This is a genomic window from Streptomyces sp. AMJ-169 (genome assembly GCF_055597585.1).
In genome coordinates, this window is the sequence record NZ_JBVLTJ010000004.1 from 407,945 (window position 1) to 465,615 (window position 57,671).

A 57,671-nucleotide genomic window follows, 5' to 3' on the forward strand; every position below is an offset into this window, starting at 1 on the left:
CCAAGCCGACCGACCCAGCCAACCACCGGCCCACACCGAACCAGCCGGCCCACCGGCCCACACCAAGCCGACCGACCCAGCCAACCACCGGCCCACACCGAACCAGCCGGCCCACCGGCCCACACCAAGCCGACCGACCCAGCCAACCACCGGCCCACACCGAACCAGCCGGCGCACCGGCTCACACCAAGCCGGCCGGCCCAACCAAACCACCGGCCCCCGAGCCAGCCGGCTCAGCCAAGCCAAGCCACCAGCCCATACCGAGGCCAGTCGGCCCACGCCGAGTCACTGACCCGCACCAAGCCGACCAGCCCGACCAAGCCACTGACCAGCCGACCCACGCCGAGCCGCCGGCCCGCGCCAAGTCAACCGGCTCACGCCGAACCACCGGCCGGCCCAGCCACCGGCCTGCACTGAGTCAGCCGGCCTGCGCTGGGCCGAACAGCCGAGCCGCCGCCACGCCACGCGCCGCGTCGGCCGGTCCACTCCGAGCCTCCGACCCATACCGAACCACCAGCCAACCCACCCCAACCCCTACCCCACCCCAAGCCACCCCCGCAACGCCCCCAACAACGCCCCGAACGCCTCCCGTGCCAGATCATCCGGCAGCACAGCCCGGTCCCAGACCAGCCGTACCTGCAAGTCCTCCCCATGTGAGGCGGCGATGCCGATCGGTGCCGCGTACCTCAGCGGCGCGGCGAGGTGGGTCTCGCGGCCGGTCGTCCGGTCCAGCCGCAGGGCGGGGCGGCGATCCAGGTCCTCGTAGGTGAGGATGCCGTGCGGCGTACCGTCCCACCCGCCCCCGGCGAGCCGGACGGCGCGTACCACCTCGTCGTACGGGGTGGCGGCCCGGTCGAGGTCGTCCCACCAGGCCGCCGCCGTGTCCTCGATGCGGGCGGGGCCGGGGGTGGCGGGGTGGATCAGGGTGTTGATGAAACAGCCCATGACGTCGGGGGCGCCGGCGGGACGGCCGCCCCAGGGGTAGGCGAGCGCGGGCGTCTCTCCGGCCCCGGGCCACGTACGCAGCGCGGCGGACCCGGCGTCGAGGAGCGCGGGGAAGAGGAGGCCGCGGAGTCTCGGGGGGACGGCGGGGAGCCGATGACTGAGCATGCCCTTCACCGAGCCCCCGCTTTCCTCCGGCACACTCCCCGACTCCGACGCCCCGCCTCCTACCAACCCCCTCCCCAACTCCGACCTGCCTCCCGACTCCGGCCCTCTCGCCGACTCCGACACGCCTCCCGCCCCCGGCCCTCGCCCCAACTCCGACGCCCCTCCCGACTCCAGCCCTCGCCCCAACTCCGACGCCCCTCCCAGCTCCAGCCCCTTTCCACCCTCCGAAACCCCGCCTGCCTTCGGCACCCGCCCCTCCTCCAGCGCCCCTGCTTCCTCCGGCGCCTTCCTCTTTTCCGACGCCCCGTCTTCCTTCAGCCTCTTCCCCGACCCCGGCGCCTCTCCCGACCCCAACCCCCCACCCCCCAAAGAGCCACCCCCACCCAACCCCCGCAACCGCTCCCCCCAATACCCCACATCCCCCTCCCGCGAAGCCCTCCGCTCAACCTCCAACTGCCCCTCCACAGCCCCCCGATAAGCACCCGCATCCCCCTCCCCAGCCCCCACCCCCTCCTCATACACCTCAGAAATCCCAGCCGTAACCACCCCCAACCCCCGCTCATCACAAGCCAGATGATCGAGCACCACCGCCAACAGCTCCTCTTCCTCCCCCTCCCCCCGCGCCAGCAACAGCCGCAACGCAGGCCCATACATCGGCGCAGCCCCCAGCTCCGCCCGCAACGCCTCCTCAGCGGTCCCGGACCGCACCTCCACCCGCCGCACCTCGACCGACGGCTCGCCGACGCGCAGTACCGGCAGGCCCTTGACGAAGTCGACGCGCCCGCAAAGAACCGTATGCCGCCGCGCGAAACCCAGTGCCGCCCGCCGCAGGCGAGGCAAGTCCACGGCCCCGCGCGGAAAGTGGAAGAACAGGGGCGCCAAATCCGGGCGGCGCAGTGGGTCCAGGCCCCGCGCCAGGAGGAACCTGCGCTGGGCGCCGGTGAGGGGGTACACGTCCGCCGCCCCCGCGGCAACCTCCCGGTACCGGGTCAGATAGCTCTCGGTGATGCTCAGACTCATGCGGGCGGTACCTTTCCGAGTTCACGTTCCTCAGCGGACCCCTTCGTCCGCCCCCGCAACGTCGGCGAGGACAGCAGAAGCAGCGGCAGGCAGAGGAACCCCGCCGCGCACACCCACAGCGCGGCCCGCGGCCCCCACCCGGACGCGATCGAGCCACCGGCGAGCGCGCCGAGCGGCATGACACCGAGCGCCACGAACCGCATGGTCGCGTTCATCCGCCCCAACAGATCGGGCGGGCACACCAGTTGACGGAACGTCAGCTGAGCGACGTTGTAGGTCACCGCGCCGAACCAGACGACCGCGAGCCCGGCGGCGAACACGTACGGGGCGGTCGTACCGGAGGACAGCGGCCACAGGACGGCGAACGGGGAAGTCAGTGCGACGGACAGGAAGATGAGGCGGACCTGGCCGACGCGGCGGGACAGGCGGCCCGCGAGGAGTGCTCCGGTGAGGCCGCCGACGGCGGAGGCGGAGAGGACGAAGCCGATCTCCAGGGGGGTCAGGCCGAGGACGCGGGTCCAGAAGGCGGTCTGGACGGCGAACAGGAAGGCGGTGAAGAGGTTGGACGCGCCGGTGGTGAGCGCGATCGCCCGCAGTTCGGGGTAGCCGAAGACGAAGCGGACGCCCTCGACGATGTCCTTGACCAGCGTGTTCTCGGCGGCGGGCGGCCGTTCGGGTATCGCCTCACGGAGCCGCATGCCCAGCAGCAGGACGGCGGAGACGAGATAGCTGGCCGCGTCGAGGATGAGCGCGAGGGGCGCGCCCATCGCCTGGACGAGGCCGCCGCCGATGCCCGGTCCGATGACCTCCGCCGAGGACTGCACGGTGGCCACCGCCCCGTTCCCCGCGATGAGCTGCTCGCGGGGCAGCAGTCCGGGCAGGAAGGACTGGGTCGCGATGTCGGAGACGACGGTCGCGGCGCCGGTGATCGCGGCGGCCAGGTAGAGGTGGGTGAGGGTGAGCCGGTCCACGGCCGCCGCCACCGGCAGGGAGCCGATGGCGACGAGCCGCAGCACGTCGGTCTGGATCAGCAGCGGCAGCCGGCGCACCTTGTCCACCCACACGCCCGCCGGCAGCCCGGCGATGAGCATGGCGGCGGTCTCGACGACCGTCAGGAGGCCGATGTGGAAGGGCGAGGCGTCCATACTGAGCGCGGCGACCAGGGGCAGCGCGAGGAGGGTGATCTGGCTGCCGGTCTTGCTCGCCGCGTAGCCGAGGAGGAAGAGCCGGAAGTCGCGGTGGCCCTTGAGGCTCACCGGCTTGCCGAGCGGGTCGCGACCAGTTGGGCGATGCCCTGGAGGTCGGGCTGGCGCAGCAGTTCGGAGGCGCGCAGCCGTACCCGGTAGCGCTTCTCCAGCGCGGCGATCAACCGGGCGCCGCCCAGTGAATTGCCGCCCGCCTGGATGAAGTTGTCGGCGAGGGCGACGCGGGAGTCGCCGAGGATCTCCCGGCACAGGGTGAGGACCTGCCCCTCGACGTCGTCGGACCCCGGGTCCGCCTGCGCGGTGTGTCCGGCGAGCAGCGCGGCCCGGTCGACCTTGCCGTTGGCGGTCAGCGGGAAGGTGTCCACCCGGTGGAACACCGCCGGGCAGACCTGCTCGGGCAGCCACGCGCGGGTGTGCTCGCGCAGCTCGGCGGCCGTCGGCGGCTCGCCCTCGGTCTCCAGGAAGCCGACCAGCACGCCCGTGTCGCGTCGCAGGGCGACGACGGCCCGGCCGACCCGGGGTGCGCGCTCCAGCACCCTTTCGATCTCGGCGAGTTCGACGCGTACGCCGCTCACCTTGACCTGGTCGTCGAGGCGGCCCAGGAAGTCGATGACGCCGTCCGCGCGCATGACGACCTGGTCGCCGGTGCGGTACAGCCGGCCGGCGTCGGGGGTGGTCACGAACCGTTCGGCGGTCAGCTCCGGGTCGAAGTACCCGAGGGCCAAGTGGTGCCCGCCGACGCGCAGTTCACCGGCGGTGCCCCGGGGCGCCGGGACGCCGTCCGCGTCGGTGACGAGGACGAGGGCGCCGGGCAGCGGCAGTCCGATGGGCGGGTCGCCGGCGGCGTCCGCGTCGGCCGGGGTGAACGGGTGCGCGGTGGTCACGACCGTCGCCTCGGCCGGGCCGTAGGCGTTGTACACGCGCGCGGTCACGTCCGGGCCCGGCGCGCGGCGCAGCCGGTCGCCGCCGATGCCGAGGTGGCGCAGGGCGAGGCCGGCCGGCCAGGGGCGGTCGAGGACGGGTTCGGCGAGCGGGGTCGGCAGGAAGCCGACGTCGATACGGGCGGCGCGCCACCAGTCGGTGAGGGCGCCGGTGTCCCAGCGGACCTCCTGCGGGCTGACGCTGAGCGCGGCGCCGGAGGTGAGCGTGGCCCACATCTCCATGACGTGCGCGTCGAAGCCGACGCCCATGAGGAAGCTGTGCCGGTCGCCGGGGCCGAGGCCGGTCAGCTCGCGGTACCAGCGGGCGAGCGCGCCGAGGGACGCCTTCCCGACGGCCACGGCTTTCGGCTCACCGGTGGAGCCGGAGGTGAGGACGGCGTAGTAGGTGCCCTCGGGCGTCGCGAACACGCCGTCACCGGGGGTGAGGAGGGCGGCGGTCACTCCGGGTACGGGCAACGGAAGTTGACGCGCCGCCCCAAGACCGGCCGAGCCCCCAAGACCGGCCGAGCCTCCTGGACCGGCCGAACCCCCAAGTCCGGCCGAGCCCCCAAGACCGGCCGAGCCTCCTGGACCGGCCGAACCCCCGAGTCCGGCCGAGCCCTCCGGCCCCGTCGATTCCCCGATCACGCACCGCAACCGCAGCGTCCCCGCCGCCGTCCCGATCCGCCGCTCCCCCGCGTCCGGTCCGAACGGCAGGTACACCGCGCCCAGCCGGGCCACGGCGAGTGCGACGGCGGCCAGGGTGACCGAGCGGTCGAGGCGGACTCCGACGAGGTCGCCGGGGCGTACCTCGCCGACCAGGGCGGTCGCGAACTCGTCGGCGAGGGAGTCGAGTTCGGCGTAGCTGATGTGCTGGCCGCCGTCGATCACGGCGGGGGCGTGCGGGGTGCGCAGCGCCCAGTCGTGGAAGAGTTCGTGCACCCGGCCGTCCTTCAGCGCGTCGGCCGCGAGGACGCTGGGCTGCGGGTCAGAAGTCATCTCTCGTCTCCTAGGGAGGTCAGTGCAGGCCCATGGCCTTGGCGACGATCACTTTCTGGACCTCCGAGGTGCCTTCGATGATCGTCATCATGCGGACGTAGCGGTACAGGAACTCCAGGGGGTGGCCGCGGACCCAGCCGGTCGCGCCGTGGATCTGGAGGGCGCGGTCCACGACGCGGACGGCCGTCTCGGAGGCGGTGAGTTTGGCGAGCGCCGCGTTCTGCGGCGACTCCTTGCCGCTGTCGAGGAGCTGGGCGGCGGCGAGGGTGAGGAGTTTGGACTGCTCGACCTCGGCGTGGCTGCTGACCAGGTGTTCCTGGATGTGCTGGTAGCTGCCGATCCGCGCGCCGAACGCGGACCGCTCGCGGGCGTACTCGACGCCGAGCCGCAGGGCGTGTTCGGCGATGCCGTTGCACTGGGCGGCGACGATGACCCGGCCGCGCGAGAGGCTGTCGATGGCGAGCGCGGTGGCCGCCCCGATCCCCTGTTCCCCGCCGATGACGGCTTCGGGTCCGACGCGTACGCCGTCCAGGAGCAGTTCGAACATGGGCTCGCCGGACATGCCCTCGTAGCGCTGTCCGATGCGCAGGCCCGGCCGGTCCATGGGGACGATGAACGCGGTGGAGCCGGTGGCGGTGCCGTCGCCGGGGTCGGTGGCGGTGACGACGAGGGCGATGTCGGCGCGGTCGGCGTTGCTGACGAAGGTCTTGCGGCCGTCGAGGACCCAGCCGTCGGCGTCGCGGGTGGCGGTGCTGGTGAGGTGGAAGGCGTCGGAGCCGGCGTGCGGTTCGGTGAGGGCGAAGCAGCGGATCAGCTCGCCGCGCACCAGGGGGACGAGGTAGCGCTCGATCTGTTCGGGGGTGCCGTTGCGCAGGAGGGGGCTGGGTCCGTCGGAGCCGCCGAGGGCGTAGGGGGCGAGCGGGCAGCCGCTGCGGCCGGCGGCGTGGTGGAGCTGGACGACGGCGCTCAGCGGCATGCCGGAGCCGCCCAGCTCTTCCGGGTACTCGCCGGCGTAGAAGCCGAGCGCGGCGGAGCGCTTGCGGACATAGGCGCGCAGGTCGGCCGGGGGCAGGTCGCCGGTCTCGGGCAACTCGGCGGCCAGGGGGACGAGTTCGCGGCGGATGAAGGTCTCGAAGGAGTCGACCAGGTCGGGGTGGTCGCCTTCGAGGACGCTGGCGGGTGCCGCGTCTTTTGAGAAAGCGGTCATGACTGTCCCACCAGGCCGAGGACGCGCGCCTGGTCGGCGAGGACGGGGTGCTGGAAGAAGGTGCGCAGCGGGGGCCTGCTGTCGAGGTGGGTCTCCAGGAAGGCGGCGAGCTGGGCGGCGAGCAGGGAGTGGCCGCCGACCTCGAAGAAGTGGGACTCGGCGGAGAAGCGGGCGTGGCCGAGGGCGGCGCGCCAGGCTTCGGCGAGCAGGGCTTCGCCGGGGTCGGTGAAGTCGGCGGCCTCGTGCTCCCGCTTGACCTCGGCCTCTTCGCGTTCCGCCGCGACGCGGGTGAGGGCGGGGCGGTCGGGTTTTCCGGCGGGGGTGGTGGGGATCTCGGTGAGCGCGAACCACTTGGCGGGCAGCAGGGCGCCGGGGAGGGTGCGGGTGAGGGTCGCGGTCAGCGCGGTGTGCTCGGGCTGCTCGGCGCTCTGGACGAAGCCGATGAGGCGGGGCCCGTGCTCGCCGTCGGGGTCGAGGACGACGGAGGTGGGCCGGCCGTCGAGCGCGGCGGAGGCGGCGGCCTCGATCTCCTCCAGCTCGATGCGGTAGCCGCGGAGTTTGATCTGGTTGTCGCCGCGGCCGAGGAAGAAGAGCCGTCCTTCGAGGTCGCGGTAGCCGCGGTCGCCGGTGAGGTAGACGCGCTGTCCGCCGAGGGCGGCCGGGGTCACGAAGCGGGCCTCGGTGGTGTCGGCCTGGCCCAGGTAGCCGTCGGCCAGCGAGCCGCCGGCGATGGCGAGTTCGCCGACGGCGCCGGCGGGCAGCGGGGTGCGCGTGTCGTCCAGGACGTGGACGTGGACGCCGGGCAGGTCGGTGCCGAGCGGGATGTCGCCCGCGCCGTCGAGGTCGGGGGCGGTGATCTCGTGGACGGTGGAGGAGACGGTGGCCTCGGTGACGCCGTAGGCGTTGAGGAGGGTCGCCGTGGTGTCGGCGTGGATGCCGCGCAGCGCCTTGGCGGGCAGGCGTTCGCCGCCGAGGACGATCAGGCGGGGCGTCCAGCGGCCGTCCTTCAGCGCCTCGCGCAGCGTCTCCTGGGCGCCGAGGAAGTAGTTGGTGGGCAGGTTGGCGACGGTGACCGCGCGCTGGGCGAGGACGGCGGTGAGTTCGGGCCCGGTGGGGATCTCGCGCTGCGGGATCACGAGGGCGGCGCCCGCGGCGAGGGTGGGGAGGACTTCTTCGAGGGCGACGTCGAAGGAGGGCTGCGCGAACAGCAGGACCCGGTCGCTCGCGGCCAGTTGGTAGCGGCCGGTGACGGCGGCGACGTATCCGGCCAGGGCCGCGCGGCCGACGACGACCGCTTTGGGTACGCCGGTCGAGCCCGAGGTGTGGATCAGGTAGGCGGCGTCCTCCAGGACCTCGGCGGGGGTGGCCGGAGGGAAGGCGGGGCCGTCGAGGAGGGCGGCGGTGCGGTCGGCCGGGAGGGCGAGGGAGCTCTCCCGGGTGGCCAGCACCAGCGCCGGGCCCAGCCGGTCGAGCAGCGTGCCGAGCCGGTGGGCGGGGTCGCGGGGGGACAGCGGCGCGTACACGGCTCCGGTGCGCAGGCAGGCCAGGAGGGTGACGACGCTGTCGGCGCCGCGCGGGAGGACGGCGGCGACGGGCTGCCCGGCGGTGACTCCGGCGTCGCGCAGCCGGCTGGCGAGCGCGTCGACGCGCCGGTCCAGCTCGCCGTAGGTGACGGTTCCTTGGCTGGTGATCAGCGCGGGGGACGCCGGGTCGTGGCCGGCGAGCGGGTCGGCGGCGGCCGGCGCCTGCTGTACGGCGGGCGGGGCCGGGAGCTGGGGGGCGGCGAGGGTGTGCAGGGGGGCGGCGGGCTCGGCCAGGTAGGCCTGGACGAGGTCCAGGTAGCGGCCCGTCAGGAGGTCGATGGTCTCGCGGGGGAACAGGTCGGCGTCGTAGTCCCAGATCAGGCTCATGCCGGCCGGGCCGCTGCGGGCGCCGACGACGCGGCGGGCGTCGGGCAGGAGGACGACGTCGAGGTCGAAGCGGGTGGTGCCGGTGTTGAAGCCCTCGAACAGGGAGACGTCGAGGCCGGGGGTGTCCAGCTGCGGGAGCGGGGCGTCGTGCGCGCTGAACATGACGTTGAACAGGGGGTTGTCCGCGCCGCCGGTGTGCAGGCCGAGGGTGCGGGTCAGCTCCTGCACGGGGATGTCCTGGTGCGGCAGGGCGCGCAGGAGGGCGTCGGTGACGTCGTCGACGGCTGTCACGCCGTCGGCGTCGGCCGGGAGGCTCACCTTGAGGGGGATGGTGTTGACGAACATGCCGATGGTGCGCTCGGAGTTGGGCGGGCGGTTGCCGACGGCGGTGCCGATGACCATCTCGCGCTGTCCGCTGTGCCGGCGCAGGAGTTCGCCGAAGAGGGTGAGGAGGGTGCTGAACGGGGTGTGCCCGCTGTGCTGGGCGTGCGCGCGCAGCCGTTCGGCGAGTTCTCCCTCGATGAGCTGGCGGACCTGCCCGCCCTTGTGCCGGCGGACCGCGCCCGGCGTGGCGAGCCCGGGGAGCGCGGTGTTGAGGGGGACGTCGCTCAGTTCGGCGAGCCAGTACTGGAGGCTGCCGCGCCGGCGCTCGTCGTCCGGCTGGTCGGTGGCGGCGCGGACGAAGTCCTCGTAGGAGCGGGTGGGGGCCAACTCGGCCACCGCGCCGCGCAGTCGGGCCGCGTACGCGGTGAACAGGTCGTGCAGGAGGATCGCGAAGGACTTGCCGTCGTGGGTCAGGTGGTGCTCGACCTGGACGAGGCGGTGCCACTGGTCGTTCATGGTGACCAGGTGCCAGCGGAGCATCGGGGCGTGCTCGGTGTCGATGGGCTCCTCCGCCTCCTGGCTGAGGAGGGTGCGGAAGGCGGCCTCGGGGTCGGGGTCGGCGGACAGGTCGGTGGCGCGCAGCCGGGGCGTGGCGCCGGCGCGGACGCGCTGGCCGGGGAGGGCGCCGGGCCGCGGCACCAGTTCCAGGCGCAGGCCGGGGTGGTGGTCCATGACCTGGGCGAGGGCCGCGTCCAGTGCCCCGGTGTCGAGGGTGCCGCGCAGTTCGAGGACGGCGGTGAAGTTGTAGCTGCGGCTGCCGGGGAGCATCTGCTCGTGCAGCCACACGATTTCCTGGGAGGTGGAGAGGTTGAACACGGGGACACTCCTCGTGAGAGCACCGCTGGAGGGTGAAGGATGTGGGGGGTGGCTCAGGCGGCGAACGGGTCGGGCAGCCGGCGGCGGTCGACCTTGCCCGCGGAGGTGAGCGGCAGCCGCTCCAGGACCCGCCAGACCCCGGGGACCATGTGCGCGGGAAGCTGCTCGCGCAGCCAGGACCGCAGTTCGGCGAGCGCCTGTGCGGCGTCGAGGGCGGGGTCGAGGACCGGGTAGGCGACGAGCAGCCGGTGTTCGGGGCTGTCGCCGTGCGCGGTCACCGTGACGTCCCGCACCGCCGGGTGCCGGCGCACCGCGGCCTCGATCTCGCCGAGTTCGACGCGGAAGCCGCGGACCTTGACCTGCCGGTCGATGCGGTCGAGGTAGCGGATCGTGCCGTCGGGCAGCACCGCGCACAGGTCGCCGGTGGCGTACAGCCGCCCGCCGCCGCCCGCCGGGTCGGGCACGAACCGTTCGGCAGTGAGCCCCGGCCGGTCCAGATAGCCCCGGGCGAGCCCCTCCCCGCCGATGAACAGCTCCCCCGGCTCCCCGTCGGCCACCGGCCGCAGCAGATCGTCGAGGACGTACAGCCGGGTCCCGCCGACGGCCGTCCCGATGGGCACGAAGTCGCCGCGCCAGGGCGGTACGACGGTGTGGGTGGCGGCGAAGACGGTCGCCTCGGTGGGGCCGTAGCCGTTGACGAAGCGCAGTCCGGGGTGGGCGTCCAGCACCTTGCGCACGTGCTGTGCGGACGGCGCCTCCCCGCCCGCGAGGAGCTGGCGGACCCCGGCCAGGATCTCGACGTCCTCGTCGACGACGGTGTGGAAGAGCCCGGCGGTCAGCCACATCGTGGTGACGCCGTGGTCGGCGATGACGCGGCCCAGGGTGCGCAGCGAGGACGTCGCGCCGGGCGCCAGGACCAGGCAGCCGCCGTTGAGGAGCGCGCCCCAGATCTCGAACATGGAGACGTCGAAGCAGACGGAGGTGAAGAGGGGGATCACCTCGCCGGGCCCGAGCCGGACCCAGTCGGGGTCGTGGGTGAGCCGGACCACTCCGCCGTGCGGGACCATGACGCCCTTGGGCCGCCCGCTGGATCCGGAGGTGTGCACGACGTACGCGAGGTGGCCGGGGCCGACCGGCACATCCAGGTCGCTGTCGTCGGCGAGGAGGGCGTCCATGTCGTCGAGGAGGACGGCGTGCACGCCGTCGTCGGGCAGCAGTTTCAGCAGGTCGTCGCGGGTGACCACCATGCTCGCGGCGGTGTCCTCGATGACCGCCGCCAGGCGCGCCGGCGGGTATTTGACGTCCAGGGGGACGTAGCAGCCGCCGGCCTTCAGTACGGCCAGGGCGGCGGTCACGTAGTCGGCGGACGGTTCCAGGAGGAGCGCGACGCGCTGTTCGCCGCCGATGCCGAGGTCGCGCAGGCGCCGGGCGAGGCGGTTGGCCCGCCGGTTGACCTCCGCGTAGGTCAGCTGCTCGTCGGCCGACTCCAGGGCGACGGCGTCCGGGGAGCGGCGTACCTGTTCCTCGAAGCGGCGGTGGATGATCTGGGCGGCGCTCACCCCTGGTCCCGCTGCCTGCGGACCTCTTCGGCCACGGCGGCCTCGAACGCGGCGAGGGTGGGGTGGCGGAAGACCGTGGTCATGGACAGCTCGATGTCGAGGGCGTCGCCCACCTCGGCGGCGATCCGCATGGCCAGCAGCGAATGGCCGCCCAGCCGCAGGAAGTCGTCGTCCGGGCCTATTTCCGGAACGCCCAGCGCTTCGGCCCAGATGTTCTGGAGCACGGGGGAAAAGTAAGTCACGGCGGCCAGCGTAGCGACCGCACTTTTATTTCTTGTATAGAAATGGTTGAGCCCGGATTCCTTGACGTCCGCCGAGCGCGGGTCAGATGCTTTAGGCACCTCACACGACAAAGGGAAGCGGCGTGCCAGAATTGGAAACGAACGCCGAGCTGTCATTCGCTCAGCAGAAATTATGGTTCCTCGACCGACTGCGCCCCGGCGGCTCCGCGTACAACTTCGACGTGGTGCTACGGCTGGCCGGCGAGGTCGACGCGGAGGCCCTGGAGCGGGCCGTGCAGCAGGTCGTGGCCCGCCATGAGCCGCTGCGCAGCACATTCCCGACCAGCGCGGAAGGGGTGCCCTTCCAGCGGGTCTCGGCTCATCTCCATGTTCCGCTCGAGTTCGCCGACCTCACCTCGGCCTCCGCCGCCGAGACCGATTCCGTGGTGGCGAAATGGGCGGCACTTCCGTTCGACCTGGCGGCCGGTCCCGTACTGCGGGTACTGCTGGCGGGATTGTCCGAGCGGGAACATCTGCTGTGCTTCTCCTTTCACCACATCGCGTTCGACGGCTGGTCGACCGACGTATTCGTCCGGGAACTCGGCCACTATTACACCCCGGGGAGCGGCGGGAATCCCAGCGGTTTGCCGAATCCCGCGACGACGTACACGCGGTACGCGCGGCGCCAGCGGGCGCGGCTGGCGGACGGCCGCCTCGACTGGTGGCGCGCCCGCCTCGACGGCGCCCCCGTCACCCTCGCTCTGCCGCCCGCCCCGGCCGGCGCGGCGGACGAAGGTGCCCGGATCGTCGTCCCCCTCCCGCCCGCGACCACGGAAGCCGTCGCCGCCCTCGCCCGCGCCGCCTCCGCCACCCCCTTCCTCGTCCAGCTCGCCGCCTACGCCCTCGTGCTCGCCCGGGCGACCGGTATGCGCCGGCTGCTGATCGGCACGCAGGTCGCCGGCCGCCCGCGTCCCGAACTGCACGATCTGATCGGCCTGTTCGTCGACACCGTGCCGATCCGGGTGGACCTCGACCAGGCCGCCGACTTCACCGGACTGGTCGGCCAGGTACGGGAGTCGGCGTGGGACGCGTTCGCCCACGAGGTGCCGTTCGAGGCGATCGTGGACGCCGTCCGCCCGCCCCGCACCCCGGGCGCCAACCCCCTGATCCAGACCGTCTTCGCCGCCCCCGCCGCGCCCCCGGCCCCGCCCGAACTGGCCGGACTCGCCGTGGAGCACGTGACACTCGCGCCGACGACCGCCAAGTTCACGCTCGGGATGGCGGTGGAGCCGGGAGCCGGGGGGCATCAGGTGTCGCTGACCTACGACCCCCGGGCCGTCGACCCGGGCTGGGCACGGGAGTTGACCGAGCGGTACCGGGAGGCGCTGGGGGTGCTGACGGCGGCGCCGGACGCGCCGCTGGGCGAGATCGAGGCGGCGCCGGATGCCGCCGGGCGCCAAAACATCGACCCGGCCGCCCCCGCCGCCCCCGAAACCCCCTCCCCTGCGCCGGACCTGGAGCCCCTCCTCCTCTCCCTCTGGCGTGACGTCCTCAAGAACGACCGCATCACCGTCCACGACAACTTCTTCGACGTGGGCGGCCAGTCGCTCGCCCTCGCCGCCATCCACGCCCGCCTGGAACGCCGCCTCGACCGGGAACTCCCGATGGTCGCGTTCTACGAGCACCCGACCGTCAGCGCCCTCAGCGCCCACCTGTCGGCCGCCGTCTCCGCCCCCGCCCCCGCGCCCCAGGCCGCCCGCGACCGCACCGAACGCGCCCGGATGCTGCGCCGGCGCCGCGAGACGCGCGCCGCCGCCGCACCGGAGCAGTGAGAAAGAGGAAGCCCCCCATGCCCTTCGAAACCTGCGAGGACTTCACCGTCGTGCGCAATCACGAGGACCAGTACTCCCTCTGGCCCACCGCCCTGCCCCTGCCCGGGGGCTGGGAGAAGGAGGCGCGGCAGGGCTCGCGCGAGGACTGCCTGGAGTACATCGACCGCGTCTGGAGCGACATGCGCCCCCGGGGACTGAGGCAGTCATGAGCGACGCGGACGACATCCGGGACGATCCCGCGGCCGTCGCGGTCATCGGCATGGCGGGCCGCTACCCCGGCACCGCCGACACCGGGGAGTTCTGGCGGCACCTCGTCGCGGGCGACGACCTGATCACCCGCTTCCCCGAGGCCGCCGACGAGCGGGCGACCCCCGCCTACGGCATCGTCCCCGACGCGGACGGCTTCGACGCCGCCTTCTTCGGCTACTCCCCCGCCGAGGCGCTGCTGCTCGACCCGCAGCAGCGCGTCTTCCTCGAGTGCTGCCAGGAGGCCCTGGAGCGGGCGGGCCGCGTCCCGGCCCGCGAGGAGGGCTCGGTCGGGGTGTACGCGGGGTCGGGCGCGTCCTCGTACCCGCAGCAGCTGCGGGCCGATCCGGCGGTGGCCGACGTCGTCCCGGACTGGCACATCCAGCTGGCGACCGGTGTCGACTTCCTGACCACGCGGGCCGCCTACAAGCTGGGGCTCACCGGTCCCGCCGTCACGGTGCAGACCGCCTGTTCGACGTCGCTGGTCGCGGTGCACCTCGCGGTCCAGGCGCTGGTGGCCGGCGAGTGCGCGCTCGCGCTGGCCGGCGGGGTCAGCCTGCGCACGCCGTACCCGGTGGTGATCCCGCCGGAGGGGAGCATCTTCGCGCCGGACGGCTACTGCCGCCCGTTCGACGCGGAGGCCGACGGGACGGTCGGCGCCGACGGCGCGGGCGTCGTCCTGCTCAAGCGGCTGGCCGACGCGCTGGCCGACGGGGACCATGTGCACGCCGTGATCCGGGGTTCGGCCGTCAACAACGACGGTGTCGACAAGGTCGGTTTCACCGCGCCGAGCGTGACCGGCCAGACCGCCGCGATCCGCACGGCGTACGCGGTGGCCGGCGTGGACATGGACACGGTGGGGTACGTCGAGACGCACGGCACCGGCACCCCCATGGGCGACCCGATCGAGATCGCCGCGCTCACCGGAGCTTTCCGCGCCGACACCGACCGCGTGGGGTTCTGCCGGATCGGCTCGGTGAAGTCGAACATCGGGCACACCGACACCGCGTCCGGCGTGATCAGCCTCATCAAGACGGTCCTGGCGGTGGAGCACGGCGTCATCCCGGCCAGCCTCCACTTCACCGAGCCGAACAAAGAACTCGCCCTGGACTCCAGCCCGTTCGTCGTGAACGCCGAACGCACCCCCTGGCCGGACACGGCAGGCCCGCGCCGCGCGGGCGTCAACTCCCTGGGCATCGGCGGCACCAACGCCCACGTGGTCGTCGAACAGCCGCCCGCCGCACAGGAGTTGCGGTACGACGACCCGGGCCCCCAGCTCCTGGTCCTCTCCGCGCCGGCCCCGGACGGCCTGGCCGCCCTCGCCGCACGGCACGCCGACCATCTGGAGCGGCACCCCGGACTCCCGCTCGCGGACGTCGCCTGGACCCTCCAGACCGGCCGGGCCGCCCACGACCACCGGCTGCACGTGGTCGCCGACTCCCCGGCCGAGGCGGCCCGTTCACTGCGCACCGCCCGCGGCCGGGGCCCGCGCCGCCCCGACCCGGGCGAGGTCACCTTCCTGTTCCCCGGCCAGGGCGGCCAGCACCCCGGCATGGGACGGGAGTTGTACGACTGGTCGCCCGTCTTCCGGCAGCGGGTCGAGTCCTGCGTGGACGTCCTGGGCCCCGGACTCGGCGCGGCCGTGCGCACCGCCCTCCTGATCGAGGAGGAGTCCGCTCAATTCGCCTCGGTGCAGGCCGACTTGGACGCCATGCAGCTGGCCCAGCCGGTGCTGTTCACCCTGGAGTACGCGCTGACCGGGCTGTGGCGGTCCCTCGGGGTGACCCCGACGCGGGTGCTCGGGCACAGCCTGGGCGCGTACGCCGCCGCGTGCGCCGCCGGTGTCCTCACCATGGAGGACGCGCTGACCCTGGTCGTCGAACGCGGCCGGCTGCTGGGCGCACTGCCCGCCGGGGCCATGCTCGCCGTCGCCCTCTCCCCCGCCGAACTCGGCGCGATCCTGCCCGCCGAGCTGTCGATCGCGGCGGTCAACGGCGCCGCCCAGTGCGTGGTGTCGGGCCCCGCCGAGGCCGCCGACCGCTTCCGCGAGCGGCTGCTGGAACAGGACGTCGACACCCGCCGCCTGCACATCTCCAGCGCCGCCCACTCCCAGCTGGTCGAGGCGGTCATCGGCGAGTTCGACACCCGCATCCGCGCGGTGCGCCCGCAGCCCCCGGCGATCCAGTGGATCTCCGACCGCCACGGCCGCGCGGTGACCCCGGACGAGGTGCGCGACCCGTCGTACTGGACCGGACACCTGCGCGGGACCGTCCGCTTCGACGACGCGCTGAGCACCGCGCTCCAGGACCCGGGCGTCCTGCTGGAGGCCGGCCCGGGGCACACCCTGTCGACCCTGACCCGCCGGCACAGCGCGGTGTCGGACCGCCACCACGTCCTGTCGAGCCTCCCGCACGCGGTGGAGGGCACCTCGGCGCGGGCCGCCGTCCTCGACACGGCGGGCAGTCTCTGGCGCCACGGCCTCACGCCGGCCTGGGAGCACACCCACGCGTCCCCCCGCCGCCGGCTGGCCCTGCCGACCTACCCCTTCCAGCGCCGCCGCTACGCCCCGAACCCCGCGCTGCCAGAGCCGCGAACTCCCGTGCGGGCAGCGCCCGTTGAGGAGACCCCCCAAGCCGAGGCCGCTCCCCTGCCGACCCCCGGCTACCCGGACGGCACCCCCGCCGCCCGCCTGGCCCGCCTCTTCTGCGACGTCCTCGGCCTGGACGAGATCGCCCCCGACGACAACTTCTTCGAGGCCGGCGGCGACTCCCTGATCGCCACCCGCCTCGCCGCCCTGATCCGCCGCGAGCTGGACGTGAAGGTCACCGTCCGCACGATCCTCCTCGCGCCCACGGTCGAGCGGCTGCTGCCGCACGTACTGCCGGAGAAATGAACGGAGTTGGCCCGATGGCCCGATGGCTGCTGCGCAGGAGACCGACCGAGAGGGCGGCGGCGCGGCTGTACTGCTTCCCGCACAGCGGCGCCTCCCCCGGCGAGTACATGAGATGGGCGGGCCGGCTGCCCGGCACCGAGGTGCTGGGCGTCCAGAGTCCGGGCCGGGGCGAACGGATCGGCGAGCCGCCGTACGACTCGATGGCCGCGCTGGTCGCGGCGATCACCGACGAGGTGGAGTTCGAGCCGCCGTACGCCTTCTTCGGGCACAGCCTGGGCGCGCTCGTGGCGTACGAGGTGGCGCGGGCGCTGCGGGAGCGGGGGCGGGCGCTGCCCGCCGTGCTGTTCGCGTCCGCCATGGGCGCCCCGCACCTCCAGCCGCACACCCCGCCCACCCACCAGCTCTCCGACGAACTGCTGCTGCGCACGGTGGAGGCGCCCGCCGAGGTGCTGGACGACCCGGAGATGCGGGAGATCGTCGTGGCGCTGCTGCGCGCGGACGCGCGGATCCTCGACACCTACCGGTACGTCCCGGGGCCCCCGCTGGAGCTCGCGGTGGTCGCGGTCGGCGGGGACCGGGACAGCGAGACCGAGCTGCTGCCGGACTGGGCCGGGCACAGCACCCTTCCGGCGCGCACGCAGGTGCTGCCCGGTGACCACTTCTATCTGAGGGACCAGCATGAAGAACTCCTCGCCCTCGTCCGCGAGCACTTCGCCGCCGCGCGCGAGCCTGTCCAATGAGCTGTTCCTCGGCACGCTGCGCTGGGACCTGCTCACGCCGTTCCCCGGCCAAGGCGAGGCCGAGCGGCGGGCCGGGGACGCGGCCGTCGCCGAATTCACGGCGTTCCTGCGCGAGCGGGTCGACCCGACCGCGACCGACCTGTCCCGCGAACTCCCCAAGGACGTGACCGAGGAGCTGCGGGCGCGGGGCGCGCTGCGGCTGATGGTCGCCGAGGAGGACGGCGGCCTGGGCCTGTCGGCGTTCACCACGTTCCGGCTGATCGAGACGGCGGCGAGCTGGTCGCTCGCGGTCGCCAACGCGATGGGCATCGGGAACGGCTTCGGCGCCGGCGCCTATCTGAAGATGCCGCTGCCCGGCGCGCTGCGGGAGGTGCTGCGGGCGCATGTCGCGGCCGGCAACTTCTCCGGGCGGGCCGACACCGAACCGGCCGGCGCGGGCAACCGGCAGCAGCGGACGGTCGCGACGCCGCTGCCGGGCGGCGGCTGGCGGCTGAACGGGGAGAAGGTGTTCATCGGCAACGCGGTGATCGCCGACCTCCTCGACGTCACCGCGACCGTGCACACCGACGCGGGCCCGCAGAGCGCGTCGTTCTTCGTGGACACGGCGACGCCGGGCGTGGAGATCGTCGGGCGGCAGGACTTCATGGGCCTGAACGGCGCCCCGATCGGCCACGTCCGGCTGACCGACGTGGACGTCCCCGCCTCGCGTGTGCTGAGCGGCCCCGAGCTGGGCGAACTCGCGCGTGAGGTCAAGGAGTTCATCTACACGGCCCGCACGCTGAGCATCGCGCCGCCGTCGCTGGCGATCGCCCGGCTGTGCCTGGAGTGGTCGCGGACGTTCACGAACCGCCGGACCATCGACGGCCGCCCGCTCGCCTCCTTCGCCGAGGTCCAGCGGATCATCGCCCTGTCCGTGGCCGACACGTACGCCGTCGAGAGCCTGGTCCGCTGGACCCTGCTGAACCGGCACACCGACGGGCTGCACGAGCACGCGGCACTGAAGAACGTCTCCTCCGAGGCCTGCTGGCGGATCCTGGAGCGGACGATGGGCCTGCTGGGCGGCGAGGGCTACGAGACGGCCCCCGGCAAGGCCCGGCGCGGCGCCCCGCCCCTCCCGCTGGAGCGCTTCCACCGCGACGCGCGGGGCCTGCGGATCTCCGGCGGCGTCGACTACCTGGTCGACTTCCTGGCCGGCCAGATCCGCCTCACCGACTGCTACTACGACGGCACTTACCGGCCGACCCCTTCATCGGACACGGCCGCGGCGGCCCTGCACGTCGCCGAGACGCTGGGCGGCCCGAACGCCGTGCACGTCCGGTACGTCACCGAGGAGGCGGCGGCGCTGGCCGAGGCCTGCCACGAGCTGACGGCCCGCCACCCCGACCGCGCGGACGCCTTCCGCCGCCAGCACACCGTCCTGACCCTCCACCGCATCGGCAGCGAACTCCTCACCATGGGCGTGGTCCTGGCCCGCGCGGCGGCGGAACCGGACACGGACGGCGCCCTGGCCGACGTCTACTGCGCGGCGGCCCGCCGCCGGCTGACCGGCTTCTGGGAAGAACTGGAGGAGGGGTACGCGGACCGGTACGCCGGGGTGGCCGGGCGGTGGCTCGGCGGGGAGGGGCGGGAGTTGCTGGGGGACATCGTGACGGAGATCCCCGAAGGAGGCTTGGCCGGAGCGGCCGGAGCGGCCGGAGTCATGGGAGGAGGCTTGGCCGGACCGGCCGGAGTCGCGGGAGGACGCTTGTCATGACCGACCTCTTCACCGCCCCGCAGGACACAGCCCTCCTCGACCCCCACCCCGGCGCCCCGGCCCTCCCCGCCGACCACCACAACCGCACCACGCCACCGACCGGACAATGGCTGGCCTTCGAGGTGCCCACGACGGAGACGGCCGCGCTCCAGGATCTGGCGGCCTCCTCCGGAGCGACCCTGCACACGGCCCTCCTCGCCGCCTACCTCACGGAACTGTCCCGCTGGTCGGCCCAGCCGGAGTTCACGGTCCACGTACCGCACACCCCCCTCCGGGCGAAGGTCGCGCTCACCGAGTCGTTCCGCAGCCTCCTGAAGGAGGTCCAGGAAAGCCTGCTGACCGCCCCCACCGCACCGGCCCCGGACGCACCCGGCCAGGTCCTCTTCGCCGAGGGCACCGCCGACCACGGCACGCCCCACGACCTGGCCCTCACCTACACCCAGCGCGCCGACACCCTCAACTTCCGCCTCCGCTACCCGAGTTCAACGTTCGAGCGCTCGACCATGGAGGCTCTGACCCGCCGCTACCGCCTCCTCCTGCGCACGGCCCCGGCCCGACCGGACGCCGCACTGCACGAGTTGCCCCTCCAGGACGAACGGGACGAGGCGCACGCGGCCGGACTCGGCATAGGGGTGCCGCTGACGGAGACCCCGGCGACCGTGCTGGAGCGGTTCGCGCGGACGGTACGGGAACGGCCGGACGCGACAGCCGTCGCCGACGGTGAAACCCGGCTGTCCTTCAGGGAGTTGGACCGCCGCGTGGAGTCCCTGGCCCGGCGGCTCGCGGCGGCGGGCGCCCGCGCCGAGACCGTCGTGGCCGTCTGCCTCCCCCGCTCGGCCGACCTGGTCGTGGCGATCCTCGGCATCCTGCGCTCCGGCGCGGCCTATCTCCCGCTCGACCCGGCCTACCCCGTGGAGCGGCTGGCGTACATGGTCGCGGACAGCGGCGCGGGGATCGTGGTGACGAGGGAAGGAGTGCTGCCCGACGGGGTGCGGGGCGCGCACGCCGTGGACATCGGCGGCTCCGGGCCGACGGCGTCGTACGCGGCGGTCCGTCCGCGGCAGTGCGCGTACGTCATCTACACCTCCGGATCGACCGGGCGGCCCAAAGGGGTGCAGGTCTCGCATGCCTCATTGGGGGCTTTTCTGGCGGGACTTGAGGGGTCGGGGGCTGTCCGGGCGGGGCGGGGGCGGGTGGGGTGGAACGCCAGTCCCTCGTTCGACGCCTCGGTGCAGCAGTGGGTGCGGGTCGTGCGGGGGGACACCTTGGTGCTGCTCGCGGACGCCGTGCGGCTCGACCCCGGGCGGCTGGCCGTGGCGCTGGCCGAGGAGGAGGTGACCGACTTCGACATCACGCCCTCGCATCTGGAGTACGTCCTGCCCCGGCTCGGCCGGGTGCTCCGCGCGGGCGGCGGGCTGCGGCTGTGGGTCGGCGGCGAGGCCCTGTCCCCGGCGCTCCAGCGGCGCATCGGCGAACTCGCGGACCGGCTGGACGCGGTGAACGTGTACGGCACCACGGAGACGACGGTCGACACGACGTCGGCGCTGGTGCGCGGCGCCGGACCGGCCCACCTCGGGGCGCCGCTGCCCGGCCAGACCGTGCGGGTCCTCGACGACCGGCTGCGTCCGGTGCCCGTCGGGTGCACGGGGGATCTGTACGTCTGCGGGCCGGGCGTCGCGCGCGGGTATCTCGGGCGGCCGGGGCTCACGGCGACGGTCTTCCTGCCCGACCCGTGGGCGGGTGACGGCTCGCGGATGTACCGCACCGGGGACCGGGCCCGCTGGAGCGCCGACAGGCGGCTGGAGTTCCACGGCCGGGCGGACCAGCAGGTGAAGATCCGGGGCTACCGGGTCGAACTGGGCGAGATCGAGGCCGTGCTGGGCGAGCACCCGGACGTCCTGGAGTGCGCGGTGGTGCGCAGGCGGCGCGGTGACGGCTCGCTGCTGGACGCCTATCTGCGGCTGGCCCCGGCGGCCGGAGCGGAGGCGGTGCGGGAGCGGGCGGCGCGGCTGCTGCCGGAGTGGATGCGGCCGGTGACGTACACGGCGCTGGCGGCACTGCCGAGGACAGCGGGGGGCAAGCTGGACCGGGGGGCGCTGGAGGGAGGGGGGTACTTGGGGGGCTAGGGCCTGTCCGGCGGATCAGGCTGGCCGACAGCGGACGGCTCCTTCCGGCTTACGTGAGCGGGGTCTGGTGCGTGCAGCTGCAAGGCGGAGGAGGGCGGCGACGCGGAGCGTCGGCAACCGACGACAACGCCGCAGATGGGCGTGCCAGACCCCGCGACCCCAGCAGGATCCGCCGGACAGGCCCTAGCTCTGCCGGAAGGGGGCTCTTGCGCGCTCCGGCTCTTGCTCGCTCCGGCGCTGCCGGAAGGGGGCGTCGGTATTCCTGATCCACGGGAAGGCGCAAGAAGCCCGCCCAGGTGGGGACTTGTCCGCCCCCGGCGCCCTAGGGTGTGGAAACTGTGAAAACGCCTGTTCCCTGCCCCGAGTGCGGTGCCCCGCTCGCACGGCCGACGGCCCTGGGCGGCAGGCGGGCCCGGTACTGCTCCAACGCGTGCCGGCAACGGGCGTACCGGCGGCGTTCGAAGGCCGCGGCGGCCGGGCTCCCGGAGGGCGGCGACGGGTCCGCCGGGGAGAGCGGGTACCTCGTGGAGTGGCTGACGGCGCTGGTCGCGCCCTTCATCGAGCCCGCGCCCACGCTCCAGGTGGACGTCACCCCGCTGGCGCCGCTGGCCGCGCAGTTCGAAGCGGGGCTCGGGTGGACCCTGCGGCACGGCGACCGCCGGGCGCTGGCGCTGGCCTGCGTGTACGCGCGGTGGCTGGCGGAGGAGGGGCGGGGGCGGGAGGGGCTCAGGTGGCTGCGCGGGGCGCTGGCGCTGCCGGGTCCCGACGACCGCTGCCGTGCGGCGGCGCTGCTGGTGGCCGCCGGGCTCGCGTTCGAGGAGGGCGAGCACGCCGCGTCGCGGAGCCTCGCGCTGCGGGCCGCCGCGCTGGACGAGGTGCTGTGCCGGCCGGCGTGGCGGGTGCTGTCGCTGTGTGTGGCGGCGGCCGGCAGCCTTGAGCTGGCGGCCCCGGAGTCGGCGGCGGAGCTGACGGCGGAGGCGGGGGCCGCGCTGATCGCGCTGGAGGGCGACATCAGGAGGTGGGGTCCGGCCGCGCTCGCTTTGGCGGAGGTGTTCGTGCACGCCGGTGAGGAGTCGGCGGCGGAGCGCATCCTCGTCCGGTGCCGGGCCAGGGCTTCGCGGGCGCCGGGCGGGGTGCCCGAGTCCGTCACCGACCAGCAGCACATGGTCGCCGTGCAGATCGCCTTCGTGCGGGGGGACTTGGCGCGGGTGCGGCAGGTGCTCCTCGCCGTGCTGCGCAGGTCGCCTTCCGCTTACCGGCCCGTGTGGGTGGAGCACGCGCTGGCGATGCTGGCCGCGCGGCGCGGCTGTCACTTCCAGACGCTGCTCATCGCGGAGCTGGCGGAGCGGCGCGGGCTCGGGCGGCGGGTGTGGCGGCGGCCCTGGTGGCGCGGGCGGCTGGAGTCGGCGGTCGCGGCGGCGGTGGCGGCCTGCACCCCGGAGGAGGTCGCGCACGCGCGGCGGCTGGGCGAGTTCTACTCGCTGGAGGAGGTGCCTCTTTCCCGGGTCGCCGGCGGTCTGCTGGAGTCCCCGGCCCGGGAGCGGCCCAAGGCGAGGCTGACGCGGCGTGAGCACGAGATCGTCCGGCTGCTGCCGGAAGGGCTGACCAACCACCAGATGGCGAAGCGGATGGGCATCTCCTCCAGGACCGTGGAGTCCCATCTGGAGAACATCCGCAAGAAGACCGGGATGCGGTCCCGGTCCCAGCTCATCTCCTGGGCGTGCGCCGCTCCCGGGGTGCCCGGCGAGCCGCTCTGACCCCGTGCTCGCCCAGCGGCCCGACGTCCCAGCCGTACGCCGCGCAGGCGTCGAGGATGCCGGGGAGCGCGGCGAGGGTGGTGCGCCAGGAGCCGGTCGCCGAGGTGCAGTCGGAGTCGTGCAGCAGGATCGTGCCGCCGCCGCGCAGATCGCGCAGCACGGTGTCCTGGACGGAGGCCGCGGTGGCCCGCGCCCGCCAGTCCTCACCCCAGCAGGTCCACAGCACCGGCGTCAGCCCGAGCCGCCGGCAGGCCAGGTGGGCGGCGCCGGTCAGCACCCCGTACGGGGGCCGGAAGTGGACGGGCGCCCGCCCGGTGATCTCGCCGACGGCGTCGCGGGCGCGGGCGAGATCGTCATGGACGGCCCGGGGCCCGCGCACCAGCAGGGGCCGGTGCCGCCACCCATGAACGGCCAGCTCATGCCCCGCGTCGGCCATCTCCCGCGCCAGCCCCGGCGCGCGCTCCAGCATCGACCCGAGCAGAAAGAACGTGGCCCGCGTCCCGCGTGCGGCGAGGTGGTCGAGGAAACGGGGGGTGGAGAGGGGGTCGGGGCCGTCGTCGAAGGTGAGGGCGACATGGTGGGGGTCACCCTGTCCGGCGAGCCGGGGCATGACGGCGTTGCGGAGGGGGCCGAGGGTGGAGAGGACGGGGCCGGCGTGGAGGGCTGCGGCGGTGAGGGCCGCGGTGCGGGTGAGGTGGGTGGGGGTCATCGGTGGTCCACGTCCAGATAGTGCGCGACCGCCGTGAAGCGGGCCGGGGTCTCGGAGTAGGCGTAGGCGAGGGGGGCGACGATTCCCAGGGAGAGGGTCGCTGTCGCGGTGACCGCCGTGAGGGCGAGGCGCCGGAGGGAACGCGAGCGGGTCGTGGTGGACCGGGGTTCCTGGCTGACGCCGACACGGGACTCCCAGCCGCCCCCAGCTCCCGCTTCCCGGCTGACGCCGACACGGGACTCCCGGCTGACGCCGACACGGGACTTCCAGCCACCTCCGGCTCGGGACTCCCAGCTGACGCCGACGCCGGATTTCCAGCCGCCCCCAGCTCCCGCTTCCCGGCCGACGCCGACACGGGACTCCCGGCTGACGCCGACACGGGATTTCCAGCCACCCCCAGCTCCCGATCCCCGGCCGACGCCGACCCGCACTCCCCGCCCACCCCCAGCCCGCGCACCCCAGCCACCCCCGACCCGGGACTTCCAGCCACCCCCAGCCCACACTTCCCTGCTGCCCTCGCCCCACGCCTCCCAGCCACCCCCCACCCTCCCCGCGATCGCCCCCACCGGCCCCGCCGCAGCCCCATGCAGCTCCAGCCCCGCAACCCGCTGCTCCACCCCCCGCTCCCCATGCAGCAACTCCCCCAGCACCGCCCCCAGTTCAGCCGGTTCCCGCACCCACGCCGCCAGCCCCGCCTCCTCCAGCGCCTCCGCGTTGGTGTGCCCGTGGCCCGGTATGCACCGGTAGCTCACCACCGGCAGCCCGACCGCGAAGGCCTCCAACGACGTCAGCCCCCCGGCGTTCTGGACCAGCACATCGCACGCGTGCATGAGCCCCGGCATGTCGTCGACCCACCCGAAGACATGGCCGATCCCGTCCGCCCGCAACCGCCGCGCCAGCCCCTCGTTGCGGCCGCACACCACCACAGGCACCGCGACCCCGGTCGCCCGTATCTCGGCGGCGGCGCGCCGCACCGGACCGACCCCCCAGGACCCGGCGACCAGCAAGGCCAGCGGCGCCCCCGGGGGAAGGCCGAACTCCGCGCGGGCGGCGGCCCGTTGAGCCGAGGTCGCCGGGGTGAAGCGGCGACCGGTGACGGGCCCCGCCACGGACACGGCGGCAGCCCCCCGCGCATGGGCCTGCGCCGCCGGAACCGCGTGCACGGCAAGGTGCGCGTCGATCCCCGGCGCCACCCAGAGCGCGTGGACGGAGAAGTCGGTGAGGTAGGTGAAGGCGGGAACCGTCAGCCGTCCGCGCCGGCGCAGGGTGCCGAGGACCTGGCTGGCACCGGGGTAGGTGGAGACGACCGCGCGGGTCCCGGGCGCGAGCGCGCGCAGGGTGCGCCCCTCGGCGGCACGGAAGAGGGCCCGCCAGACGAGCCCGGGCCGGGCCGCCTGGTCGGTGGCCGTGTACAGCCGCTGATACCCCTTCGGCGCCCGGACCAGGAGCCGGTGATACACCCCGCACAGCAGCCGCCCGGCCCGCGCGGGCAGCAGGTCGAGGAAGTCGTGCCGGTCCACGGCGTACCCGTGCTCGGTGAGCCTGCGGGCCAGCCCCTCGGCGGCGCCGTCGTGTCCCGCGCCGACACCGGCGGAGATGATCGCGATCCGGTGCGGCGGCACCAGGTCGTCACGGTGGGGCACGATCAGCCTCCTGAAAGGGGTACGGCTCGGCCCCGGCGGAACCGAACGGCGCGGCCGAAGCCAGCCGGATCGGCCCCGGTGGAGCCGACAGCCGCAAGCTACTACATGATGTAGAATCAGAGAACCCAGTTGTACTACAAGACGTAGAGAATAGGGAGCGCGGGGAGAACTACGGGTGCCCGTGCCCCGAACAACAGGGCCCCGGCCCATGCACATCAGCCGCCGCCACCCCCACGGCCTCGGCGTACGCCGCACACTGCGCGCTGTCCAGCATCCGGTCACTGTCGGACGCCGCGTTGGCGAGACTCCCGCAGCACACCGCCAGCAGCACCCCGCACAGCACCAGCGGCAGCCTGCGCCGCGCGGGCGGCGGCGCGAGCAGCGCCCGTACCCGCTGCGGCACCGCACCCCCGGTCACGGCGAGCGCTCCCGGCCGCGCGGCGCCGGCCGTCGCGAGCGCCGCGCGCCCCACGGCCTGGGCGACGACCCGCCGGTCCCCGACCCTGCGCGCCGCCTCCTCGTCGGCCCACCGCTCCAGCACGAACCCGCCCGCGACCGCCAGCGGCCGCAGCAGCGGATTCAGCGCGGCGGTCAGCCGCCACAGGCCCTGGAAGAGATGGTGCCGTCCCCGCAGATGCGCCCGCTCATGCGCGAGCAGCGCCGCCCGCTCCCGGTCGCCGAGACACTGGAGCATCCCCCGCGAGACGACGATCCGCCCAGGACCCCCGGGCAGCGCGAAGGCCACGGGCACGTCGTCGTCGAGCACCGCCAGCTCGGCGTCCCCGCCCAGCCGCGCGCACTCCGCCCGGACCCGCGCCAGCTCCCGCCACTGCCGTACGGCGGCCACGCCCAGCGCGACGACGCCCGCGGCCAGCAGCAGCGCGCTGACGGCCGCGACGGTGAGGTACACCGGGTCCTCGGCCCGCAGCGCGGCCACCGACCAGCGGCCCTCCCGGGCGACCACGGGGATCTGCGCCACCCCGGAGAAGGCGAGCAGCCCGAGCGAACCGGTCCAGCCGACGGCGGTCACGAGCGCGGCGCAGGCCAGCGCCCAGGCGGCCGGGCGCGGGGGCAGCCGGCGGGCGACGCCGGGCGCGGTCGCGGCGAGCGCGAGGGTGACGAGGAGGGGGACGTAGACGCTGATCAGCACCGGCTCACCGGTTCCGGCGGGGGTACCCGTCGTGGGGTCCGTCCAGTCTGCCGAGCCCGTCGGCCCCGCCGGGCTCCTCGTGCCCCGACAGCAGCTGATGCAGCACATGTTCGTCCTGCGCCGACAGTTCGGAGACGAACCGCGCCAGCACCGCCTCCCGGTCAGGCCCGCCGGCCAGCAGCGAGTGCATGCGCTCGGCGGTGTGGGAGACCTCGTCGCGGGTCGGCTCGTAGGCGTACCCCCGGCCCTCCCGGTGGCGGACCAGCATCCCCTTGTCGTACAGCCGGGACAGGATGGTCAGTACGGTCGTGTAGGCGAGGTCGCCCGGCAGCCGTTCGCGGACCTCGCGGGCGGTCTTCGGTCCGTCGGCCGCCCAGAGCGCGGCGAGGACGTCGCCCTCCAGCTCACCCCGGGCCCGCCGGCCGGAAGCCTCCGGCTCACCGTGCGCGCGCCCGCCGGAAGCCTCCCGGGTCTCCTCGTCGCCTCGGTCCACCACCGTCCGCCTTCCTCCACCACTGCCGCCGTCGCTTGTCGCGCACAGCGTACTCCTACGCCTTGTAGGAGCCCCCCTTGCGGGAGAGCCCGAGCCAGGCCACGAAGCCGGCGATGGCCGCCGTCCACGCGAGGGTGACCGGGCCGAGCCCGAACCCGAGTCCGCCCCGGGCGCTGCCGAGCGCCATCCAGTCGGCGAGGGAGGCGCCGAGCGGGCGCGTGATGACGTACGCCGTCCAGAAGGCGGCCACCGCGTTCAGGGCGCCGGCGCGGTGGGCGAGCGCGGGGACGCAGATCGCGGCGGCGAAGAGGAGCACGGAACCGAAGTAGCCGAGACCCGCCGTGGCCGTCAGATCGCCCGCGGCCGTGCCGAGCGCGAAGGTCGCGAGGACGGCCGCCCAGTAGAAGACCTCGCGGCGGCGGGTGCGGATGCCGTGGATGGACAGGGTCCGCTCGACGGCGTACCAGACGGCGAACACCCCGGCCAGCGCGGCGAGGAAGAACGGCGCGGACAGCGTGTACGGCACCCCGAGCCCGACGTGCAGGACGTCGGCGGCCATCGTGCCGAACACGCTGACCATGACGACGGCCGTCCAGTACACCCACGGTATGTACCGGCGGACGGCGAACTGCGCGGCCAGGGCGGCGGCGAGGGCGAGTGCGCCGAGGGCGACCGCCGGGACCGGGCCGAGGAGGCGGGCCAGCAGGTCCGACGCGGTCTCGCCCATCCCGGTGGTGAGCACCTTCACGGTCCAGAAGGCGGCGGTCGCCTCCGGGACCTTGTTCGCGAGGGTGCGGGGCAGGGCGTGCGAGGGGGCCGGGGGACGGTCGTCGAGGAGGTGCTCGGTGGTCATGGACGGCACGATGACACGGCGTGCTCCCGCCGCCACAGATGCCTTTGCCATTGTTTTGGCGGCTCTGGTGCATGAGTTTCACCGGGGCGCCGCGAACCTGACCGCAACCTGAACGTCGTAGCGAAGCCGCTGGTCAGGAGGTTTTCCCGGGTGGTAAGGAGGCAGCTCACACCGATCTACTACATTGAGTAGAGCTGCGATCCGTTGGAGGGGCATGCGGTACAAGATCCTGGTCGTCGAGGACGATCACGCGCTGCGGGACGTGCTGCGCCGCGGCCTCGCCGACGAGGGCTTCGAGCCCGTGCCCGCCGCCGACGGCGCGACCGCGCTGCGGCTGGCCGGCGACCGGGTCGCCGCGGCCGTCCTGGACGTCGGGCTGCCCGACGCGGACGGCCGGGACGTCTGCCAGGCGATGCGCGCCAACGGTTTCGCCGCCCCGATCATCTTCCTCACCGCCCGCCACCACCTCACCGACCGGCTGTCCGGCTTCTCCGCCGGGGCCGACGACTACCTCCCGAAGCCGTTCCACCTCGCGGAACTGGTGGCCCGCCTGCGCGCGGCACTGAAACGGTCGGCGCCGACGCCGGTGTCCCGGGCAGGAGATCTGACCCTGGACGCGACCCGGCACAGCGTACGAGCGGGCGGCGCACCGGTGCCCCTGTCCCCGACGGAGTTCCGCCTGCTGGCGACCCTGGTGGCGGCGGCGGGCGGGATCGTCAGCCGCCGCGACCTCATCAGGGCCGCCTGGCCGGACGGGGCCCAGGTCAGCGACAACACGCTGGACCAGTACCTGAGCAGACTGCGCCGGAAGCTGCGGGAGGCGGGCAGCGGGCTGGGGCTGCGGACGGCACGGGGGATCGGGCATCGGCTGTCGTGAACGGAAGTTCAAGCGGGCCGGCGGCCGGGAGCGGAACTTCAGGCGGGCCGGCCGCCGGAACCGGAAGTTCAAGCGGGCCGACTGCCGGGGCCGGAAGTTCGAGCGGGTCGGCTGCCGGGACCCACGGCCCGCACCGACCGGCCGCTGAGACCGGGGGTGCGCGGCAACCGGCCGCTGAGGCCGAGGCTTCGCGGCGGCCGGCTCCCGGTCAGCCCCCGCGCACGCCCGAAACCGGCCACCGCCCCTCCCCCGTCACCCGCGCCCTGCGCCGCCTCTCCCCCCGCACCCTCCGCGGCCGGCTCTCGCTCGTCGCCGTCGCCACCGCCGCGCTGCTGATGACCGTCCTGACCGTGGTGTTCAACGCGATGGTCGAACGCCACCTGCGCCACCAGGCGGACGACGCGCTGCGCACCCGGGCGGCGGCCGTCGCCACGACCGTCGACACCAGCGGGCCGCGCGTACGGGTGGTGGAGACCTCCGACGACAGCCTCCTCGACACCAACGTGTGGATCTACGCCGGGACGCGGCTCGTGGAGAAACCCCCGTCGACGCCGGCCACCGGCACCCTGACCCGGACCGCCGCCACCCTCGCCGCCCGCGCGGAGACGCGCTGCACGACCGTGGACATGATCCGCATGTGCGCCCGCCCCGGCCCGGCGACGGTCGTCACCGCGCTGGACCTGTCCCCGTACCGCAACTCCGCCGACACCCTGCTGCTCGGCTCGCTCGCGCTGGACGCGGTGATGCTCGGTTGCACGTACGGGCTGACGCGGCTGGCGGTCGGGCGGGCGCTGCGGCCGGTGCGGACGATGACCGGGCAGGCGACGGAGTGGAGCGCGGTGGGCTCCGACGAGCGGTTCGGCGACGCCCGCCACCCCGCCGAACTCGCCCAGCTGGGCGCCTCGTTGGACGCCCTGCTGGACCGCATCCGGACGGTCCTGCGGCACGAGCGCCAGCTGACCGGCGAACTCTCGCACGAGCTGCGCACCCCGCTCACCCGGATCGTCGTCGAACTGGACTGGTGGCGCTCCCGGCCGCGCACGGCCGCCCAGACCCGCGCCACCCACGAGGTGATCGCCGAGGCGGCGCAGTCGATGCGGTCGATCTGCGAGGCGCTGCTGGACGACGCGCGCGACGGGGTGACGACGGCGCCGGGGGTGACGGAGGTGGTGCCGGTGCTGCGGAGGCTGGCCGCCGGTACCGAGGCCCAAGTGGTCGCGCCGGAACCGGAGTTGACGGCCGGTGTCGCCCCCGCGCTCCTGGAGCGGATCGTGAGCCCCCTGCTGGCCAACGCCCTGCGGTACGCCCGCTCGACGGTGACGCTCTCCGCGCGGCGGGCGCCGGGCGGGGTCCGGATCGAGATCACCGACGACGGTCCGGGGGTGCCGCAGGATTTCATGCCCGACCTCTTCCAGCCCGGCCGCAGGGCCGACCCCGGGGACGGCCACGACGGCGCGGGCCTGGGCCTGCCCCTGTCCCGCCGGCTGGCCCGGAGCACCGGCGGCGAGGTGTCGTACGACGCCGGGTACGGCTCCGGGGCGCGGTTCGTCGTCGAGCTGCCTACTGGGTGACGTCCTTGCGGGTGACCGTCAGGTACGCGACCAGCCCGAGGATGACCGCGAGGAACAGCCCGCTGGTGACGACGGTGCCGAGGCCGAGGCCCCCGTCCCCGGTCGGCTGCGACAGGTAGTCCCCGACGGACGCGCCGAGCGGCCGGGTGAGGACGTATGCGATCCAGAAGCTCCACACCGCGTCGAGCCCGAGCGTGAAGTGGGCGAGCGCGACCGCCGCGATGGCCAGGGCGAACAGGGCGGCCGACAGCCAGTACCCGAGGTCCATCCGCTCGGCGACCAGGTCGCCCGCCGCCGTGCCGAGCGCGAAGGTGAACAGGACGGCGAGCCAGTAGAACGCCTCGCGCGCGCCGCTGTCGATGTGGTGGATGGACAGCGTGCGCTCGCGCCGGTACCAGAGCAGGAAGACGGCGGCGAGGGCGACGGCGAAGACGGCGGTGCTGGTCTGGAGCGGCACCCCCATGTTGTCGGTGAGGTTGTCGCTGATCAGCGTGCCGACGACGCTGATGAGGGCGACGGCCGTCCAGTACACGCCGGGCAGGTAGGCGCGGGTGCGGAACTGCACGACGAGGACGCCCGCGAGCAGTGCGCTCATCAGCACGGACACCCCGGTCAGCCCGAGCCCCGCGTTCTGGTTCAGCAGATCGGCGGCGGTCTCCCCGACCGTCGTGCACAGCACCTTGATGATCCAGAAGTAGAGGGTCACCTCGGGCACCTTGTTCAGATGCCGGCGCGGGGAGGCCGTCGTGGGGACCTGAGTCGTCTCGTGTGTCATGAGGCCGGACGCTGTCATGGAAGACCTGAACGCATCCTGAGTGTCTAGGGCACCACGGGCCCCCCGAACTCCTTCATCGCGTCCATGAGCCAGCGCGCCGTGTAGTCCGCGAACGAGGCTCGGGGGAACACCCGGTACGAGGGGGTCGCCGTCGTCTGCCAGAGGAGTACCGGGACCGGGCCGAGGGCCGTCTGGAGTGCGTGGCCGGGGCCGAAGGCGCGGGGGTGGAGGTCGAGCGGGCAGCCCTTCTCCAGGACCGCGCGGGCCGACGGGCCCGTCAACTCCAGGGTGGTGCGGTTGGCGGAGACGTCGACCACCGAGCCCGGCGCCGGCCCCAGCGCCTCGCGCAACTCAGCGGTGAGCGCGGCCGGTTCGGCGGCGGACACCACCAGCCACTCGTCGGGGCCCAGCCAGGCCACAGTGTCCGTGGTCTCGCCACAGGCGCGCGGCAGCGGCGCGCCCAGCGCCTTCTCGATGCGGGCGGCGGCCTCGGACGCCGGGTCGACCCGGACGTTCACCATGGTCAGGAACGGCACCTCGGCCAGCCCGACCGCACGTGGACCCGTGACGGTCGCGGCGCTCAGCTGTTCCCGCAGATGGGCCAGCGGACTCACCGCCAGGAGGTTCGGCTCAGCCATCGCGCTTGGTCCCTTCGGGGTCGTAGAGGACGGAGTCGGTCACCTCGACCGGCACCAGGGCCCCGCCCACGGGGGCCAGCAGGGTCTCGCCGATCCGCTCCCGCCCGCCCGCCACCAGGGCCAGGGCGAAGGGCCGGCCGAGCGCGGGGCTGTGGTAGCTGGAGGTGACATGGCCCAGCATCGGCACCGGCTTCACCTCCAACGGCACGCCCTGGGCGATGAGTTGGGTGCCTTCGGGGAGCCGGGTCGTACGGTCCGCCGGCAGCAGGCCGACCAGTTGCTTGCGGTCGGCGCGCAGGGTGTCGGGCCGGGAGAACGACCGCTTCCCGACGAAGTCCTTCTGCTTGGACACCACCCACCCCATGTTCGCGTCCTGCGGAGTGACCGTCCCGTCGGTGTCCTGCCCGACGATGATGAACCCCTTCTCCGCGCGCAGCACATGCATGGTCTCGGTGCCGTAGGGCGTGATCCCGTACGGCTGTCCGGCCGCCCACACCTGCTCCCACACCGAACGCCCGTACCACGCCGACACGTTGATCTCGAAGGCGAGTTCACCGGAGAAGGAGATCCGGCAGATCCGCGCCGGAATTCCGGCGGCGAGGGTCGTCTCGCGGAACGCCATGAAGGGGAACGCCTCGTTGGACACGTCGACGTCCGGGGCGAGTCGGGAGATCACCTCACGTGCGCGCGGGCCCACGACGGCGATCGTCGACCACTGTTCGGTCACCGACGTGCAGTACACGTCGAGTCCGGGCCACTCGGTCTGGAGCCACTCCTCCAGCCAGTCCAGAACTCCCGCCGCGCCACCGGTCGTTGTGGTCATGAAGTAGCGCTCGTCGTCGAGGCGGAGGGTGACACCGTCGTCGAAGATCATGCCGTCGGGCTTGCACATGACGCCGTACCGGGCCATGCCGGGCTTCAGTTTCTTGAAGGCGTTGGTGTAGATCCGGTTCAGGAACTCGCCCGCGTCGGCGCCCCGGATCTCGATCTTCCCGAGGGTCGAGGCGTCCATGACGGCCACGCCCTCCCGCGCGGCACGGCACTCACGCTCGACGGCCGCGTCCATGTCCTCGCCGGCCAGCGGGTAGTAGCGGGGCCGCTTCCACTGCCCGACGTCCTCGAAGACGGCCCCCCGCTCAACATGCCAGCTGTGAACGGAAGTTGTCCGCTCCGGGTCGGCCAGCTCGCCGCGCTCCCGCCCGGCCAGCGCGGCGAAGGCGACCGGCGTGTACGGCGCCCGGTAGGCCGTCGTCCCGATCTCCCCCGGCGCCCCGCCCAGCAACTCGGCGATCACACCGATGGAGTTGACCCCGGACGTCTTCCCCTGCTCGTTGGCCGTCCCGAGCGAGGTGTACCGCTTGACGTGCTCAACTCCGCGCATTCCGGCGCCTGTTGAGCGCTGCACGTCGGCGACGGTGACGTCCCGTTGCAGGTCCACGAAGTGGGTGTCGTAGGAGTCCCCGGGTACGAGCCACAGGGCGCGCGTCGCCGACCGGGAACCCTTGTAGGTCACGGAGGGCACCGGCACCGGGAACCCCGCGTCCGTAGCCGCCCGCGCCCCGGCCCGCGCGCCCTCGGCGACGCAGTCGTCGGTGTCGTACGTCCCCTTCGCGGCGCCGGCGACCTGCTGGTCGCGCACGGCGGTCGACGGCACGAAGGCGGCCAGGTCCTCGTCCCAACTCACCTTGCCCTGGCGCTGGCTGTGCAGATGGACGACGGGGCTCCAGCCGCCGGAGACGGCCAACAGGTCGCAGGCGAAGGCCTGTTGGGGGGCGTCGGTGTCGAGGGCGCCGACCGTCACACCGGTCAGCCGGCCCTCCCCGGACGTGCCGGTGACGGCGCTGCCGGTCAGCACCGGCACGTCCAACTCGGCGGCCCGCGCGCTGAGTTCGGGGCGCGCGTCGATCACTGCGGCGACCTCGACGCCCGCGGCCAGGAGGGCGGCGACGGTGTCGTACGCGCTGTCGTTGTTCGTCGCGATCACCGCTCGGGAGCCGGGGGCGACCGCGTAGCGTTCGACGTAGATCCGCACCGCGTCCGCGAGCATCACGCCGGGGCGGTCGTTGTCGGCGAAGATCAGGGGGCGTTCGTGGGCGCCGGTCGCGAGGACGACCTGGCGGGCGCGGATGTGCCACAGACGCTGGCGGGAGACGCCCTCAAGTGCCGCGCCCAGGTGGTCGGTTCGGTGCTGGAGGGCGAGGACGTAGTTGCCGTCGTACGAACCGAAGGCGGTGGTGCGGTGGAGGACGGTCGTCTCGGGGGCGGCCTCCAGTTGTGCGGTGGTCCGCGTGACCCACTCGGGGCGGGACAGGAGTGAACCGCCCGGCTGGTCGTCGACGAGGATGACGCGGGCGCCGGACTCCGTCGCGGACGCCGCTGCCGCCAGGCCCGCCGGGCCGCCGCCGATGACCAGGACGTCCGTGTGGGCGTACTTCTTGTCGTACTCGGCGGGGTCGGGGCGGGGGTCGAGGCGGCCCCGGCCGGAGAGGGTGGTCGCGGTGAGGCCGTCGTACAGCTCGACCATGGTGGCCGGGAGCATGCCTTCGGAGCAGGGGCCGGCGAGCTGGAGCAGGGCGTTGGGCTCTTCCACGCCCGCGCTGACGATGCCCCGGCGGCGGCCCCGGTAGATCGAAGGGGCCACTTCCGCAAGGCCGCCCGCGAGGAGTGCGGAGGCGACGGTGTCGCCGGGGTGGCCGGTGAGTTCGCGGCCGTCGACGGTGAAGCGGAGGGTCGTGGCGCGGTCGATCCGGCCGCCCTGCGGGAGGCGGAAGGGCTGGTCGGTCATCGGGGCTCTCCTGCGGGGCGGGGTTCGCCGGGGCGGTAGACGGCGAGGACGTCGTGGGTGGCGGTGTCGCGCAGGACGTTGAACCAGCGGCGGCAGCCGAGGCTGTGCACCCACCGTTCGGCGAAGGGGCCCTTGGGGTTGTCGCGGTAGAAGAGGTAGGCGGCCCACTCCTCGTCGGTGAGGTCGGCGGGGGTCTCGGGGTAGGAGACGTGGGCCTGTCCGCCGTAGTGGTACTCGGTCTCGTCCCGGGGGCCGCACCAGGGGCAGTCGATCAGCAGCACGTCGTCTCCTCAGTGGGCCACGGCCGCGGCGCCGTGCTCGTCGATCAGGGCGCCCGTGGTGAACCGGTCGAGGGCGAACGGGGCGTTCAGGGCGTGTGGTTGGCCGGTCGCGATGGTGTGCGCGAAGGTCCAGCCGGCCGCCGGGGTCGCCTTGAAACCCCCGGTGCCCCAGCCGCAGTTGACGTACAGATTCTCAACCGGCGTGGTTCCTATGACCGGTGAGGCGTCGGGGGTGACGTCCACGATGCCGCCCCAGGTGCGCAGGACGTGCGCGCGGGCGAAAATGGGGAACAGCTCGACGGCGGCGGCCATTTGCTCCTCGATGACGTGGAACGAGCCGCGCTGGCCGTAGCCGTTGTACGTGTCGACGCCCGCGCCCATCACCAGCTCGCCCTTGTGGGCCTGGGAGACGTACACGTGGACGTGGTTGGACATGACGACCGTCGGATGGACCGGTTCGTGCAGTTCGGAGACCAGGGCTTGCAGCGGATGCGACTGAACTGGCAGCCGGAATCCGGCGAGTTGGGCGAGGACGCTGCTGTGCCCGGCGGCGGCGAGCCCGACGCGGCCGGCGTGGATACGCCCCCGGGTGGTCTCGACGCCGACGACGCGCTCGCCGTCCTTGAGGAAGCCGGTGACCTCGCAGCCCTGGATCAGATCGACGCCGAGCTGGTCGGCGGCGCGGGCCAACGCCCAGGCGACGTGGTCGTGTTTGGCGATTCCGGCGCGGGGCTGGTAGGTGGCGCCGAGGACCGGGTAGCGGGTGCGGGGGGTGACGTCGACGATCGGGCAGACCTCGGCGACCTGGTCAGGGTCGAGCCACTCGGCGTCGACGCCGTTGAGCTTGTTGGCCTCGACGCGGCGGACGCCTTCGCGGACGTCCTGGAGGGTGTGGGCGAGGTTGAGGACGCCGCGCTGGCTGAACAGGAAGTCGTAGTCCAGCTCCTCGGGGAGCGACTCCCAGAGTTTCAGGGCGTGTTCGTAGATCGCCGCACTCTCGTCCCAGAGGTAGTTGGAGCGGATGATCGTGGTGTTGCGGGCCATGTTGCCGCCGGCCAGCCAGCCCTTCTCCAGAACCGCGACATTGGTGATGCCGTGGTTCTTGGCCAGGTAGTAGGCGGTGGCGAGGCCATGTCCGCCGCCGCCGACGACGATGACGTCGTAGGAGGACTTCGGTTCGGGGTCGCGCCAGAGGAAGTCCGGGTGTTCCGGGAGGAGTTCGGCGGGTTCGGTGGTCATGCGGCGGCTCCGTGGAGCGGGAAGGCGGCGGTGAGCTTGGCGACGCGGGCGCGCAGTCCGTCCTCGGGGGCCTCGCCCTTGAGGGCTTCGGCGACGATGTCGGCGGCCTCGCGGAACTCGGGGGCGCTAAAGCCGCGGGTGGCGAGGGCGGGGGTGCCGATGCGCAGGCCCGAGGAGATCATCGGGGGGCGCGGGTCGAAGGGGACGGAGTTGCGGTTGACGGTGATGCCGACGCGGTGCAGCCGGTCCTCGGCCTGCCTCCCGTCCAGCGCCGATTTCCTCAAGTCGACCAGGACCAGGTGGACTTCGGTGCCGCCGGTCAGGACGGTGGCGCCGGTCTCGGCGACGTCGTCGGCCAGCAGCCGCCCGGCGAGAATGCGGGCGCCCTCCAGCGTGCGGCGCTGGCGGTCCCTGAACTCCTCGCTCGCGGCGACCTTGAAGGCGACGGCCTTCGCGGCGACGACATGCTCCAGCGGCCCGCCCTGCTGACCGGGAAAGACAGCGGAGTCGATCTTCTTCGCGAGCCCGGCCCGGCTGAGGATGACTCCGCCGCGCGGACCGCCCAGTGTCTTATGGGTGGTTGTGGTGACGACGTCGGCGTACGGCACCGGGTTCGGGTGCAGCCCCGCGGCGACGAGTCCCGCGAAGTGCGCCATGTCGACGAGGAGTTGGGCGCCGACTGCGTCCGCTATCCGGCGGAACTCCGCGAAGTCCAGCCGCCTCGGGTAGGCGGACCAGCCCGCGACGATCAGCTTCGGCCGGTGCGCCAGGGCGAGTTGCTCGACCTCGTCCATGTCGATCCGCAGGTCGGACTCGCGTACGTGGTAAGGGACGACGTTGTAGAGCTTGCCGGAGAAGTTCAGCCGCATGCCGTGCGTGAGGTGGCCGCCGTGGGACAGATCGAGCCCCAGGAGCGTGTCGCCCGGCTGCAACAGGGCTGACATCGCCGCCGCGTTGGCCTGGGCACCCGAGTGGGGCTGAACGTTGGCGTGTTCGGCACCGAACAGTTCCTTGACCCGGTCGATCGCCAACTGCTCGATGACGTCGGTGTGTTCGCAGCCGCCGTAGTAGCGGCGGCCCGGGTAGCCCTCCGCGTACTTGTTGGTGAGCACCGAGCCCTGCGCTTCCAGCACGGCGGCCGGGGCGAAGTTCTCCGAGGCGATCATCTCCAGCGTCGACTGCTGCCGGCGCAGCTCGGCGGCGAGGGCGTCCGCGACGGCGGGGTCCAGCTGGGCGAGGGGGGAGTCGAAGCCGGGTTCGCGGGGCGCCGAGCGGCTCGGGTCGCTGGTCAGGGAGTTGCTGATCGGAGAGTTCGTCGCCATTCGAGCGGCCTCCTGGGAGCCAACTAATGAGCAACTGATATATCAGGCTGTGCGGTACGGTATGGGAGGTCGGGGGACGGGTCAAGGGGGTAGGGATGGAGCGGGTGTTGGGCGGGATGGAGGGTGGGGTGGACAGGGCGGCCGGGGTCGCCGTACCCGTGGTGCCCGGTGTCACTGAGGAGCTTTCCCTCGCTGAACGGGCCTACCGTGCCATCCGGGACCGCCTGGTGATGCTGGAGATCCGTCCCGGGGCGCCGGTCAACGAGGAGCAGCTGGGGCAGTCACTGGGGCTGGGCCGTACGCCGGTGCGGGAGGCGTTGAAGCGGCTCCAGTACGAGCGGCTGATCACGACCTACCCGAGGCGCGGCACCTTCGCGACGGAGGTCAACATCACGGATCTGGCCGACATTTCAGAGGTCCGCCAGGAACTGGAACCCTTGGCGGCGGCCCAGGCGGCCCGCCGGGCGACACCGGCGGACCGGGCGACCTTGAGAGAGCTGCGCACCAACCTCACCACCCCCCAGGACCCCACCGCCCTGATGCACCTGGACCTCCAGGTCCACCGCGCCATCTACGCCGCCACCCACAACCCCTACCTCGAAGACACCCTGATCCGCCACGACAACCTCGCCACCCGCATCTGGTGCCTCTTCGTCGACCGCCTCCCCGACATGGCCGGCCACATCGAGGAACACGGCCCCTTGATAGACGCCATCATCGAAGCCACCCCCGACCGAGCGGCCCAACTGGCCCGAAGCCATGTGGAACGCTTCGAGAGAGCGGTACGAGCGGCGCTCTGACCTCCCGGCGACGGGAGTCACGCGCCGATCGGCCACCGCACGACGGCCGTACGGGCGGCCCGGTCGTATCTGCTCTGGTGGTAAGCGCCCCGGTCCTTGGCCATCTGCGCCAGCAGGACCGCGCCGACCAGCAGGTTCAGTACCGGGAGAGACAGAAAGGCCGCCCGGTCGAACTCCCGGACGAAGGCCTCTTTCCAGGACGGCGGACGCATGTCCTGCGCCCCCAGCCGGACCACTCTCAGGCCGAACATCCGCTTGCCCAGGGTCGTACCCCACCAGTGCACCAGGGGCACGTGGTAGGCGACTCCTCCCGCCATGAACCCGATGGGCAGCAGAATCACGAGAGCGGCACCGTCGCTGACGGCCGCGACCCCCATGAAGCCGAGCACCGAGAAGGCGGACGCGACCACGAAGTCCACGCAACGTGCCGCGATTCTCCGCCGGTTCGACGGAAAGACATGTTTCGCTGTCATCTTCTCCTGGCCTGTTTCTCGAGGCGGCTCTGTAGAGCGGACCGGAACCGGGCGAATCGGGCTTCGTCCTCCTCGATTACCTCAAGGATGTCCAGCGCGTTCTCCGTATCCCCGTCAACCGCCTCGCGGTAAAGGACCCAGAGCCCTTCTCTGGCCTTTTCGTAGCATTCGTCTTCAAGATTTCCGCGCCCGGCCGCGGTTTCACTGGAGTGGGACTCTCCGGAGACCGCGAACAGCAGCGTGACAAGGAAATGGTTACGGGCGAAGGGGGCCAGCTCGCCGGTGAGCGCGGCCAGGATCACCGACACCGCCGGCACGGCGGCCTCGAACAGCATCGACTGAATTTCCACATGCCCGTCGAGACGGTAACCGACCGCTTCCTCAGGCGCCTTGGCCTCCAGCAGCCGCCGGAAAGTCTCCGCCAGATGCGCGGCACCGTCCCCGCATCCGCACCGGAACTCCGACCAGTCATATCGGTCCAGCTCAAGAAGAGCGGCACTCACCATCGTCCACCACTAGCCTTTCCGCCCTGGCGGCTTCATCTCCAGAAGGGCCCCGGGAACAAAGGAGTCCACCGAGAACTGCCCCTGGCATACCGTGCAGATCGCTATCTCCTGCCAGACCTTACCAAGGCCGTCGTCGACGTCCATCAGCCTGCCCGCACGCGTGAACAGGACGTCCTGCGGGTCCCATCCGGTGAACTCCATGATGTTCACCTCGGCGCAGTTTCCGCCGCCGGAACAGCCGACCGCGACATCCCCGCTGCTCCTGTTGATGGCGGCGGAATAGGTCCGGTATTTCGCATCGCCGGTCGCCACCGTTCCGACGCCGTCACGAAGGGCGTTCGCGTCCGAGACCCGCGTTTCCAGATCCCAGCCACCGGCTGCCGGGTGAACGGTGACCGTCGGCTGGAACTTTCCCTTGGCGCCGCGGGAACCGCGAGCCGCGGCCGTGCCGCTCCTGGGTGCCGCCGCAGCTGCCCGCTCGCCGCCGCTCGCCGAACCTGACGCGGCGGTGTCCTCCGCCGCCGAAGCGGCGGCCTTGGCTCCTGAGGACGCCGCCGCCTCCTCTTTGGCGGCCGTTTCCAGGCTCTTCTCGGCGACGGCCGCACCGGCCCCGGCGATACCCATCGTGCCGGCGATGACGGCTCCGCCCTCGCTGATGACGCCCAGGGCGCCGCCCGCGACCGCCGCACCGGCCCCGGCTTCGGCTCCGGCGGTGATTCCGGTCGCTCCGGCTGCCAGTACGGCCGCGCACCCTCCGCCCGAGGCGACGACACAGGCGACCACTCCGACGACCACGGCCGTGGCGACGACGGCCGCGAGGACCGGGTGCCGCTCGATCGCGTGGTACGCCTTGTGCGCGTAGTCGGAGACGTGGCAGGAGAACGACCAGCCGCAGCCGTGATGGGAACTTCCGCCACCGCTGTGATGCCCACCGCCCCCGGACGCCGGATTGGTGTTGCCATACGCCGGGTCCGGTGGCTGGGAGCCCCGTTTGCCGCCGTCGTCAGGTTCGCAGTGCCCATTGCCGGGGTCTATGCACAGCCCGGCCGGGTCGCTGTTGGTGACGGGGTTGTCGGCGGCGTAGGTGTAGCCGTCGAGTTGCTGGGCGTCCGTCAGTTCCAGGACCGGGTCGTCGGAGACGAAGCGGCCGGTCGTGGGGTCGTACTCGCGCGCGCCGAGGTGGGTGAGGCCGGTGGGGGTGTCGGTGATCCCGTTGACGAAGCCCTTGTCGCCGAGCCAGGCAGCGGCGGAAGGCTGTGCTCCGCGCGGGTTGCCGAACGGATCGAGGCGGCGGCGGGTGATCGCCTGCGTGGTGGCGTCCACCGCTGTCTCAGCCGTGCTGTAGGCGTCCGTGACCTGCCACTGGAGGCTGCCGGCGGTGCGGACGGCGACGGTCTGTCCCGCCCAGGTGTAGTACCGCGTCCCCGTGGCAGCGGTGGCGCCCTTGGCCAGGCGTATCTCCGTGTCACCCAGGTAGAGCGTCGTGCCCGAGCCGTCGCGGGACAGGAGGCGGTTGCCGTCGGCGTCATAGAGGTAGGACGCCGAGGTCCCGTCCGCGTTCGTCACCTTCGCCAGTCGTCCCTCGGAGTCCCAGTCCAGCTGCTGGGTCTTGCCGTCGAGCGTGCGGGTACGGGTGTTGCCGGTGGTGTCGTAGGTGTACGAGTCGGTGGCGGTCGTGGCTCCAGACGTGATCGTCGAAGACGTCAGCGTGTGGGCCTGGGCCGTGCCGTGCGGTGGATAGACGTACGACGTCGTGGTGTCGGCGGCCCCGGTCGCCGTCGCGTGCGCGACCTCGCGGGTGCGGTTGCCCAGCGCGTCGTACGTGAAGCTCTGCCAGTAAGGTGCCGGGCCGCCCAGGACCGCTGTCGACGGGTTCGCCGAGCAGCCGTCCGTCGCGGTCCATGCCTCGGTCAGACGGTCGTGGCCGTCGTAGCGGTAGCACTGGACGTCGTCGGTGCCATCGGCGTGCGTGGCGGTCTTCGTCGGGTTGCCCGCGTCGTCGTAGGTGTAGGCCGTGTCCTCGACCGGAGCCGTCTGGGCGTCGTCGGTGACCAGTTCGCGCTGGAGGCGGCGGGTGCCGTCCTCGAACGTGTTGGTGATCTGGAGCCACTTCGCGCTGTCGGACGCGGAGGTGCCGAGCGTGAGCTGTGCGATGTCGCCGAGCTTGGTGTAGCCGGTGTTCTGGACGTAGCCGGAGGCGCCCTTGAGGGTGGCCGGCATGCTCAGGTCGTTGTATCCGTACTCCAGGGACTCGGCGGGCAGTCCGCCGGCCGCCGGGTCGGAGACGACCTGGACGGTGCCGTCGAGGTTGTAGCCGGTCGTCGAGGTGTAGGTGCCCGCCAGCGCCTCTTCGCCGGCCACCGAGGGGATGGTGACCCGGGTCAGCGTCGGGCGGTACAGGGCGTCGTAGGTGCCGACCTGGCTGATGTACGCCTTGCCGGACGAGCCTGCGACGTACCGGACCGATGACGTCGGCTGTCCCTTGGCCACCGAGTCATAGGTCCATCTGGCCAGTTCGTGCGCCGCGTCCTTGGTCGTGCCGTCGTACAGGTCGGTCTTGCGGCCGAGGACGTCGTACGTGTAGCTGAGGGTCTTCTCGTCGGCGGTACCCGACGCGGTCGTGACGGCGGCGACCTGGTCGAGATCGTTGTACGTCGTCTTCGTCGTGCCCGCGTCCGGGTCGGTACCGCTGGTTCTGCGGCCCATCAGGTCGTAGCCGTAGGACCAGGTGTTGCCGTCGTTGTCGGTCACCTGTCGCAGGCGGCTCTTGGGGTCGTAGGCGTATTTGACGGACGTGTACGCGCCGGTCGGGGTGCCGCTGTCGTACTGGCGGGTCTCGACGGTGCGGCCGAGGGTGTCGGTGAGGGTGGTGGTCGCGATGCCGCCCTTGGGCGGGGTGACGGTGACGCGGTCGCCGCCGTACACGGTGGTGGTGGTCCAGCGTTCGGTGCCCAGGGCACGGAAGTCACTCGCCGTGGCGCGGCCGGCGCCGTCGTAGGTGGTGAGGGTCTGGGCCGGAACCGCCGAGGTGATGTTCGCCAGGGTCGTGGACGGGGCCGAGGTGTCGGTGTAGTCGGCGTCGGACTCGGTGGCGAGACCGCGGCTGTCGTACTTGGTCTGGGCGATGACCCGGCCGCCGCCCGGCGCCGGGGTCTGGGTCTGGCGGGGGCGCAGGAGGGCGTCGTACAGGGAGTAGGTGGTGTCGTAGGTGGTGCCGTCGTTGTTGAGTTTGCCGGTGGCGACGGCGGAGGCCGCCGTGCTGGAGAGAGTGTAGGTGTAGACGAGGCTGGCGCTCTGGCCCGCGGACTTGCTGCGGTTGGCCAGCCAGAGGCCGGTCGTACGGCCGAGGGCGTCGTAGGTGTAGTCGGTCCGTCTGCCGTTCGGGTCGACGACCGTGGTGGCGGTGCCCCGGCCGGGGTCGAAGGTGGTGGTGGTCGCGTAGCCCTTGGCGTCGGTGGTGACGGTGCTGGTCAGCGGGCCGCCGGTGGCGGGGGTGTAGGTGGTGGTGCTCGCGGTCGTCGAGGTGGCGTCCTTGACCGAGTCGACGCGGCCCTGGGCGTCGTAGTGGCTGGTGGAGACCGTCTGGTAGACGGGGTTGCCGTCGCTGTAGGAGGAGACGCGCTGGGTGGAGGTCTCGTCGCCGAGCTTCGGGGCGGCGGCGTAGGCCTGGCCGTCGTAGAGGGTGCGGACGTCGGAGACGACGTCGTCGGGGCGGCTGGGGGTCGCGGCGCAGGAGACGTCGACGGTCTCGACGCGCACGGGGTAGGCCATCAGCCAGTCGGTGGTGTTGTTCGCGAGGGTGGTGCGGGTGCACTGTTCGTCGCCGGTGACGGAGTCGTCCCCGGCGTCGTCGACGAGGAGTGCCGCACCGGTGGTGTCGTCGTACGTGGTGGTGACGGTGGTGTCACGAGTACCGCCGGACGACAGGTCGGTGCGGGTATGGACGGCGTGCGGCCTGGTGAAAGTGCTGGCGCGGGTGCCGTCGGAGCCGGTCTGGTGAACCCACTGGTCGGTGATGACTCCTGAGACCTCGGCGGCGCCGTTGTACGTCACCGATTCGCGGGCCTGGCCGGCGAGGGGGCCGGCATCGGTGACAGAGGTACCGGTGGAGTCGGTGACCTTGACGCTGCGGGTGGTGCCGTCGGACTGTCTGTCGCTGTCCATGCCGCGGAAGTAGGCGGTGACGTTCTTGGTGCGGGTGGACTGGGCGTCTCCGGTGGTCGTGGTGACGCTGCCGTAGCCACGCCAGACGGACCAGGTCTTGCGTTTGGCGGGGGTGGTGACGTTGTCGGTGTCGTAGTGCCAGGCGGGTGAGCCGTTGTAGGAGTAGTCGGTCTCCTTCAGCGGGGCGCCGCCGCTGGGGTCGGACTCGGTGACCTGGGTGACGACGTATTTGTGGAACCAGTCGAGCTGCGGGTCGGCGGTGAAGGGCGGCTGCCAGTACGTCGGGAAGCAGCGCAGGGTGTCGGAGTCGGGGCCGGCGGGCATGGTGGCGCCCGCGACACACTGCGGGTCGGAGTAGTTGACGGTGAGGACGGAGCCGGTCTCCGAAGTGATGGTCCGCACCCGCCACTTGACCAGCGCGGCGATGTCGTCGTGGGTGGTGTCGACCCGGTTGGCGAGCTGAATGCCGGCGAAGGTGACGGGCGGCATGGCTTGGGTGGCGCCGTCCTTGCCGGTGTGGGTGATGGAGGTCAGCCACAGGCCGGCCGAGGTACCGTCGCCAGGGTCGGGGAAGGACTGGGCCAGGCTCCAGCTGTCGATGTCCCGGTAGGCGGGGGTGGCCAGGCCCGCGTCCCAGACGCTGGTGGTGACGGAGGTCAGGCGCTTGCGGGAGAAGAACGTCGGCGCGGTCGCCGTGCAGACCTTGCCGGCGGCGCAGAGCTGGTCGAACGGGACGTCCGGCCAGTGGGCGGCGGTGGCAGAGGTGAGCGACGTGCAGTCTTCCGTACCGGTCACCAGGCAGCGTTCGGCTGTGGTGAAGGCGACCTTCTCGGGGGCGTTGCCGAAGACCGTGGAGGAGGTGATGCCGTAGTCGATGCGGCTGAGGTAGCCGCCACGGTCGTACGCCGTCCCGTTGTCGGTGGTGGTGCCGTTCTTGGCGTAGTAGTTGGTTTCTTTGGTGTACCAGTACGACATGGCGTTGCCGTGGGGGTCGACGACGTAGTCCAGGTTCCAGCGCCAGGCCTGGGTGAGGGCGCGGCCGGCGAACGTGGTGCCCTGGTCGTAGCCGGGCTCACCGGGGTCGTCACCGAAGACCGGGACGGTCCAGGTGGAGTTGGTGACGGCGGCTCCGGTGGTCCAGCCGGGGAGACGGTTCCTGCCGAAGACGTACTGGGTGCCGTCCTGGGTGGTGACGGTCCAGTACTCGCCGTCGTTGTCGCCGTTGACGGCGCCGGTGGAGCGGACGACGCGTTCTCCGTCGTCCGTCTCGGGGTGCCAGTCGCCGGTGGTCTTGTCCTTGATGAGGGGGCTGGACTTGCCGCCGAGGACAAGGGTGGCGTTGTCGCCGGCCCAGCACTCATCGTTCTTGCCGCTCTGGCCGTCGTCGTCGCAGGAGTCGTACGAGCGCTCGATGTAGGAGGTGGAGAGGTCGAAGCCCTCCCCCACCCAGGACGGCTGGTTGTTGGTGGAGGGAAGCCGGCCGTCGACGCTCTGGGCGTCGTAGGTGAGGGCGAGGTTGGGGGCCGGGCCGCCGTTGGAGGGGGGTGCGGTGAGGGGGTAGGACCAGGTGAAATCGCCGCTGGAGCCGCCCGCGTTCCAAGCGGCGGAGGGGTTGAGGGAGGTCGCCTGGTAGGAGCCGGCACCGGACTTGGCGGTGGCCGCTGCGGTGGCGGCGAACGCGGTGACGGCGTGCGCGGAGAGCGGGGCGGTGGTGGTGAGGGTGTGGTGGGCGACGTCGTTCGTGGTGGCGGCCGGAGTCGCGGTGCGGCACTGCGCGCGGGCCGGGGTGGTGAGCGCGCAGGCGGGCAGGCGGACCAGGGTGAGCCGGGAGGCGTAGTCGCCGCCGTAGTTGCGGGCGAAGGCGGAGTAGTCGAGGGTCAGCCGGGTCCGGCCGGTGCCTTGGCGGCCGTCGGCGCGGGTGACGGACAGGACGGTGCCCTCGACGCCGAGGGCGGTCGCGGTGCGGTGCGGTGCGACCGTGACGCGTACGCGGGCCGGGGCCGGGCCGGTGTCCGGGGTGCTCGCCGCGACCGGCAGGCTTCCCACCGGTGTGGTGGTGGCGCGGGCGGTCACGGGCAGGGTCGCGGTGGCTTCGGCGGGCCAGCGCACCTGCTGTGCGACGCGGGCCGCGGTGCGGGCGGCGGCGGTCCGGGCGGGGTCGGCGCGGGTCGTCCTGTGCGGTGTGAACGGTGTGGCGGTGCCGTTCTTGACGACCGGTGCGTGCACCGTGCGATGTCCGTGCCGCTGGGTCGCCCAGACCGAGGGGGCCGTGCCGAGCCCGGTGGCCATCAGGGCGCCTGTGGTGACGGCGACGACCCACAGGCGTGTCCGCCGTAGCCCATCCATGACTGAACTCCCGATCGTGTGCAGGTCGTCTGAACGTCTGTCGTGCGACGGAGCCGCCGTCACAACGGGATGGGTACTTCGGCGATGTACATCTGGTTGATCGCGGTGCCGGATGTCACGCCGGTCCACACCCGTACGTCGTCCACGAGGCCGTGTGCGGCGTCGCCGTACGCGCCGGTGCTGACGCGTCCCCGGCCGATGTTGAAGGTGCCGGTGGCCTGCCAGGGGCTGGTGAAGACGGTGCCGTCACCGGTGGTGTCGCTGGTGTCGGTGTCGCCCTGGGCGCCCTGGCGGACTCCGTTGACGTAGAGCAGGAGCTGGTGGTGGGCGCCGTCGTAGACGCCGGTCACGAGAGTCCAGTCGCCGGGGTCGACCAGTTGGGCCGCCGCGGTGGTGGCCGGGACCTTCACGACCGCGGCGCTTGTCGTGTCGGCGGTGGTGCGGCCGAACACCCACATGCCTTGGGCGGAGCCGGCGTCTTGGTCGTACCACAGCCCCCAGGAGTCGCGGGTGCCGCCGGACTGGGTGGCGATCCGCATGTGGTGGGCCACGGTGGTGTCGGACAGCGCGGTGGCATCGAGTTTGGCCCAGGCGGCCACGGTGAAATCGCCCTGGGAGTCGACGACCGGTCCTGACGCGGTGGCTTCGGCCGCCGAAGTGCCGTCCAGGGAAAGGACGTTGCCCTTGCCGCCGTCGGTGTCGGCGGTCCAGGTGCCGCCCGCCGCGAGGGTGGCCGGGTGACCGTATCCGGAGGAGTCGGCGGCGCTGGTGCCGGAGGTCTCCTCCATACCCCAGTCGGCAACGAGCGCCGGGCGGGCCTGGCCGGTACCGACGTCCGTCATCGCCTGGAGGTCGGCGATCTCTTCGGGGGAGAGGATGCGGTTCCAGAGGGTGACCTCGTCGAGGCTGCCCGCCGTGTACTCGCCCCATGTGCCCTGGTAGAGGCGGCGGCCGATGTCGACCGGCCCTGAGGCTTTCCAGGGTGCGGTGAACGAGGCGTTCTTCGATTCGTCGTTCACGCCGTTGACGTAGAGCCTGAGCTGCTGGGTCTGGGCGTCGTAGACACCGAGGAGGTGGGTCCACACACCGGCGGCCGGAGTGGCGGACGACAGGGCTCGTACGATCGTCGGCGAGGTGACGTCGGCGGAGTGCCGGTTGAAGACCCAGCCGAAGCCGGTGGAGTAGTAGAGCTGGAATCCGTCGGCGGCGGTGCCCTCCTGTGCGACGAACGTGCTGTTCGCGGCCAGGGAGTTCAGGCGGACCCAGGCGGAGACCGTGAAGCTCTTCGTGGTGTCCAGCACCGAAGACTTCGTCGCCGCGTAGGCGGAGGTGCCGTTGCCTTGCAGCGCGCCGCCGAGCCGGGCCTTGCCGGCCCAGCCCGCACCGCCGTTCAAGGTGGCGTCGTTGCCTCCGACAGTGTCGGCCGCGGTGGAGCCGGTGCCTTCGTCCATGGACCATCGGTCCACCGGGCCCGCGCCCGGCGCGACCTTGAAGGAGTAGGTGTAGCTGGCCGACGCGTTGCCCGCCGAGTCCCAGGTCTGGACGGTGAGGGTGTTGAGCCCACGTACGTCAGGTGCCAGGGACGGTGTGTAGCTGACGGTGGCGGTTGTGAACGTCTTGGTCTGCACGGGATCGTCGTTGAGCTGGTACGTGTACTTGACGACGTCCGTGGCTCCGTTGGCCTTGAGGGTGAACGGGCCGGGGGCGCCGACGCCTCCGTAGGCCGTGCAGTCGTCCGGGGAGGTGGGGCTGGCGCACTCGGGGTAGGCGGCCGATTCGACGGCGGGCTGTACGGGGCGCGAGGTGTCGATGGTGAACCAGCACGCCGGTGACCAGGTCGAGTACATATACCCGGTGATCCCGTTGAAGGCGTACTTGTACTCGGTCCGGGCGCGGAACCAGTACGTCTGGCCGTTGGTGAGCGCGGGCGTCGTCCAGGTGCCGGCCGTTCCTGACGCCGTGTAGGCCGAGGGACTCCCCGACGCTGTCAGGGGGTTGGTGGCGTCGGGCACGTACTTGAAGACCTGGAAGTCCGGCCGGAGTGTCGCCTGCGAACCGTCCGAGGACGCGGGTGCGGCGGCCAGAGTGGGGGTCGTGTCCCGGATCACGGCGGCGGCGGTGCGGGCGGTGGCACAAGCCAGGCTGGGGCTCGCCATCTTCACAGCGGTTGGCGTACTGGGCGCGGAGACGAAGGTCACCGACAGGGTGGGCTTGTGGTCGGCGGGCGAGGCGAACTGTTTCCAGGCGATCTCGTCGTTCTCGTCGGCGCGCAGTCCCAGGGTGGTCGTGGCGGCGGACTTGCCCGCGGTGTAGGCCACCGCGCTCGTGGCGTCGAAGGAGACGTTCCCGCCGGGGCAGGCGGACGAATAGCCCTTGGCGGCGCTGACCGTGTCCACCTGGGCGGACCAGGCGGGCTGCGCGGCCCAGGTCGTGGCCGAGGAGATGGAGCCGGTGCGCCACAGCTGCACATCCTTGGCGGTGCAGTTGGCCGACCAGACCTCCAGGGCGGTAAAGGTCGCCTGGAGGATCTTCTTGCCGCCCAGGGTGTGGGTGTCGAACTGGTAGAGCGAGCGTGCCTTCTTGTGGTCGACCCACGCGTCGTAACCGGCGCCGAGGGAGTGGGAGGTCTTCCAGAAGGACGTCCCCGTCGCGCTCGACCACACGGTCGTCCAGCCCGAGAGCGACGCGCTGGTGGTCTGCGGGTCCAGCACCACGGGGTAGGTGGTGCCGGGGTCGTCGAGGAAGGACCTGTCGGGCTTCAGGGTCAGCGCGTCGTCCGAGACGGTCACGTCCATGGCCGCCGTGTGGGCGCCGGGGGCCGGGCCGGCCGGCGTGTCCGTGGCCGTGGCCTCGGCCGCGGGGCGCACGGCCTGTGCCACGCTCGCGCGGGACGCGGTGGACGCTTTCGCGGCCGGCGCCGCAGTGGTCTGGGAGTCGTACATCAGCGCAGTGCCGGTGGTGAACACCGGCCGGCCCTGAGCGTCGAGGAAGGCGGCGCCGCCGGTGTGGGTGTCGTGCGCGGAGACTCCGTCGACGGACACGGGGAACCGGATGTCCGACAGGTCCGTGTTCCGCGCCGCGGCACGGGACCTGATGACCAGGTTCTCGCTGAAGCCGTCCGGGACCGCCTGGACCACCAGGTCTGTCCCGGGCATGACATCCGGATAGGTGGCGGTGGCCCCCGCCAGGGCCGGCCGGGGCAGCGGCCACGGTGAACTGACGCTGTACGTCCTGCCGTTCTGCGCGATGGTCGCGAGAGGGGTGCCGGTCCCGCCGCCGGAGAAGGTGATGTCCGCGGCGGCGGCCTTCGGCACGATCGCTCCGGACGAGGTCTGCCGCAGGTCCGTGTCGACCGGTACCCAGCCCGACGCCGTCCTCGTCCGCACCGGTCCCGGATCGAACTCGACGGTGAACGTGCCGTCCGGCCGCGCCGTGACGAGCTGGGTGGGTGTCGTCTCGGCGCTCACGTCGACGGGGCTGCCCGAGACCTCGGCCTGCCGCGAGGCCGCCGCCTCGGGTGACAGGGTGTCACCCGTGCCGTCGGCCACGGCCCGCGCGGCGCCCGCGGCACCCAGCAACTGCGCAAGAAGCGCCGATGCCACGACGGCACGGCGCACCCCACTCCACCCCATGTCCCCCGCCTTTTTCACAGACTTTCTACAGCTGGGCAATGTCGTCCACACATGCGGCGCCGCATCCCCCTCCGGCAGCCGCGCGATCATGTACCGCACGCATCTCTCGACCTTCACCCGCCACAGCCGGGCCGCCTCATAGACGGCGGTGTCCTCGTCGGCGATGGTGTCGCAGGCCTGGCTGTAGTCCATGTCCAGGATCATGACGAACGCCCTCAGCCGGGCGGTGAGTTGTTCGAAGGTGCGGGTCGTCTGGGGGAGGTCCGCCGTGCGGGCCAGGGCGTCCTGGAACCAGAGGTCGACCTCGCGGATGCGGACGTGATCGCGGGCGCGGGCGGCGGCCGGACCTCCGCCAAGGCCGCGCCCGCCGGGGCGAGGACGTCCGGGCCGAGGACGTCCGGGCCGAGGACGTCCGGCCCGAGCATCGCCACCCGCCGGATCAGCAGCGCCCCCAGACTCGCCCGCAGCGCGTACAGATCCAGCACGTCCTTCGCCGTGACGGCGGGCACGGCGGTGGCGCCGCCGGGGAGGACGTCCAGCATCCCCTCCTCCGCCAGCGCCCGCAGCCCCACCCGAACGACCCTCCGCGACAAGCCCAGTTGAGCCGCCAACGGCGCTTCCCTGATCCGGTCGCCGGGACGGTGCCGCCGCCTCGGCGTTGCGGGTGGCCGGGTTCTGGAACTCCGGCCAGGAGTGCGGGGCCGCCGGCCGGGTCCTCGTGCACGCCTCCGTCGCCGAGGAGTTCACGTCCCTGCTCGTCGAGGAGGTCGCCGCGCTGGCCGTCGGGGAGCCCGGCGCCGGGGCGGACGTCGAGGTCGGGTCCATGGTCTCCAAGGCCCATCTCGACCGTGTCCTGGGGTACTTGACGCGCGCGGCGCGGGACGGCATCCGCGCGGCGCCCGGCGGCGGGGGCGCTGGACGGCCCCGGTTTCTCCGTCGCCCCGACCGTCCTGACCGGTGTCCCGGAGCGCGCCGAGACAGCCCGGGAGGAGATCGTCGGCCCGGTCGTCACCATCGAGACCTTCACCGGCGAGGAGGAGGCGGTGCGGCGCGCCAACTCCGTCCCGGGCGGCTGGACTTCGGCACGGTGTGGGTCAACTCCCATCTGGTGCCGGCGAACGAGGTGCCCTGGGGCGGGTTCAAGGGGTCGGGGTACGGGCGGGATCTGTCGGTCCACACGCTGGACGACTATGCGCGGACGAAGCATGTGCTGCACCGGCACAGCCGAGAGGGGGCGAGGCCGGTTTGAGGGCCACGCCGGAGAGCGCGCCCCCTCCCTGCGATTCAGGGCAACCCCCAGTGATCCCAAGCGAGTTACCGGCGAAGATACGGATCATGGAACCGAAGCCCCACCTTCACCCCCACCCTCGCCCTCGCCCTCGCCCTCGCCTGAGTACGGCCTTCACCCTCTTCTGGACCGCGCGCACGATATCCCTGCTCGGCGACGGCCTGGTCAACGTCGCCCTGGTCTTCGCGGTCCTCTCGCTCGGCGGATCCGCCGTGGACATCGGCACCGTACTGGGCGTCTCGATGGTCGTACGCGTCGCGCTCACCCTGCTCGGCGGAGTGCTCGCGGACCGGCTGCCGCGCCGCCGGATGCTGCTGGGCAGCGATCTCGCCCAGGCGGCCGTGCAGTTCGGGATGGCGTTCCTGCTGCTGAGCGGGGCGGCGCGGCTGTGGATGCTGCTGGCCGCGTCGGTGGCGTACGGCGCGGCGTCGGCGGTGTACCGGCCGGCACTGACGGGGATCGTGCCGGAGGTGGTCGGGGCGGGCCGGACGGGCAGGCCAGAGCCCCGATCCGAAGCCCAGCCCGAAGCCCAGCCTCAGCCCCAGCCCCAGCCCCAGCCCCAGCCCCAGCCCGACCCTCAGCCCCAACTCCAGCGCGCCAACGCCCTCTTGGGCATCTCGCAAAGCGTGTCCCGCGTAGTAGGCCCACTGCTCGCCGGCGTGCTGGTCGCCGTGACCGGCCCGGGCTGGGTGTACGTGATCGACGGGGCGACGTTCCTGGTGAGCGCCGTACTCCTGGCCGCGCTGCGCCTGCCCCAGCCCCATCTCCAAAGCAAGCAGCGGAAGTTGCGCGCCGATCTCACGGCCGGCTGGCGAGAGGTGGTCGCCCGGCGCTGGTACGTCACCGGGCTGCTGGCGCACGGCGCGTACAACCTGGCGTCGGCGCCGTTCTACGTGCTGGGCCCGCTGCTGGTGGGCGGGGCGTCGATGTGGGGCGTGGTGTCGGCGGCGGGGGCGGTCGGCGCGGTCGCGGGCGCGGTCCTCGCGACCCGGTGGCATTCCGAACGCCCGTTGTCGGCAAGCCACTTGCTGCTGGCGTCCGGCGCGGCACCGCTGCTGGCGCTGGCGGCGAGGGCGGCGCCCTGGGCGGTGGGGTGCGCGGCGGCGCTGGGGATGCTGGGGGCGTCGTACGTCAACGCGGTGTGGGCGACGACCGTGCAGCGGATGGTGCCCGACGAGCTGATGTCCAGGGTGAGTTCGTACGACTGGCTGGTCTCGTTGCTGAGTCTGCCCGCCGGGTACGCGCTGGCCGGGCGGCTCGCGGAGGGGGCCGGTTCGGGGGCCGTGCTGACCGGGGCCGCCGTGCTGCTGGTGCTGGTCGTCGTACCGGCCGCGCTCGTGCCGTCCGTGCGGGCCGTGGGACAGCCGGCGCCGGTCAAGGAGCGGCTGTCCCACGGGAGTTGACGTGCGTCACCTCAGCGGAGGCGACGCGGGTGTCACTGGGTGTAGATGTACAGCGAGGTGGTGGAGGTCGTGGCCGACTCCAGCGCCTGCGCGAACTCGGCGGTCTCGGCGTCGATGTCGATCTCCTCGACGGGCGGGGCCAGCAGGGTGGTGGTCATGTCGCTGTTCCTTTCGTGGGGGATGGTGCTTCATGACCCGGGGACAGGGTGTCCCCGGGGGTCTGTGGGGGGGGTCACTCGTAGCCGTACTGGCGCAGCAGGCCGCCGTACCGCTGCTCGAACAGCGCGTGGTGCTCGGGGGTGAACCGTTCGCGCCAGCCGCCGCTGCGGCCGGTGCGGAAGGTGTAGGAGTCTCGGTTGAACACCCTTTGGGCCAGGGCCTTTTGGTCGGCGGGGCCAAGGGTGTCGGTCAGGCCTAGGAAGCCGGCGAGCTTCTCGATCTCCGCGTGCTGCGTCGCCGTGGAGCCGCCGCCCTCGGGGCCGACCAGCGCTTCGAAGGACACCTTGCACACCTTGGGGTGGCGCAGCAGCCACAGGGCGCGTTCGAAGGAGGCGGCGCCGGGGCAGTCGGGGTCGGTGAGCGCGATGCGGACGCGTTCGGCGGGGTCCTGGACGGACTTGAGGATGTCGCCGTACACGACGTGTTCCGGGAAGCCGCCGAGGCGGGCGGTGTCCTTCTCGGCGAGGAAGTTCACCATGGAGAGCAACACGTCTCGCGGATCACGGTAGTTGAGGATGATGCGCGGGGTGCCGGTCTGCGCCCAGTCGAGCAGGAACCGCTCGTCGGCGCGGGCCAGGTCGAGGTCGTGGGTGAACCAGCAGACGCCGCCCGGGGTGTCGGCGAAGCGGTAACCCGACTGGCGGGACAGTTCCCTGGCCGTCAGCCGGTCCGTCTCCGCGTCGCCGTCCGGCTGCGCCGTGCCCGGCATGCCGAGCCGCTTCGACCAGGCCCGGTTGAGGACCGTGACCGCCCGGTCGACGGCGCGCGCGGTCGCCTCCCGGTCCGTGGACCGCCTCAACTCGGCGATCTCCTGCGGGGTGTGGACCGCGCGCAGCACCCTCAGCGCCGTCTCGCGGCCGAGCGGGCGCGGCGGGGTCCCGGCCGACGCCACGGCCCCGTTCAGGACGTAGCCGAACCCGGACATCACCTCCTTGAGGAGATGCGTTCCCGATTTGCGGAGCGAGACGACCAGGACGTGTTCGGCTTTCACATCTGGGCCAACGTGCGGGTCCGGTCCAGGAGTTCCGCAGATCTTCGATTCCCCGACACCGACTTTGCGCGATCACGCAACCGCCGCCGGAACCCTTCCACGAAGGGCGCCGACGGCGTCGTACGCATCCCTGGCCGCTAGGCCCAGGCGGTCACCGGTACGAACGAGCTGTCCTGCCGGAACAGGTCCGTGCCGTCCGAAAGGGCCACGCTCAGTTGGTAGTTGTAGTGGCGCAGGTAGTAGCCGGGGTAGTTGTACGACTCGAAGCGGACGGCGCCGGTGGTGGTGCCGGTGCGGGCGATGAAGGTCGCGTCGCGGGCGAAGGTCGTGGTGCCGTCGTTCGCGTCGAAACGGCCCCGGAAGTCGTAGTGGCGAAGGTAGTTGCCCGCCGCGTTCCGGAAGGAGTAGCCGTTGGAGTCGGCGAGGCCCGCCACGACCGTGAAGGTCGCCGCCTGTTTGTCGGCGGTGGCGCTGGAGCTGGTCAGGACAGGCAAGTTGAGCAGTGCGGACTGCTCTTCCCAGTACCGGGTGGGGTAGTTGGCGGACTGGAGGGACCGGGTGGCGTTCTTGGTGAGCGAAGGGCCGCCGGAGACCGTCTCCTTGATGACCGTGAAGTGCCGCGCGGTACCGGAGATCGAGGCGAGGACCTTCGGGGCGGACCAGGTCGCGAAGGTGTCGTAGCTGTCGCTGTAGTAGTAGTTGCCGTCGCCGTAGCCGTCGAAGAAGATCCGCCAGGCGCCGTTGTCGAGCTGGATCACCGAGGGGCCCTCGCGGTAACTGCCCCAGCCGGCCCAGTCGCCGGTCCTGGAGAGGGTGTAGGGGCCGGTGAGCGCGGAGGCGGTGGCGTACTCGATGTACTTGGTCGTCTCGTTCTTCGTGAACGCGTGGTAGGTCGAGCCGGTCTTCACGATGTACGTGTCGATGTGGTTGGTGCCGATCCCCGACAGCGCGACCGGTGAACTCCAGGCGGTGAGCGCGGAGTTGGCGGCCTTCAGCACATACGGGGTGAAGATCCACTCGTCGCTGGTGACCGAGCAGGAGACGATGACGTTGACGCTGCCGTCACTGTCCACGAACCACTCCGGCGCCCAGGCGCGCGAGAGGTTGGCGATCGGGACCGTGTAGTCGTACAGGAACGTCCAGTTGACCCGGTCGCCGCTGCGCGCGAAGCCGATGGTCGTCGAGACGTCCTGCCAGGTGTGGGTGGTGTACGTCAGGTAGTAGTAGCCGTCGGTGTGCTTGAACACGCTCGCGTCGCGGATGCGGTTGGAGGGCGGGGTGTAGGCGGAGGACTGCACCAGCCGGAAGTCGGTGGCGTCGTCCGACTGGTAGACGTTGACGGTGCCGTCGTTGCTGTTGAGGAACGGCACGATCGTGTAGCGGCTCGCCGAACCGCTCGCGGGCGCGGCGGCGAGGGCGGTGCCGAGCAGCCCGGGCAGCTCACCGAGGACCAGCGCGGCGGCGGGTACGACGGCCAGGGCGCGCAGCAGGCTGCGGCGGGTGGGGGGATGTGGGGTCATGTGCGGCTCTCCCTAAGGCTTCAGGGTTCGACGCGCCGAACAGGGTTCGGGACGTCGGTCAGCAGAAGGTAGGGGTGTGACCGAAACACGTCAATGGTTTCGCCGTGGCATGGAACTTCCTGTACGGCGGCTGTGGACGGCCCCGGAAGCCGCCCCGGCCCGTACGCTTGCGGCCATGGACGACGCGTCGTTGATCGGGCTGATGGGGCGGGTGACGGGGACGATCGGGCCGGGGCTCGTCGGCGAGGTGATCGTCCGGGTGCGCGGCGGCGCCGAGCACTTCCTGGCGTACCCGGTGGACCCGGGCGCGCGGATCGAGCCGGGGGCGCTGGTGACGGTGGTGGAGCATCTGCCGCCCCGGACGGTCTACGTGAGCGCCGCGTACGGTGACCTGGGCCCCGCGTACGGCAGTTGAGCGACTTTCGTCGCAGGTGAGAGCCGTATTCGTCAAGCTTGTGACAAAGATCGGCCGGGCTCTTCTCCCGGGCTCGCGGCGGGCGCACACTCCCCTCGTTCGGTGCCGACAGGGCACCAGGCAAAGGGGGCGTGCCGATGTTCGTCGGCGTCGTGGCGGGTGCGGCGGTTGTCGTCGTTCTCGCGCTGATCGGTGTGTTCAAGATGATGTGGCGGGTGGCCGAGCCCAACGAGGCGTTGATCATCTCGGGTTCGAACCATCGGACCGAGGGCCTCGAGGCGGGTATGGGCTTCCGGATCGTCACGGGGCGCGGCACGCTGGTGCTGCCCGGGGTGCAGGCGGTGCGCAAGCTGTCGCTGGACCTCAACGAGACCGATCTCCAGGTGGAGTGCGTCACGTTCCAGGGAATTCCCTTGAAGATCAGGGGAGTTGTCATCTTCAAGGTGGGTGACGACTTCGTGTCGATCGCCAACGCGGCCCGCCGGTTCCTGGATCAGCAGCGGCTGATGTCGGAGCGGGTGCACAACGTGTTCGCCGGTCATCTGCGGTCCATCGTGGGCGGGTTGACGGTCGAGGACATGATCCGGGACCGGGAGAAGCTGACCGGGCAGACCCGGGCGGCGTGCGGGACGGAGATGGAGAAACTCGGGCTGATCGTCGATTCGTTGCAGATCCACGAGATAGAGGACCCCACCGGCTACATCCAGAACCTCGCGATGCCGCACGCGGCGGCCGTCCAGCGCGACGCGCGCATCGCGCAGGCCGAGGCGAACCGGCTGGCCACCGAGGCGGAGCAGCAGGCCGCCGCGCGGATGTCGGAGGCCACCCGCGACAGCGAGATCCTCCAGGCCGGTTACCAGGCCGAGCGCGATCACGCGGCGGCGAAGGCCCGGCAGGCGGGGCCACTTGCCGAGGCCGGCGCCCGCCAGGAGGTCGTCGTGCAGGAGACCCGCGTCGCCGAACTGGAGGCGCACCGCCGCGAACAGCAGCTCCAGGCCGACGTCCGCAAGCCGGCCGACGCCCAGGCGTACGAGAAGCGCACCCTCGCCGAGGCCGAGCGCGACGCGCGGATCTCGGCCGCCCAAGCCAAGGCGAAGGAGACCGAGTTGGCCGCCATCGCCGAGGCGAACCGGGTCAAGCAGGCGGCCGTGGCGGAGGCCGAGGCGACGAAGGCGCGGGGTGCGGCGAGCGCTTCGGCGACCCTCGCGACCGGTGAGGCGGAAGCGGCGGCGGCGCAGGCGAAGGGGCTCGCGGCGGCGGAGGCGGCGCGGGCGCAGGGGCTCGCCGAGGCCGAGGCGATCAAAGCGCGGGCGGCGGCTCTGGCCGACAACCAGGAAGCGGTCGTCGCCCAGCAACTCGCCGAGAACTGGCCGGAGATCGTCCGCGCGGGCGCGTCCGCCTTCGGCAACGTCGACAACATGGTCCTTCTCAACGGGGCTGACGGGATGGGCGAGTTGTTCGCTAAGGCGTTGACGATGGGGGGTACGGGGCTGGGGCTGGCGCGGCAGTTGCTGTCGTCGATGAACCAGAACGGGCAGGAGGCTGGGGGGAGTTCGGGGCTGAACGGGGACGCGGCGCCGGCGACTCAGACGGCTCCGGTGGCTCCGGTGGCTGCTGGGCAGAAGGTGCCGGTGGACAAGGATTGACTTCCGCTCCCCGGCCTAAAGGCCGGGAATTCCTACCACGGTCGGCTGACCGTCTCGGTGGGTTCCTGCTTCACCGCGCTGGGCCGGTACGAGTACCGGTCTTACCTGCGCTCGACAGGCTGAGACCGCCAGTCCGGCGGCCTTGGCGATGTTGACCGCCGCGTTGATGTCCCGGTCGAGAACGGCCCCACAAGCCATGCATTCCCACACACGGATGTGCAGGGGCTTGGGGCCATCCTTGACTCCGCACCGCGAACAGACCTGGGAGGTCGGCTCGAACCGCCCGATGCGATGGAAACCGCGGCCGGACTTCGCGGTCTTGTACTCCAGCATCGCTACGAAGGCAGCCCATCCGGCGTCGTCCACAGACTTGGCCAGGCGCGTACGGGCGAGCCCTTTCACCGCCAGGTCCTCCACCGCGACCGCTTGGTTTTCACGGATCAGCCAGGTGGAGAGCTGGTGATGGAAATCGCGCCGTGCGTCGGCGACCCGCGCGTGAGCGCGGGCGGCCTTGATGCGGGCCTTGTCTCTGTTGTTCGAGCCCTTCGTTTGTTCGAGCCCTTCGTTTTACGGCTGAGAGCCTGCTGCGCGCGCTTGAGTTTCTTCTCGGCCCGGCGCAGGAAGCGAGGAGCGTCGATCTTCGTGCCGTCGGACAGGACGGCGAAATGCCCCAACCCCAGGTCGACGCCGACGACTTGATCTGTCTCGGCCGACGCGACGGGGCCGGTCTCCACGACGAAGCTCGCGAAGTACCTTCCGGCCGCGTCCTTGATCACGGTCACCGTAGAGGGAACCGAAGGGAGGTTGCGGGACCACTTCACCCGTACGTCTCCGATCTTCGGCAAAGACAGGTCCCCTCCAGCGGTGATCTTCCAATGGGCATTCGCGGTGAACCGTACGGCCTGCCGGTTGTCTTTGCGGCTCTTGAAGCGGGGCGCTCCCATACGCGGGCGCTTGCCTTTAAGGCTGCCGAAAAAGTTCCGGTACGCGGCATCCAGGTCCCGCAGGGACTGCTGGAGCACGACAGCGGATACCTCGCCGAGCCACGCGCGCTCTTCGGTGAGCTTAGCCTGGGTGATCAGCAGCTTGGACAGATCCCCGGTCTTCAAGAATGCCTCACCTGCGGCGCGGGCGGTCTCACGAGCACGGAGCGCATCGTTGTAGACCACCCGCGCACATCCGAACGCCCTAGCCAGCGCTGAGCGCTGAGGACCGTTCGGATACAGGCGGAAGC

The 57,671-nt window shown here is 72.4% G+C and carries 41 protein-coding genes and 2 pseudogenes (1 of these 43 cut by a window edge); 15 read left to right on the plus strand and 28 right to left on the minus strand.

Features of this window, described 5'->3' with window-relative positions; translation table 11 throughout:
- Window positions 1-534 precede the first annotated feature (534 nt).
- The 7 genes from ACYUD3_RS12445 to ACYUD3_RS12475 are packed head-to-tail and all read right to left on the minus strand — an operon-like array spanning window position 535 to window position 11,372.
- Complete coding sequence (locus ACYUD3_RS12445) at window positions 535-2,130, minus strand: non-ribosomal peptide synthetase (protein ID WP_470968060.1); 1,596 nt, start codon at window positions 2,128-2,130, stop codon at window positions 535-537.
- Window positions 2,127-3,386, minus strand: a complete 1,260-nt coding sequence (locus tag ACYUD3_RS12450; RefSeq protein WP_470968062.1) for an MFS transporter — start codon at window positions 3,384-3,386, stop codon at window positions 2,127-2,129. The genes ACYUD3_RS12445 and ACYUD3_RS12450 overlap by 4 nt, the downstream gene beginning before the upstream one ends.
- The gene (locus tag ACYUD3_RS12455; protein ID WP_470968065.1) at window positions 3,383-5,254 is read right to left on the minus strand and encodes a non-ribosomal peptide synthetase; all 1,872 of its coding nucleotides are present in this window, start codon (window positions 5,252-5,254) and stop codon (window positions 3,383-3,385) included. Before ACYUD3_RS12455 ends, ACYUD3_RS12450 begins: the two co-directional genes overlap by 4 nt.
- 19 nt (window positions 5,255-5,273) lie before the next feature.
- The gene (locus tag ACYUD3_RS12460) at window positions 5,274-6,461 is read right to left on the minus strand and encodes an acyl-CoA dehydrogenase family protein (protein WP_470968067.1); all 1,188 of its coding nucleotides are present in this window, start codon (window positions 6,459-6,461) and stop codon (window positions 5,274-5,276) included.
- Window positions 6,458-9,571, minus strand: coding sequence for a non-ribosomal peptide synthetase (locus ACYUD3_RS12465; RefSeq protein ID WP_470968070.1), 3,114 nt, complete (start codon window positions 9,569-9,571; stop codon window positions 6,458-6,460). Before ACYUD3_RS12465 ends, ACYUD3_RS12460 begins: the two co-directional genes overlap by 4 nt.
- A 53-nt stretch (window positions 9,572-9,624) precedes the next feature.
- Window positions 9,625-11,130, minus strand: a complete 1,506-nt coding sequence (locus tag ACYUD3_RS12470; RefSeq protein WP_470968072.1) for an amino acid adenylation domain-containing protein — start codon at window positions 11,128-11,130, stop codon at window positions 9,625-9,627.
- Window positions 11,127-11,372 carry an acyl carrier protein gene (locus tag ACYUD3_RS12475; RefSeq protein WP_470968075.1) on the minus strand — a complete coding sequence of 82 codons (246 nt, stop codon included), beginning with the start codon at window positions 11,370-11,372 and terminating at the stop codon, window positions 11,127-11,129. The genes ACYUD3_RS12470 and ACYUD3_RS12475 overlap by 4 nt, the downstream gene beginning before the upstream one ends.
- 122 nt (window positions 11,373-11,494) lie before the next feature.
- Between ACYUD3_RS12475 and ACYUD3_RS12480 the strand changes: the two genes are divergently transcribed.
- From ACYUD3_RS12480 to ACYUD3_RS12510, 7 genes are all read left to right on the plus strand, one after another.
- Window positions 11,495-13,183, plus strand: coding sequence for a condensation domain-containing protein (locus ACYUD3_RS12480; RefSeq protein WP_470968077.1), 1,689 nt, complete (start codon window positions 11,495-11,497; stop codon window positions 13,181-13,183).
- A 17-nt stretch (window positions 13,184-13,200) separates the two neighbouring features.
- Window positions 13,201-13,392: an MbtH family protein gene (locus tag ACYUD3_RS12485; protein ID WP_470968080.1), complete on the plus strand. Its 192-nt coding sequence runs from the start codon at window positions 13,201-13,203 to the stop codon at window positions 13,390-13,392.
- Window positions 13,389-16,322, plus strand: a complete 2,934-nt coding sequence (locus ACYUD3_RS12490) for a type I polyketide synthase (protein ID WP_470968082.1) — start codon at window positions 13,389-13,391, stop codon at window positions 16,320-16,322. Before ACYUD3_RS12485 ends, ACYUD3_RS12490 begins: the two co-directional genes overlap by 4 nt.
- 14 nt (window positions 16,323-16,336) lie before the next feature.
- A complete protein-coding gene (locus ACYUD3_RS12495; protein ID WP_470968084.1) occupies window positions 16,337-17,062 on the plus strand; it encodes a thioesterase II family protein in 726 nt (241 codons plus the stop codon).
- Window positions 17,001-18,815 carry an acyl-CoA dehydrogenase family protein gene (locus ACYUD3_RS12500; protein WP_470968087.1) on the plus strand — a complete coding sequence of 605 codons (1,815 nt, stop codon included), beginning with the start codon at window positions 17,001-17,003 and terminating at the stop codon, window positions 18,813-18,815. The genes ACYUD3_RS12495 and ACYUD3_RS12500 overlap by 62 nt, the downstream gene beginning before the upstream one ends.
- Window positions 18,812-20,941, plus strand: coding sequence for an amino acid adenylation domain-containing protein (locus ACYUD3_RS12505; RefSeq protein WP_470968089.1), 2,130 nt, complete (start codon window positions 18,812-18,814; stop codon window positions 20,939-20,941). The genes ACYUD3_RS12500 and ACYUD3_RS12505 overlap by 4 nt, the downstream gene beginning before the upstream one ends.
- Window positions 20,942-21,279: 338 nt before the next feature.
- The gene (locus ACYUD3_RS12510; RefSeq protein ID WP_470968092.1) at window positions 21,280-22,698 is read left to right on the plus strand and encodes a LuxR C-terminal-related transcriptional regulator; all 1,419 of its coding nucleotides are present in this window, start codon (window positions 21,280-21,282) and stop codon (window positions 22,696-22,698) included.
- Here the strand turns inward: ACYUD3_RS12510 and ACYUD3_RS12515 are convergent.
- The 5 genes from ACYUD3_RS12515 to ACYUD3_RS12535 form a co-directional block, all read right to left on the minus strand.
- Window positions 22,649-23,407, minus strand: a complete 759-nt coding sequence (locus tag ACYUD3_RS12515; protein WP_470968094.1) for a polysaccharide deacetylase family protein — start codon at window positions 23,405-23,407, stop codon at window positions 22,649-22,651. The genes ACYUD3_RS12510 and ACYUD3_RS12515 overlap by 50 nt on opposite strands.
- A complete protein-coding gene (locus ACYUD3_RS12520) occupies window positions 23,404-25,050 on the minus strand; it encodes a glycosyltransferase (protein WP_470968096.1) in 1,647 nt (548 codons plus the stop codon). Before ACYUD3_RS12520 ends, ACYUD3_RS12515 begins: the two co-directional genes overlap by 4 nt.
- A gap of 169 nt (window positions 25,051-25,219) precedes the next feature.
- Window positions 25,220-26,200, minus strand: coding sequence for a M56 family metallopeptidase (locus ACYUD3_RS12525; protein ID WP_470968099.1), 981 nt, complete (start codon window positions 26,198-26,200; stop codon window positions 25,220-25,222).
- Window positions 26,201-26,204: 4 nt separating this feature from the next.
- Complete coding sequence (locus ACYUD3_RS12530) at window positions 26,205-26,696, minus strand: BlaI/MecI/CopY family transcriptional regulator (protein ID WP_470968101.1); 492 nt, start codon at window positions 26,694-26,696, stop codon at window positions 26,205-26,207.
- 52 nt (window positions 26,697-26,748) lie between these two features.
- Window positions 26,749-27,546 (minus strand): COG4705 family protein, encoded by a 798-nt coding sequence (locus ACYUD3_RS12535; protein ID WP_470968103.1) that lies wholly within the window; start codon window positions 27,544-27,546, stop codon window positions 26,749-26,751.
- Between the two features lie 214 nt (window positions 27,547-27,760).
- Here ACYUD3_RS12535 and ACYUD3_RS12540 point away from each other — a divergent pair, with 214 nt between their 5' ends.
- Together ACYUD3_RS12540 and ACYUD3_RS12545 are read left to right on the plus strand one after the other, a co-directional pair.
- Entirely contained in the window at window positions 27,761-28,423 is a 663-nt protein-coding gene (locus tag ACYUD3_RS12540; RefSeq protein WP_470968106.1) for a response regulator transcription factor, read from the plus strand.
- 335 nt (window positions 28,424-28,758) lie between these two features.
- Window positions 28,759-29,994 (plus strand): sensor histidine kinase, encoded by a 1,236-nt coding sequence (locus ACYUD3_RS12545; RefSeq protein ID WP_470968108.1) that lies wholly within the window; start codon window positions 28,759-28,761, stop codon window positions 29,992-29,994.
- Here the strand turns inward: ACYUD3_RS12545 and ACYUD3_RS12550 are convergent.
- Genes ACYUD3_RS12550 through glyA form a run of 6 tightly spaced genes read right to left on the minus strand, consistent with a single transcriptional unit; the run spans window position 29,984 to window position 37,034 of the window.
- Window positions 29,984-30,769, minus strand: coding sequence for a COG4705 family protein (locus ACYUD3_RS12550; protein ID WP_470968111.1), 786 nt, complete (start codon window positions 30,767-30,769; stop codon window positions 29,984-29,986). The genes ACYUD3_RS12545 and ACYUD3_RS12550 overlap by 11 nt on opposite strands.
- A gap of 44 nt (window positions 30,770-30,813) precedes the next feature.
- Window positions 30,814-31,407 (minus strand): sarcosine oxidase subunit gamma, encoded by a 594-nt coding sequence (locus tag ACYUD3_RS12555; RefSeq protein ID WP_470968112.1) that lies wholly within the window; start codon window positions 31,405-31,407, stop codon window positions 30,814-30,816.
- Window positions 31,400-34,192 (minus strand): sarcosine oxidase subunit alpha family protein, encoded by a 2,793-nt coding sequence (locus tag ACYUD3_RS12560; RefSeq protein WP_470968114.1) that lies wholly within the window; start codon window positions 34,190-34,192, stop codon window positions 31,400-31,402. The genes ACYUD3_RS12555 and ACYUD3_RS12560 overlap by 8 nt, the downstream gene beginning before the upstream one ends.
- Entirely contained in the window at window positions 34,189-34,473 is a 285-nt protein-coding gene (locus tag ACYUD3_RS12565) for a sarcosine oxidase subunit delta (protein WP_470968117.1), read from the minus strand. Before ACYUD3_RS12565 ends, ACYUD3_RS12560 begins: the two co-directional genes overlap by 4 nt.
- 9 nt (window positions 34,474-34,482) lie before the next feature.
- Window positions 34,483-35,712: a sarcosine oxidase subunit beta family protein gene (locus ACYUD3_RS12570; RefSeq protein ID WP_470968119.1), complete on the minus strand. Its 1,230-nt coding sequence runs from the start codon at window positions 35,710-35,712 to the stop codon at window positions 34,483-34,485.
- Window positions 35,709-37,034: a serine hydroxymethyltransferase gene (glyA, locus tag ACYUD3_RS12575; RefSeq protein WP_470968121.1), complete on the minus strand. Its 1,326-nt coding sequence runs from the start codon at window positions 37,032-37,034 to the stop codon at window positions 35,709-35,711. Before glyA ends, ACYUD3_RS12570 begins: the two co-directional genes overlap by 4 nt.
- Window positions 37,035-37,150: 116 nt before the next feature.
- On the opposite strand from glyA, the gene ACYUD3_RS12580 reads away from it, so the two are divergent.
- Window positions 37,151-37,834, plus strand: a complete 684-nt coding sequence (locus ACYUD3_RS12580) for a GntR family transcriptional regulator (protein ID WP_470968506.1) — start codon at window positions 37,151-37,153, stop codon at window positions 37,832-37,834.
- Window positions 37,835-37,851: 17 nt separating this feature from the next.
- Here the strand turns inward: ACYUD3_RS12580 and ACYUD3_RS12585 are convergent, their stop codons facing one another.
- From ACYUD3_RS12585 to ACYUD3_RS12605, 5 genes are read right to left on the minus strand one after another with little or no spacing between them, the layout of a single operon-like run.
- Window positions 37,852-38,307 (minus strand): RDD family protein, encoded by a 456-nt coding sequence (locus ACYUD3_RS12585; protein ID WP_470968124.1) that lies wholly within the window; start codon window positions 38,305-38,307, stop codon window positions 37,852-37,854.
- A complete protein-coding gene (locus ACYUD3_RS12590; RefSeq protein WP_470968126.1) occupies window positions 38,304-38,813 on the minus strand; it encodes a hypothetical protein in 510 nt (169 codons plus the stop codon). Before ACYUD3_RS12590 ends, ACYUD3_RS12585 begins: the two co-directional genes overlap by 4 nt.
- A gap of 9 nt (window positions 38,814-38,822) precedes the next feature.
- Window positions 38,823-45,323 carry an RHS repeat-associated core domain-containing protein gene (locus tag ACYUD3_RS12595; protein ID WP_470968128.1) on the minus strand — a complete coding sequence of 2,167 codons (6,501 nt, stop codon included), beginning with the start codon at window positions 45,321-45,323 and terminating at the stop codon, window positions 38,823-38,825.
- Window positions 45,324-45,382: 59 nt separating this feature from the next.
- Complete coding sequence (locus ACYUD3_RS12600; RefSeq protein WP_470968130.1) at window positions 45,383-49,159, minus strand: LamG-like jellyroll fold domain-containing protein; 3,777 nt, start codon at window positions 49,157-49,159, stop codon at window positions 45,383-45,385.
- Window positions 49,160-49,170: 11 nt separating this feature from the next.
- Window positions 49,171-49,566, minus strand: coding sequence for a hypothetical protein (locus tag ACYUD3_RS12605; RefSeq protein ID WP_470968132.1), 396 nt, complete (start codon window positions 49,564-49,566; stop codon window positions 49,171-49,173).
- Window positions 49,567-49,610: 44 nt separating this feature from the next.
- Here ACYUD3_RS12605 and ACYUD3_RS12610 point away from each other — a divergent pair.
- The 3 genes and pseudogenes from ACYUD3_RS12610 to ACYUD3_RS12620 all read left to right on the plus strand — a co-directional run.
- Window positions 49,611-49,853 (plus strand): annotated as a pseudogene (locus tag ACYUD3_RS12610) (aldehyde dehydrogenase family protein); the annotation flags it as partial.
- A gap of 52 nt (window positions 49,854-49,905) precedes the next feature.
- Window positions 49,906-50,204, plus strand: a pseudogene (locus ACYUD3_RS12615) (aldehyde dehydrogenase family protein).
- 86 nt (window positions 50,205-50,290) lie between these two features.
- On the plus strand, window positions 50,291-51,646 hold the full coding sequence (locus ACYUD3_RS12620) for an MFS transporter (protein WP_470968134.1): 1,356 nt from the start codon (window positions 50,291-50,293) through the stop codon (window positions 51,644-51,646).
- A 32-nt stretch (window positions 51,647-51,678) separates the two neighbouring features.
- On the opposite strand, the gene ACYUD3_RS12625 is transcribed toward ACYUD3_RS12620, so the two are convergent.
- The 3 genes from ACYUD3_RS12625 to ACYUD3_RS12635 all read right to left on the minus strand — a co-directional run bounded on the left by ACYUD3_RS12625 (window position 51,679) and on the right by ACYUD3_RS12635 (window position 54,376).
- Window positions 51,679-51,804, minus strand: a complete 126-nt coding sequence (locus ACYUD3_RS12625) for a hypothetical protein (RefSeq protein ID WP_470968136.1) — start codon at window positions 51,802-51,804, stop codon at window positions 51,679-51,681.
- 74 nt (window positions 51,805-51,878) lie between these two features.
- Window positions 51,879-52,856 carry a hypothetical protein gene (locus ACYUD3_RS12630; protein ID WP_470968139.1) on the minus strand — a complete coding sequence of 326 codons (978 nt, stop codon included), beginning with the start codon at window positions 52,854-52,856 and terminating at the stop codon, window positions 51,879-51,881.
- A gap of 137 nt (window positions 52,857-52,993) precedes the next feature.
- Entirely contained in the window at window positions 52,994-54,376 is a 1,383-nt protein-coding gene (locus ACYUD3_RS12635; protein WP_470968141.1) for a glycoside hydrolase family 43 protein, read from the minus strand.
- Window positions 54,377-54,551: 175 nt separating this feature from the next.
- Here ACYUD3_RS12635 and ACYUD3_RS12640 point away from each other — a divergent pair, with 175 nt between their 5' ends.
- Window positions 54,552-54,791, plus strand: a complete 240-nt coding sequence (locus ACYUD3_RS12640) for a hypothetical protein (RefSeq protein WP_470968144.1) — start codon at window positions 54,552-54,554, stop codon at window positions 54,789-54,791.
- A 137-nt stretch (window positions 54,792-54,928) separates the two neighbouring features.
- A complete protein-coding gene (locus ACYUD3_RS12645; protein ID WP_470968509.1) occupies window positions 54,929-56,437 on the plus strand; it encodes an SPFH domain-containing protein in 1,509 nt (502 codons plus the stop codon).
- A 15-nt stretch (window positions 56,438-56,452) separates the two neighbouring features.
- On the opposite strand, the gene ACYUD3_RS12650 is transcribed toward ACYUD3_RS12645, so the two are convergent.
- Both ACYUD3_RS12650 and ACYUD3_RS12655 read right to left on the minus strand, forming a co-directional pair.
- A complete protein-coding gene (locus ACYUD3_RS12650; RefSeq protein ID WP_470968512.1) occupies window positions 56,453-56,953 on the minus strand; it encodes an RNA-guided endonuclease InsQ/TnpB family protein in 501 nt (166 codons plus the stop codon).
- On the minus strand, window positions 56,878-57,671 hold the 3' portion of the coding sequence (locus tag ACYUD3_RS12655; RefSeq protein WP_470968146.1) for an RNA-guided endonuclease InsQ/TnpB family protein. The gene runs 70 nt beyond the window's last position; the window shows 794 of its 864 coding nt (coding positions 71-864); its start codon lies off the right edge, out of view; the stop codon is at window positions 56,878-56,880. The genes ACYUD3_RS12650 and ACYUD3_RS12655 overlap by 76 nt, the downstream gene beginning before the upstream one ends.

Excerpts from the sequence above, each read along its gene's own strand:
- ACYUD3_RS12445 (WP_470968060.1), bottom strand. The coding sequence starts at position 2,130 with ATGAGTCTGAGCATCACCGAGAGCTATCTGACCCGGTACCGGGAGGTT.
- ACYUD3_RS12455 (WP_470968065.1), bottom strand. The coding sequence starts at position 5,254 with ATGACTTCTGACCCGCAGCCCAGCGTCCTCGCGGCCGACGCGCTGAAG.
- ACYUD3_RS12460 (WP_470968067.1), bottom strand. The coding sequence starts at position 6,461 with ATGACCGCTTTCTCAAAAGACGCGGCACCCGCCAGCGTCCTCGAAGGC.
- ACYUD3_RS12485 (WP_470968080.1), top strand. The coding sequence starts at position 13,201 with ATGCCCTTCGAAACCTGCGAGGACTTCACCGTCGTGCGCAATCACGAG.
- ACYUD3_RS12490 (WP_470968082.1), top strand. The coding sequence starts at position 13,389 with ATGAGCGACGCGGACGACATCCGGGACGATCCCGCGGCCGTCGCGGTC.
- ACYUD3_RS12495 (WP_470968084.1), top strand. The coding sequence starts at position 16,337 with ATGGCCCGATGGCTGCTGCGCAGGAGACCGACCGAGAGGGCGGCGGCG.
- ACYUD3_RS12500 (WP_470968087.1), top strand. The coding sequence starts at position 17,001 with ATGAAGAACTCCTCGCCCTCGTCCGCGAGCACTTCGCCGCCGCGCGCG.
- ACYUD3_RS12505 (WP_470968089.1), top strand. The coding sequence starts at position 18,812 with ATGACCGACCTCTTCACCGCCCCGCAGGACACAGCCCTCCTCGACCCC.
- ACYUD3_RS12515 (WP_470968094.1), bottom strand. The coding sequence starts at position 23,407 with ATGACCCCCACCCACCTCACCCGCACCGCGGCCCTCACCGCCGCAGCC.
- ACYUD3_RS12535 (WP_470968103.1), bottom strand. The coding sequence starts at position 27,546 with ATGACCACCGAGCACCTCCTCGACGACCGTCCCCCGGCCCCCTCGCAC.
- ACYUD3_RS12540 (WP_470968106.1), top strand. The coding sequence starts at position 27,761 with ATGCGGTACAAGATCCTGGTCGTCGAGGACGATCACGCGCTGCGGGAC.
- ACYUD3_RS12545 (WP_470968108.1), top strand. The coding sequence starts at position 28,759 with ATGACCGTCCTGACCGTGGTGTTCAACGCGATGGTCGAACGCCACCTG.
- ACYUD3_RS12550 (WP_470968111.1), bottom strand. The coding sequence starts at position 30,769 with ATGACACACGAGACGACTCAGGTCCCCACGACGGCCTCCCCGCGCCGG.
- ACYUD3_RS12555 (WP_470968112.1), bottom strand. The coding sequence starts at position 31,407 with ATGGCTGAGCCGAACCTCCTGGCGGTGAGTCCGCTGGCCCATCTGCGG.
- ACYUD3_RS12560 (WP_470968114.1), bottom strand. The coding sequence starts at position 34,192 with ATGACCGACCAGCCCTTCCGCCTCCCGCAGGGCGGCCGGATCGACCGC.
- ACYUD3_RS12570 (WP_470968119.1), bottom strand. The coding sequence starts at position 35,712 with ATGACCACCGAACCCGCCGAACTCCTCCCGGAACACCCGGACTTCCTC.
- glyA (WP_470968121.1), bottom strand. The coding sequence starts at position 37,034 with ATGGCGACGAACTCTCCGATCAGCAACTCCCTGACCAGCGACCCGAGC.
- ACYUD3_RS12580 (WP_470968506.1), top strand. The coding sequence starts at position 37,151 with ATGGAGGGTGGGGTGGACAGGGCGGCCGGGGTCGCCGTACCCGTGGTG.
- ACYUD3_RS12585 (WP_470968124.1), bottom strand. The coding sequence starts at position 38,307 with ATGACAGCGAAACATGTCTTTCCGTCGAACCGGCGGAGAATCGCGGCA.
- ACYUD3_RS12590 (WP_470968126.1), bottom strand. The coding sequence starts at position 38,813 with ATGGTGAGTGCCGCTCTTCTTGAGCTGGACCGATATGACTGGTCGGAG.
- ACYUD3_RS12595 (WP_470968128.1), bottom strand. The coding sequence starts at position 45,323 with ATGGATGGGCTACGGCGGACACGCCTGTGGGTCGTCGCCGTCACCACA.
- ACYUD3_RS12600 (WP_470968130.1), bottom strand. The coding sequence starts at position 49,159 with ATGATCCTGGACATGGACTACAGCCAGGCCTGCGACACCATCGCCGAC.
- ACYUD3_RS12620 (WP_470968134.1), top strand. The coding sequence starts at position 50,291 with ATGGAACCGAAGCCCCACCTTCACCCCCACCCTCGCCCTCGCCCTCGC.
- ACYUD3_RS12625 (WP_470968136.1), bottom strand. The coding sequence starts at position 51,804 with ATGACCACCACCCTGCTGGCCCCGCCCGTCGAGGAGATCGACATCGAC.
- ACYUD3_RS12635 (WP_470968141.1), bottom strand. The coding sequence starts at position 54,376 with ATGACCCCACATCCCCCCACCCGCCGCAGCCTGCTGCGCGCCCTGGCC.
- ACYUD3_RS12640 (WP_470968144.1), top strand. The coding sequence starts at position 54,552 with ATGGACGACGCGTCGTTGATCGGGCTGATGGGGCGGGTGACGGGGACG.
- ACYUD3_RS12645 (WP_470968509.1), top strand. The coding sequence starts at position 54,929 with ATGTTCGTCGGCGTCGTGGCGGGTGCGGCGGTTGTCGTCGTTCTCGCG.